Source organism: Tropicibacter oceani, from assembly GCF_029958925.1.
Lineage (GTDB): Bacteria > Pseudomonadota > Alphaproteobacteria > Rhodobacterales > Rhodobacteraceae > Pacificoceanicola > Pacificoceanicola oceani.
In genome coordinates this window covers 1,181,702-1,239,372 of sequence record NZ_CP124616.1, presented here as the reverse complement: position 1 = coordinate 1,239,372, position 57,671 = coordinate 1,181,702, and the positions used below count along the sequence as shown (strand labels likewise).

At 63.1% G+C, this 57,671-nt stretch carries 46 protein-coding genes and 1 pseudogene (1 of these 47 cut by a window edge); 23 read left to right on the top strand and 24 right to left on the bottom strand.

What is annotated here, in order from left to right; translation table 11 throughout:
• Positions 1-4,163, bottom strand: partial view of a RecQ family ATP-dependent DNA helicase gene (locus QF118_RS05925; RefSeq protein WP_282301720.1) — the 5' portion only. The gene continues 1,381 nt to the left of window position 1, outside the view; only the first 4,163 of its 5,544 coding nucleotides appear in the window; the start codon lies at positions 4,161-4,163; its stop codon lies off the left edge, out of view.
• Positions 4,164-4,802: 639 nt separating this feature from the next.
• On the opposite strand from QF118_RS05925, the gene QF118_RS05920 reads away from it, so the two are divergent.
• Entirely contained in the window at positions 4,803-6,644 is a 1,842-nt protein-coding gene (locus tag QF118_RS05920) for a hypothetical protein (protein WP_282301719.1), read from the top strand.
• 354 nt (positions 6,645-6,998) lie between these two features.
• On the opposite strand, the gene QF118_RS05915 is transcribed toward QF118_RS05920, so the two are convergent.
• On the bottom strand, positions 6,999-8,384 hold the full coding sequence (locus QF118_RS05915; RefSeq protein WP_282301718.1) for an IS1182 family transposase: 1,386 nt from the start codon (positions 8,382-8,384) through the stop codon (positions 6,999-7,001).
• Between the two features lie 202 nt (positions 8,385-8,586).
• Positions 8,587-9,063: pseudogene (locus tag QF118_RS05910) on the bottom strand (transposase); the annotation flags it as partial.
• Between the two features lie 114 nt (positions 9,064-9,177).
• Here QF118_RS05910 and istA point away from each other — a divergent pair.
• Both istA and istB read left to right on the top strand, forming a co-directional pair.
• Positions 9,178-10,710: an IS21 family transposase gene (istA, locus tag QF118_RS05905; protein ID WP_282300250.1), complete on the top strand. Its 1,533-nt coding sequence runs from the start codon at positions 9,178-9,180 to the stop codon at positions 10,708-10,710.
• Positions 10,700-11,494 carry an IS21-like element helper ATPase IstB gene (gene istB / locus QF118_RS05900; RefSeq protein WP_282300249.1) on the top strand — a complete coding sequence of 265 codons (795 nt, stop codon included), beginning with the start codon at positions 10,700-10,702 and terminating at the stop codon, positions 11,492-11,494. The genes istA and istB overlap by 11 nt, the downstream gene beginning before the upstream one ends.
• Before the next feature lie 15 nt (positions 11,495-11,509).
• Here the strand turns inward: istB and QF118_RS05895 are convergent, their stop codons facing one another.
• Positions 11,510-12,034 carry a thermonuclease family protein gene (locus QF118_RS05895; RefSeq protein WP_282301717.1) on the bottom strand — a complete coding sequence of 175 codons (525 nt, stop codon included), beginning with the start codon at positions 12,032-12,034 and terminating at the stop codon, positions 11,510-11,512.
• Positions 12,035-12,532: 498 nt separating this feature from the next.
• Here QF118_RS05895 and QF118_RS05890 point away from each other — a divergent pair, with 498 nt between their 5' ends.
• The gene (locus QF118_RS05890) at positions 12,533-14,347 is read left to right on the top strand and encodes a TniQ family protein (RefSeq protein WP_282301716.1); all 1,815 of its coding nucleotides are present in this window, start codon (positions 12,533-12,535) and stop codon (positions 14,345-14,347) included.
• Positions 14,348-14,536: 189 nt separating this feature from the next.
• Here the strand turns inward: QF118_RS05890 and QF118_RS05885 are convergent, their stop codons facing one another.
• Positions 14,537-16,822: an adenosylcobalamin-dependent ribonucleoside-diphosphate reductase gene (locus QF118_RS05885; protein WP_282301715.1), complete on the bottom strand. Its 2,286-nt coding sequence runs from the start codon at positions 16,820-16,822 to the stop codon at positions 14,537-14,539.
• 156 nt (positions 16,823-16,978) lie between these two features.
• Here QF118_RS05885 and QF118_RS05880 point away from each other — a divergent pair, with 156 nt between their 5' ends.
• Together QF118_RS05880 and QF118_RS05875 are read left to right on the top strand one after the other, a co-directional pair.
• Positions 16,979-17,410 carry a DUF1489 family protein gene (locus tag QF118_RS05880; RefSeq protein ID WP_282301714.1) on the top strand — a complete coding sequence of 144 codons (432 nt, stop codon included), beginning with the start codon at positions 16,979-16,981 and terminating at the stop codon, positions 17,408-17,410.
• Positions 17,411-17,501: 91 nt separating this feature from the next.
• Positions 17,502-17,882: a hypothetical protein gene (locus tag QF118_RS05875; RefSeq protein ID WP_282301713.1), complete on the top strand. Its 381-nt coding sequence runs from the start codon at positions 17,502-17,504 to the stop codon at positions 17,880-17,882.
• A gap of 53 nt (positions 17,883-17,935) precedes the next feature.
• On the opposite strand, the gene QF118_RS05870 is transcribed toward QF118_RS05875, so the two are convergent.
• The gene (locus QF118_RS05870) at positions 17,936-18,430 is read right to left on the bottom strand and encodes a YdcF family protein (protein ID WP_282301712.1); all 495 of its coding nucleotides are present in this window, start codon (positions 18,428-18,430) and stop codon (positions 17,936-17,938) included.
• Between the two features lie 96 nt (positions 18,431-18,526).
• Here QF118_RS05870 and yghU point away from each other — a divergent pair, with 96 nt between their 5' ends.
• Together yghU and QF118_RS05860 are read left to right on the top strand one after the other, a co-directional pair.
• Positions 18,527-19,384: a glutathione-dependent disulfide-bond oxidoreductase gene (yghU, locus tag QF118_RS05865; RefSeq protein ID WP_282301711.1), complete on the top strand. Its 858-nt coding sequence runs from the start codon at positions 18,527-18,529 to the stop codon at positions 19,382-19,384.
• 56 nt (positions 19,385-19,440) lie between these two features.
• Positions 19,441-20,751 (top strand): ABC1 kinase family protein, encoded by a 1,311-nt coding sequence (locus tag QF118_RS05860; RefSeq protein WP_282301710.1) that lies wholly within the window; start codon positions 19,441-19,443, stop codon positions 20,749-20,751.
• Here the strand turns inward: QF118_RS05860 and hisG are convergent.
• Genes hisG through hisS form a run of 3 tightly spaced genes read right to left on the bottom strand, consistent with a single transcriptional unit; the run spans position 20,748 to position 23,991 of the window.
• Entirely contained in the window at positions 20,748-21,443 is a 696-nt protein-coding gene (gene hisG / locus QF118_RS05855; protein ID WP_282301709.1) for an ATP phosphoribosyltransferase, read from the bottom strand. The two genes, QF118_RS05860 and hisG, sit on opposite strands and share 4 nt — an antisense overlap.
• Positions 21,440-22,522 carry an ATP phosphoribosyltransferase regulatory subunit gene (locus QF118_RS05850; RefSeq protein WP_282301708.1) on the bottom strand — a complete coding sequence of 361 codons (1,083 nt, stop codon included), beginning with the start codon at positions 22,520-22,522 and terminating at the stop codon, positions 21,440-21,442. Before QF118_RS05850 ends, hisG begins: the two co-directional genes overlap by 4 nt.
• Entirely contained in the window at positions 22,519-23,991 is a 1,473-nt protein-coding gene (gene hisS, locus QF118_RS05845; protein ID WP_282301707.1) for a histidine--tRNA ligase, read from the bottom strand. Before hisS ends, QF118_RS05850 begins: the two co-directional genes overlap by 4 nt.
• A gap of 133 nt (positions 23,992-24,124) precedes the next feature.
• Between hisS and QF118_RS05840 the strand changes: the two genes are divergently transcribed.
• Entirely contained in the window at positions 24,125-24,331 is a 207-nt protein-coding gene (locus tag QF118_RS05840; protein WP_282301706.1) for a SlyX family protein, read from the top strand.
• Positions 24,332-24,346: 15 nt separating this feature from the next.
• Here QF118_RS05840 and QF118_RS05835 read toward each other — a convergent pair whose 3' ends face one another.
• Together QF118_RS05835 and dnaE are read right to left on the bottom strand one after the other, a co-directional pair.
• Positions 24,347-25,270: a hypothetical protein gene (locus QF118_RS05835; RefSeq protein WP_282301705.1), complete on the bottom strand. Its 924-nt coding sequence runs from the start codon at positions 25,268-25,270 to the stop codon at positions 24,347-24,349.
• A gap of 119 nt (positions 25,271-25,389) precedes the next feature.
• Positions 25,390-28,887 (bottom strand): DNA polymerase III subunit alpha, encoded by a 3,498-nt coding sequence (gene dnaE / locus QF118_RS05830; RefSeq protein ID WP_282301704.1) that lies wholly within the window; start codon positions 28,885-28,887, stop codon positions 25,390-25,392.
• 111 nt (positions 28,888-28,998) lie between these two features.
• Here dnaE and QF118_RS05825 point away from each other — a divergent pair, with 111 nt between their 5' ends.
• The 9 genes from QF118_RS05825 (at position 28,999) to QF118_RS05785 (ending at position 40,028) form a co-directional block, all read left to right on the top strand.
• A complete protein-coding gene (locus QF118_RS05825) occupies positions 28,999-29,307 on the top strand; it encodes a hypothetical protein (RefSeq protein WP_282301703.1) in 309 nt (102 codons plus the stop codon).
• Between the two features lie 216 nt (positions 29,308-29,523).
• Positions 29,524-30,921 (top strand): xanthine dehydrogenase small subunit, encoded by a 1,398-nt coding sequence (gene xdhA, locus QF118_RS05820; protein ID WP_282301702.1) that lies wholly within the window; start codon positions 29,524-29,526, stop codon positions 30,919-30,921.
• Entirely contained in the window at positions 30,918-33,338 is a 2,421-nt protein-coding gene (xdhB, locus tag QF118_RS05815) for a xanthine dehydrogenase molybdopterin binding subunit (RefSeq protein WP_282301701.1), read from the top strand. The genes xdhA and xdhB overlap by 4 nt, the downstream gene beginning before the upstream one ends.
• Positions 33,328-34,278 (top strand): xanthine dehydrogenase accessory protein XdhC, encoded by a 951-nt coding sequence (xdhC, locus tag QF118_RS05810; RefSeq protein ID WP_282301700.1) that lies wholly within the window; start codon positions 33,328-33,330, stop codon positions 34,276-34,278. The genes xdhB and xdhC overlap by 11 nt, the downstream gene beginning before the upstream one ends.
• Positions 34,245-35,768 carry an ABC transporter ATP-binding protein gene (locus tag QF118_RS05805; protein WP_282301699.1) on the top strand — a complete coding sequence of 508 codons (1,524 nt, stop codon included), beginning with the start codon at positions 34,245-34,247 and terminating at the stop codon, positions 35,766-35,768. Before xdhC ends, QF118_RS05805 begins: the two co-directional genes overlap by 34 nt.
• Positions 35,769-35,798: 30 nt before the next feature.
• Positions 35,799-36,884, top strand: coding sequence for an ABC transporter permease (locus tag QF118_RS05800; protein WP_282301698.1), 1,086 nt, complete (start codon positions 35,799-35,801; stop codon positions 36,882-36,884).
• Positions 36,884-37,807, top strand: a complete 924-nt coding sequence (locus QF118_RS05795) for an ABC transporter permease (RefSeq protein ID WP_282302416.1) — start codon at positions 36,884-36,886, stop codon at positions 37,805-37,807. Before QF118_RS05800 ends, QF118_RS05795 begins: the two co-directional genes overlap by 1 nt.
• Positions 37,808-37,844: 37 nt before the next feature.
• Positions 37,845-38,927, top strand: a complete 1,083-nt coding sequence (locus QF118_RS05790) for a BMP family ABC transporter substrate-binding protein (protein WP_282301697.1) — start codon at positions 37,845-37,847, stop codon at positions 38,925-38,927.
• A gap of 414 nt (positions 38,928-39,341) precedes the next feature.
• Positions 39,342-40,028: a class I SAM-dependent methyltransferase gene (locus tag QF118_RS05785; protein ID WP_282301696.1), complete on the top strand. Its 687-nt coding sequence runs from the start codon at positions 39,342-39,344 to the stop codon at positions 40,026-40,028.
• On the opposite strand, the gene QF118_RS05780 is transcribed toward QF118_RS05785, so the two are convergent.
• A complete protein-coding gene (locus QF118_RS05780) occupies positions 40,003-40,704 on the bottom strand; it encodes a vWA domain-containing protein (protein WP_282301695.1) in 702 nt (233 codons plus the stop codon). The two genes, QF118_RS05785 and QF118_RS05780, sit on opposite strands and share 26 nt — an antisense overlap.
• A gap of 102 nt (positions 40,705-40,806) precedes the next feature.
• Between QF118_RS05780 and QF118_RS05775 the strand changes: the two genes are divergently transcribed.
• A complete protein-coding gene (locus tag QF118_RS05775; protein ID WP_282301694.1) occupies positions 40,807-41,739 on the top strand; it encodes an aldo/keto reductase in 933 nt (310 codons plus the stop codon).
• On the opposite strand, the gene QF118_RS05770 is transcribed toward QF118_RS05775, so the two are convergent.
• Together QF118_RS05770 and QF118_RS05765 are read right to left on the bottom strand one after the other, a co-directional pair.
• Positions 41,736-42,410: a nitroreductase gene (locus QF118_RS05770; protein WP_282301693.1), complete on the bottom strand. Its 675-nt coding sequence runs from the start codon at positions 42,408-42,410 to the stop codon at positions 41,736-41,738. The genes QF118_RS05775 and QF118_RS05770 overlap by 4 nt on opposite strands.
• Positions 42,407-43,489 (bottom strand): CaiB/BaiF CoA transferase family protein, encoded by a 1,083-nt coding sequence (locus tag QF118_RS05765; protein ID WP_282302415.1) that lies wholly within the window; start codon positions 43,487-43,489, stop codon positions 42,407-42,409. Before QF118_RS05765 ends, QF118_RS05770 begins: the two co-directional genes overlap by 4 nt.
• Positions 43,490-43,646: 157 nt before the next feature.
• Here QF118_RS05765 and QF118_RS05760 point away from each other — a divergent pair, with 157 nt between their 5' ends.
• The 3 genes from QF118_RS05760 to pdeM all read left to right on the top strand — a co-directional run bounded on the left by QF118_RS05760 (position 43,647) and on the right by pdeM (position 47,104).
• Positions 43,647-46,064 (top strand): ligase-associated DNA damage response DEXH box helicase, encoded by a 2,418-nt coding sequence (locus QF118_RS05760; protein ID WP_282301692.1) that lies wholly within the window; start codon positions 43,647-43,649, stop codon positions 46,062-46,064.
• A gap of 74 nt (positions 46,065-46,138) precedes the next feature.
• Positions 46,139-46,402, top strand: a complete 264-nt coding sequence (locus tag QF118_RS05755) for a hypothetical protein (RefSeq protein ID WP_282301691.1) — start codon at positions 46,139-46,141, stop codon at positions 46,400-46,402.
• A gap of 39 nt (positions 46,403-46,441) precedes the next feature.
• Positions 46,442-47,104: a ligase-associated DNA damage response endonuclease PdeM gene (pdeM, locus tag QF118_RS05750; RefSeq protein WP_282301690.1), complete on the top strand. Its 663-nt coding sequence runs from the start codon at positions 46,442-46,444 to the stop codon at positions 47,102-47,104.
• Here pdeM and QF118_RS05745 read toward each other — a convergent pair.
• Entirely contained in the window at positions 47,101-47,304 is a 204-nt protein-coding gene (locus tag QF118_RS05745; protein WP_282301689.1) for a hypothetical protein, read from the bottom strand. The two genes, pdeM and QF118_RS05745, sit on opposite strands and share 4 nt — an antisense overlap.
• Positions 47,305-47,580: 276 nt before the next feature.
• On the opposite strand from QF118_RS05745, the gene QF118_RS05740 reads away from it, so the two are divergent.
• Positions 47,581-48,000 (top strand): PaaI family thioesterase, encoded by a 420-nt coding sequence (locus QF118_RS05740; RefSeq protein ID WP_282301688.1) that lies wholly within the window; start codon positions 47,581-47,583, stop codon positions 47,998-48,000.
• Positions 48,001-48,002: 2 nt separating this feature from the next.
• Here QF118_RS05740 and folD read toward each other — a convergent pair whose 3' ends face one another.
• From folD to pal, 9 genes are all read right to left on the bottom strand, one after another.
• Complete coding sequence (folD, locus tag QF118_RS05735) at positions 48,003-48,920, bottom strand: bifunctional methylenetetrahydrofolate dehydrogenase/methenyltetrahydrofolate cyclohydrolase FolD (RefSeq protein WP_282301687.1); 918 nt, start codon at positions 48,918-48,920, stop codon at positions 48,003-48,005.
• A gap of 131 nt (positions 48,921-49,051) precedes the next feature.
• Entirely contained in the window at positions 49,052-50,728 is a 1,677-nt protein-coding gene (locus tag QF118_RS05730; RefSeq protein WP_282301686.1) for a formate--tetrahydrofolate ligase, read from the bottom strand.
• A 167-nt stretch (positions 50,729-50,895) separates the two neighbouring features.
• Positions 50,896-51,483, bottom strand: coding sequence for an MOSC domain-containing protein (locus QF118_RS05725; protein ID WP_282301685.1), 588 nt, complete (start codon positions 51,481-51,483; stop codon positions 50,896-50,898).
• A gap of 28 nt (positions 51,484-51,511) precedes the next feature.
• Entirely contained in the window at positions 51,512-52,294 is a 783-nt protein-coding gene (locus QF118_RS05720; RefSeq protein WP_282301684.1) for a methyltransferase domain-containing protein, read from the bottom strand.
• A gap of 111 nt (positions 52,295-52,405) precedes the next feature.
• Entirely contained in the window at positions 52,406-52,645 is a 240-nt protein-coding gene (locus QF118_RS05715; RefSeq protein ID WP_282301683.1) for a hypothetical protein, read from the bottom strand.
• 306 nt (positions 52,646-52,951) lie between these two features.
• The gene (gene ftsH / locus QF118_RS05710; RefSeq protein ID WP_282301682.1) at positions 52,952-54,871 is read right to left on the bottom strand and encodes an ATP-dependent zinc metalloprotease FtsH; all 1,920 of its coding nucleotides are present in this window, start codon (positions 54,869-54,871) and stop codon (positions 52,952-52,954) included.
• 77 nt (positions 54,872-54,948) lie between these two features.
• On the bottom strand, positions 54,949-56,244 hold the full coding sequence (gene tilS, locus QF118_RS05705) for a tRNA lysidine(34) synthetase TilS (RefSeq protein WP_449441507.1): 1,296 nt from the start codon (positions 56,242-56,244) through the stop codon (positions 54,949-54,951).
• 38 nt (positions 56,245-56,282) lie between these two features.
• Entirely contained in the window at positions 56,283-57,116 is an 834-nt protein-coding gene (locus QF118_RS05700; RefSeq protein WP_282302414.1) for a tetratricopeptide repeat protein, read from the bottom strand.
• A 6-nt stretch (positions 57,117-57,122) separates the two neighbouring features.
• Complete coding sequence (gene pal, locus QF118_RS05695) at positions 57,123-57,653, bottom strand: peptidoglycan-associated lipoprotein Pal (RefSeq protein WP_282301680.1); 531 nt, start codon at positions 57,651-57,653, stop codon at positions 57,123-57,125.
• Between the last annotated feature and the right edge of the window lie 18 nt (positions 57,654-57,671).

Below are 57,671 nucleotides of genomic sequence, written 5' to 3'. Positions count from 1 at the left end.
TTGAACAGCCGGTCGAAGGCGCGGATATGCTCCCCGCTGGCACCGCCGAAGTCATAGATGTTCTGGTCATCGTCTCCCACCGCAATAAAGCGGACATCGACGAGGTCGGCCGCGCTGCGCGCTTCGCTCGCGGCCTTCTTCTGACTCTGCTGGGAGATCTCCTTGATCAGCGCAAAGGAGTCCGCGGTTACGTCCTGGAACTCGTCGACGAAGACCCAGCGGAAGCGCCGCAGTATGAGGTCCGAGAGACTGCCGCCGTCATCGCGTTGCTGGGTCAGCCGCGCGCTGGCGCGCGACAGGATGCGATCGAAGGCGCTGGCCTTGCGCCCGCTGTCGGCCTCGCGGTCGGTGAGTCCGACTTCCTCGCCCACCGCCTCATCCGAGAGCTCTGCGAAGGACTGGCCGAGCACCTGCAAGGCAAAGGAGTGGTAGGTGTAGACCGAGACGACCGCGCCGCGTCGGCCAAGCGCAGACTTTGCGCGCAGGCGCGAGCGGATCTCTTCTGCGGCACGTCGATTGTAGCACAAAGCCAGAATCTGGTCTGGCGGCACGCGTTCAACGCCGACGAGCCAGACGATGCGTTCCACCAGCACCCGCGTCTTGCCGGCACCCGGGCCGGCCAGGACCAGCAGATCTTTCAGGCTTGTGTCGTCATGCACGATTTTGGATTGTTTCGGGTCGAGCCTGCTGCGCAGTTCGATCTGCCGCTGGACCGGTGCAGGGCGGTTTTCAAGGGCCACCGTCAGCTCTTCACCCTCGAAGAAGGTCGCGAGGCTCTCCTTGGACGGTGTCGCGAAATAGGATTTTAGAAGCTCGGCCGCCTCATCCGGCGCGTCGAGCACCCGCCGGGCATATCCGTCCATGAGGTGCAACTGGCGGATCTCTTCCTCTTGGAAGGCCTCAACTCCGGTGCGGAACATCTCTTGACTGTAGGAGCGGACGTTCAGGCCGGTATCGCGCCGTGCGATCTCGACGCAGACGGCCTCACTCTTACTGTAAAGCCCGGCCGAGATGTCGAGCGCCTTGATCCTTGTCAGAAGGCGCAGATGACGCCGCACGAGACGCTCTGCTCCACCCGCCGCGAGCCTGGAGCCGTCCGGAGAACGCCAAGTCCCTTCGACATCCATGTCGAAACTTGCGACCTCTTCAGCGAGATTATCCGTTTCGATACGCAGGTGGCGCTCGTCGTCAGCGAGCTTTTCGAGCACCTCGAACACGCGTGATGTCTGCGCACGGTGTTGTTCGAGCCGAGCCCGGAGGTCGTCCGGCTCGAGCTCGGGCGGGTAGATCGTGAGCTGTCTCGTCAGGTGGGCCGGCGTCACCTTGACGTCGATGAGATTGAGCCGGCGTAGCTCCTCGAGCAGCTGAAGAGCTTCCTTGGCGGTGAGGCGCACGCCTTCCTCAAGCTCGCTCTGAACCTTCTGAAGAAGCGCTGCGAGCGTGATTTGGAATGGCCGCGGCGCGGGCTTGTCGGGTTGCTCGCCTTCCTCGGCCTCCTGGGTGTCTTCGAAGCTGTCCTCTTCCGCCGCCGCCCGGGCCTTGAACAGGGCGATGATGACTTCGACCACTGTGTTGCTCTTATCCGCCCAGGTCGAAATGAGGCGCGGCGCAATCCGTGCGCCGCCGAGCTTGATGTCGACGGTCTTGTCGAAGTGCAAAAGATCACGCCGATCACGGAGCGCGCCCACGGCTTTGCGCACGACCTTCAAACGCCCGGTTTTTCGCAGACCACAGATGTCTGCGAGTTCCTCGAGGTCGTCGGGCAGCTGGGGGTCTTCCCCCCGGGCCGCCTGGGCGGAGAAATAATGGACGATCCGGGTCTGGATACGGGTGAGCCCCTTGGGATCGCGCTGCAGCGCGTCCAGAACCTGCCTTTTGACACGGAGATGGGAAAATCCGGATTGCATCCCCACCTTGCGAATGAGGCCATGGGCCTCGAGTTCATCGACGATGCGGTCGACCCTTGATCTCTGAAGCTCCTCGGCGCGCTCGTAGGTCGAGTCCTTCAGAAACCCGAGCACATCTTCAGCGACCACTTGGTAGGGCAGTGAGATCGGAGGGAAACGGTTGGTCTTGCGCTGCACGCGGCGCTGGATGTCGAGCACGTGGGCCAGGACAGCATCAATATCTTCCTTATGGAGATGCCCCTGGGCGCAAAGACCAAGGCGGCGGTCATGCTCATCCGGGTCGTGCAGGAGAATGCAGGTAGCTGGCTTTTTGTCGCGCCCGGCGCGCCCTGCTTCCTGGGCATAGGCTTCGAGAGAGGCAGAGGGTCCGGTATGGAGCACCAGACGCACCCTCGGGCAGTCGACACCCATGCCAAAGGCGATGGTCGAGACAATGACTTGTAAGCGTCCCTCGGCGAAGTCGCGTTCGACTCGCGCCTTGTCCTCCGGGCTGCGGTCGGCGTGGTAGAACTCGACGCTGTGACCCAGGGCGTCAAGACTGGACGCGATTTGCTGAGTATCCTTTCGGCTGTAGGCATAGATGATTGCCTGGCCACCTTCGGGCAACAGCTCGGGATCGCGAAGCATGTCGCTCAGCTGCTCGTGCGTTTCGCCATCACGGGGCAGCACGCGGTAGGCGAGGTTGGGACGCTCGGCCCCTCCGTCGATCACCGCGAGCGACCGGCCCATGCCGGTCTTGAAGGCTTTCTGTATGTCTTTCTGGGTTTCTGGCCGGGCGGTGGCGGTCACGCACAGGATGGCGGCCTTTTCGCTGCCACGAGCGCCGCACTCGGCGATCCACTTTGGCGCACGCCGATAGTCGCCGCGAAATCCATTTCCCCAAGCTGGAATGCAATGCGCCTCGTCGAAGACCCACATGCCGATGCGCCGGCTCCCGAGCACCGAGCGTGTCGATTTGGAGCCGAGGCTTTCCGGTGCGAGGTAGAGGAGGGCAATCCGGCCCTCGCGGATGTCCGAGAGGATCTCGTCGCGGGTTACGACATCGAGATCGCTGTGCAACCGCGCGACGCCGGGCAACCCTTCCTCTTCTGCCTTGGCGGCTTGGTCCTCCATCAGCGCCTTGAGAGGCGAGACGACCACGGTGAGATCGCCGGTGCGTTCGTGATGCTCGAGGGCGGGCACCTGGAAGCAGCGCGACTTACCGGTGCCGGTGGGGAGAATGCCCAGAGCGGAGCGTCGAGCCAAGGCTGCGTCCATCACGCGCTGCTGATATGCAATACCCTTCCCGTCGAAGGGCGGCTGGAAGCGCGGTGTCTCGCCCTGGGCCGGCGGAAACCACCGTTTCATGCTATGGAGCGATGTATCATGGTCCCGGCAGCGGCGGCAGCTGCGTTGGCTACATCGCCGTCTGCCCAGTTCATCCAGCGCCTCTTGGAAACCCAGCTCCCCCTTCACCAGCCACTCGGCCGGCGCCGGACGCTGGTCGCGATGGCGCACCCAGCTCAGGACCCACGCCAGCGGCCAGCCGTTCTTTGCCTCGAAAGCATGGAGTAGCTGGCCGTGCAGCCCGCGCATGCAGACCTGGCCCTGAAACAACCGAACGATGGTGTCGATGATCGACTTGACCCCCTCCAGATTATCACCTGATGGAGTAGAGGCGCGCCCGAGGACGGCATCGAAGAAGGCCGCGTAGCCATTGTGGCTTGCATCGAGTCCGCACAGCCACCGCAGGACCTTGATCCACTCGCGATCCATCGCCTCGAAAGCCAAGGCCTCGGAGCGAAGGAGGGCGATGGTCTCCAGGGTGTCCTGAACGGGATCTGCCAAGCCTGTCTGGGCAAGGTAGGGCTTGCTCAGCGCATGCGACTTGAGGGCGGGAAAGGCAAGAGGGCTGAGCCAGATCGTATCGATGAGCTGAAGGTCATCGAATGACCTCCCTGTCAGCGCTTCGAGCTCAGGGAGATCGTGGATCGCTGCATTGTGGCCGATCGCGAAGCGATGACTACGCAGTTCGGCCTCGATTTTTGAGGCCGACAGTCCGCACTTGTTGGCGGCCTCCTCTGGCTCAGCGTTGGCAGGAAATGCGGCAGCGTCACGAAGGCGCGCCAGCCCCTTGGCGTCATCAATGATTTCGAGATCGAATCCAACTGAGGCGGAAAGTAGGTCATCAAAAGTTGCTATTGGCGTCGCCGATGCGGCGGCACCACTGTGCTCCCCAACTACTTGAAACCCGTCGGAGAAAAAACGTTTGAGCAAATGATACCTCCGGGCTGGAGGAGATAGAAACTACAAGCCGAATTCAATCGAAAAAGCTGGTTGCAACCAACTATGGGTGGATTGCCCACTTTGGAGCAGGCCGCTCACTGGGGTCTGTTGCGGCGTTGTTACACAAAAGCACGAGGGGTTCACCAATCAGGGACGCTCCGGTCGCACCCAACCACACATGTCCGGCCCTCTGCTGACATTGGTGAGGTCGAAAATGCTGCAGCGCCGCAACGCAAAACAGTCAAACCCTGCTTGGACATGGTCGAGGTTTTGATGCCCTGCCGATACCGTCATCGATACTTGCGACTTCTTTTGCTCGATGCTTTACGTTGCCAAACGTCTGACTGAGGATAGATAAAGTGAAGATCATAGCGAAGGTTTCACGCGGGCCGCAAAAGGGTGAGATTGTCACGCCGCACCGACATGAAGACGGGAAGTATGTTGTGTCTCCTACACGTTTCGAAGATGACTATATCCGTGTTGACACCTTGGAAGAATTTGCTTCCAAAATTCGAGAAGGTTTGAAAGGCCGCATGTCTTCGCCTGCCGTGAAAGGACCGCGTCTGTTTAGCCCGAAGTCAATAACTATCGAGAGCTGACGGCCCAAACCTGCCATTCGTGAACGTGAAAGTGGCTGCAGCGCAGCATCAGAACGTCCATCGCTCTTTTGCGACGCCGACAGGCGGAGGCAGGCGGAAGCTTGCATTTTCCACCCTTGCGGTTTTCGTGGCATCGGAATCTAAAGCTACCGAAGCGAGCGGGGGTTGTTTGCAAAACAAAGTACAGTATGAGGGCGCTTTGACCAAGTACACATCTATTATTTTTTGTCACGGAATTGGAAGTCCGCGAGAATATCTTGGTGCGGCTAATTTTATAGACGCATTGGATCGACAAGGTAACCGCGAGAATCCATCTGAGCTTGGATACATTAGAGAAATCAGTAGCGAAATTGAGGCGTCATCAAAAGACAAGGGATCATTCCGCAATTATGTAGAGTTTACAAGATTTCAACGCATCCAGGGCAAGCCCCGGCCTGTTAAGAAATACCGTGTCTATGAGGCATATTGGGCTGGTGATCAGCACAAGAACTCTGGGATATTTGGCGTTTTGCTGTGGACCCTCAAAATTGCGTTCACATTTATTTTGACCTCTGCGTCGCGCTGGCGTAAGTATCCCACCCACAAACGGCGCGTATTGAACAAGATAAAGGTAAGTGGCGACCTCAGAAGAAAGATGGAGAAGAGGTACTCTGAATTTTACAACAGTGACAATAGGGAGAGATTTCCGAAAGGCCGGTTTCGCGATTTTCAAAAGTATTTGTCGGAAAGCTCAAGTGGCCAAGAAAGGGATAACCTTCAGGAGCTGGCTTCGGCTTGGCGGAGAGGGTTGAAGAAAGATAATTTAGAAGCTTTTTTGAAGGCCGTGTTGGTCTCCACACCACTTCTGGCAATTTTGGTGTTCACGTATACATTTTTTTTCTTTGTAGCAAGCAAGCTTGTTGGGACGATCGAATTTGACTTCCTGCAAATCGAAGTGCCTTCCCAAATTTTAGCTTTCCTTGCAACGCTTCTGGTGGCCTCTGGCGCGTGGGTCCTTTCCCGAAGATTGATATCAGACGTCATGGCGTGGACAACCATGCATGAAGGTCATGAAAGGTTTTTGACACGCGAGCGAAGAGTGAATTTAGCCAAAGATTTGATCCAAGATGTCTTGTTGGACAATAACTGTACTCGCTGCGTCTTGGTTGGTCACAGCTTGGGGTCGGCGATAATCCTGGATGCTTTTCTTCGCCTCAATTCCCACTGCAGAGCCACAAATATCTCTGAAGCTGACCGTGAGAAATCTGTTGCCGAGATGAGAAAGGTTAGCCACATCTTTACAATTGGCAGCCCGATTCAAAAGATCGCAAGGGTCTTTTATGCCGATAGCGGTGAGAACCATCGCTATCATCGAGTTCGACATAGCAATCCTTACCTTTTGGATCAGCCAGCTTGGGGTGAACATGGGGGGCCGCGAATAGTCAATTTTTGGAGCAGGTACGATCTTGTGAGTTCAGAGATCAACTGCCTACTTCAAGCTATGGAGTCGAACGGCGACGAAGGGGATGCTATTGGAGTGGATAACATTGAGGTTGCGCCAATCGGAACCCCTTTCCCTCTCGCCGCACACTCTGGGTACTTTAATGATCCATTTTCCATGGCAGTTATTTACCAATCGATAGCATCTGGAAACCTAAGCGAAGCCAGAATGCATCGAGCAAGCTTCAATAGTGAAATATCTGGATGGATGAAAATAATTCTAACGGCGCTTTCTATTCTCTTCGTCGCATCGATAGCCCTCTGGATTTCAATCGATGTGAATGATGGGTGGCTCACCGCAGGCGTCGCATCTATGGCTCTTATAACTCTGAGTGCCGTTTTCGCGGTGATACGGTTGGACTACCGAAGGCACCGAGGCGACGCCAAAGATTGACACTTGGGAGCTGCTGTGCTTTGGTAGTAGGTAGAGTCAGGCGCATACTCTTTGAAAGCGTCTACAAAGGGGGAGGTGGCTTGCTGCCTCCCCCGCCTTTCGCCGTAGAATCGTACCGTTCGCCATCAAATCCTCAAATCGAGGTTGGTGCAGCAGGTACGACGTGCCACTTTGGTCTTTCGGTGGGAGACTTGTCATATAGCAGCAGTGCAGCACACGAGATCAGGCTTTTGCGTTTGAAGCCCACTGTTTTGCGACTGCGGCGAACTTCCGCTACCCGCCGATTCCGTGGAAAAACACCCATTCGCTGGCGCAGAATGTAGCCTTGTGCAGTGCGCGCGGGGGCCTTTCCTGTCAGGCTTTCCGCGGTTGCTGCGGTGCGGGAAGGACCTTGGCCATCTTGCGGAGGTTTTGGGCGGTTGCGGCGAGGAGGAATTCGTCGTTTGCACCGCATGGGCCGCGTAGTCGGAGCCGGTTCAGGCCAAGGATCCGTTTGAGATGGGCAAAGAGCATCTCGACCTTCTTCCGCAGCTTCATCGAGATTACGTATTGCTCGGTCTTGGAAATGTCGCGGGCAACCTGTCGGGCGTCCTCATGTTCCTCACGGGTGATCTTGCGGGCATCAGCGTTCGGGCAGCACTTTGCCTTGGAGGGGCAAGCCTGGCAGACCTCTTTCAAAGCCCGATACCGGGCTGTTCCCTTGCCAGTCGGACCCCGGTTCGGGTCGGAATAATTCCGGCGGAATTGCTTCAGCTCCTGTCCTTCTGGGCAGATGTATTGATCGTTCTCCGCGTCCCATTCGAAGTCGGCGCGGGTCCAGGTCCCGTCGCTGCGCCCTGACTTGTCGATGACCGGGATGTGCGGCGCGATCTGCTGATCGACCAACCAGCCGAGCATGGGGGCGGTGCCGTAGGCCGTGTCCGCGATCAGACGTTCAGGGTGCAGGTCGAACCTGGCCTTGACCCGCTTGAGCATCGTTTTCGTGGAACCGACCTCGGCCTGCCGGATCGACCGTGTCGCTTCGACATCTACGATGACGCCATAGTCCGTATCGATCAGGTAGTTGTCGGAATAACTGAAGAATGCCGGTCCCTTACGGGCCGCAGTCCATTGGCTGGCCGGGTCTGAATGTGATGTGAACTTGGGCTCGACCTCGCTGGCGGCACCGAACGCTGCCTCGTCCAGGGTATCAAGATACTCGCGAACCGCCCGGGGCGCGTCGGCGGGATCGATCGCGCCGGCATCCCACTCCTCCTTGGGCGTCGAGTTCTGCTTGTTGGCATCAGCCTCGATCAGACTGGCATCCACCGCCATGCGCTGTCCGCTGACCAAGCCCTCTTCGATGCACCGCGCGACGGTCGTCTCGAACAAGTGGCGGAGCAGTTCGCTGTCGCGGAAACGCCCATGCCGGTTCTTCGAGAACGTGGAATGGTCAGGGACGCGGTCGCTGAGGTCCAGGCGGCAAAACCACCGATACGCCAGGTTCAGATGCACCTCTTCACACAGCCGCCGTTCGGACCGGATGCCGAAGCAATATCCCACCAGCAGCATGCGGATGAGGAGCTCGGGATCGACGGAAGGCCGCCCGGTATGGCTGTAGAAATCGGCGAGGTAGCGACGGATGCCGGACAGGTCCACGAACCGGTCAATCGATCGCAGGAGGTGGCTCTGGGGCACATGATCCTCGAGCGAGAACTCGTAGAACAGCACCGGTTGCGCCTCTTGCCGCGGTCCCATCATCACCAATCCTCCCAACCATTGCGGGAATTGAATCAGCCGAGAGCCCTTCGATCAAGGGCGAGTTTTTCAACAAAATACGCCGATAGTGTTGAAGAAGTCGGTCGAAATCGCCGATTTCACGGCACGGGTCTCTCCGGCAACACCGGGTCGTCCGGGCTACCGCCCATCCGGCCACCATCAGGCGGCTATTTGGCCGTTCAGCTCATGCTCCGGCCCCCTGTAACGCGCATTGAGGGCGTAGCTTCGCGAGTTTTCGGAGGTTCTGGGCGATGGCGGCGAGGAGGAATTCGTCCTTGGCGCCGTTTGGCCCGCGCAGCCGCAGCCGAGTCAGGCCGAGGATGCGTTTCAGGTGGGCGAAGAGCATCTCGACCTTCTTCCGTTTGTCGCGCGACACCTTGTAGGCCTTGGTCTTGCGGCACTCTCTGGCGAACTCGCGCGCCTCTTCATGAGGCTCGCGCGTGACGTATCGCGCATCGGCTTTCGGACAGCATATCTCCTTCGATGGGCAAGCCTGGCAGGTCGCTTTCAGGCAGCGGTATTTCTTGCGCCCGCCGGTATCCTGCCCTCGGTTCGGGTCGGAATAATTCCGGCGGAACTGTTTGAGCGCGTGACCCTCCGGGCAGATGTACTGATCGTTCGCCTCATCCCACTCGAAGTCGGAACGGGAGAACGTCCCGTCCTGTTGATTTCCACCCAGAAGTGACCCGGGTAGCGGCCTAATTTCCATTGAGAATTGACCCATGTGACCCTTCCCCCAGCGCCATGCGCAGCGGGGGACACTGGAGTGATACACATGGGACTTTTGAACATCATACGGAAGCTACGGTTACGGGATAAGCTGCCGATCCGTGAGATTGCGCGGCGGACCGGAATGTCGCGCAACACCATCAAGAAGTATCTGAACGCGGGCACGATTGAGCCGCAGTTCGCGACGCCGGAGCGGCAGAGCAAGCTTGATCCGTTCTCCGAGAAGTTGGCCGGCTGGCTGAAGACGGAAGCGGCCAAGTCCCGCAAACAACGGCGGACGCTGAAGCAGATGCATGCCGATTTGGTGGTTCTCGGCTTTGACGGGTCCTACAACCGGGTCGCGGCTTTTGCGCGTGACTGGCGGGCCGATCGGCAGCGGGATCAGCAGACGACAGGCCGCGGCACCTTCGTTCCCCTGTCGTTTCGCCCGGGCGAGGCATTCCAGTTCGACTGGAGCGAGGATTTTGCCGTTCTGGGCGGTGAGCGCACCAAGCTGCAAGTTGCCCACATCAAGCTGTCGCACAGCCGGGCCTTTCTGGTCCGGGCGTATCTGCTGCAAACGCACGAGATGCTGTTCGATGCCCACTGGCACGGGTTCAGGGTGTTCGGCGGTGTCCCGGAGCGCGGCATCTACGACAACATGAAGACGGCGGTTGACCGCGTCGGTCGCGGGAAGGACCGGCAGATCAACATGCGATTCCTTGCCATGGCAAACCACTACGTGTTCGAACCCGCGTTCTGCAATCCGGCTGCTGGGTGGGAGAAGGGACAGGTCGAGAAGAACGTGCAGGACGCGCGCCATCGTCTGTGGCAACTCATGCCAAGCTTTCCTGATCTCGCAGCGCTGAACGACTGGCTGGAACAACGCTGTGTCGCGCTGTGGACTGACATTCCGCATGCAGCGCTGCCGGGCAGCGTTGCAGACGTCTGGGCCGCAGAGCAGGCCACGCTGATGCCATTGCCGCCTGCCTTCGATGGCTTTGTCGAACTGAGCAAGCGTGTCTCGCCGACCTGCCTGATCAGCTTTGAACGCAACCGCTACAGCGTCCCGGCATCCTTCGCCAACCGCCCGGTGAGCTTGCGGGTCTATCCCGACCGGCTGGTGGTTGCTGCAGAAGGACAGATCCTGTGTGAGCATGCACGGGTGATCCAGCGCTCACACCACCTGCCGCCGCACACTATATATGATTGGCGGCACTACCTTGCCGTCCTCCAGCGCAAGCCGGGGGCGTTGCGGAATGGGGCGCCTTTTGCGGAATTCCCTCCAGCCTTCAAACAGCTCCAGGACCTCATGCTTCGCAAGCCGGGTGGTGACAGGGAGATGGTCGATATCCTGGCGCTGGTCCTGCATCACGATGAACAGGCCGTGCTGGTCGCCGTGGAAATGGCGCTGGCCGAGGGTGTCGCGACCAAGACCCATGTGCTGAACCTTCTGCACCGGCTGATCGACGGAAAGACGACTGGTGGTCCGGACATCGACACGCCACAGGCGCTGATCCTGCAGCGCGAACCAGAGGCCAATGTCGAACGCTATGACGGGCTGCGGGCCCGGACCGCAGGAGGCCGCCATGCGTCATGATCCCGCCAGCGGTGCCATCATCATCATGCTGCGCAGTCTGAAGATGCACGGCATGGCACAAGCCGTCACCGACCTGATGGAACAGGGGGCGCCGGCCTTTGATGCTGCGGTGCCGATGCTCGCTCAGTTGCTGAAGGCGGAAGTGGCAGAACGGGAGGTCCGGTCCATTGCCTATCACATGAAGGCGGCACGCTTCCCGGCTTACAAGGACCTCTCGGGCTTCGACTTTACGGCCAGTGAGATCAACGAGGCCACGGTGCGCAAACTGCATCGCGGCGAGTTCATGGACGGGGCGCAGAACGTCGTCCTGATCGGCGGCCCCGGCACCGGTAAAACCCATGTCGCGACAGCCCTTGGCGTGCAGGCCGTCGAGCATCACCGCCGCAAGGTCCGCTTCTTCTCGACCATTGAGCTCGTCAACACGCTCGAACAGGAGAAAGCCAAAGGGAAAGCCGGACAGCTTGCCGAAAGCCTCGTCCGACTGGATCTCGTGATCTTGGACGAACTTGGCTACCTGCCGTTCAGTGCATCAGGCGGCGCGCTGCTATTCCATCTGCTCAGCAAACTTTACGAACGGACCAGCGTCGTCATCACCACGAACCTGAGCTTCAGCGAATGGGCCACGGTCTTCGGTGATGCGAAGATGACAACCGCGCTGCTCGATCGGCTCACTCACCGCTGCCACATCCTCGAGACCGGAAACGACAGCTTCCGCTTCAAAGCCAGTGCCGCCGTCGTGGCGCGGAAAACCAAGGAGGATACTCATGCCTTGACCAAAGCCTGACCCCCGAAACATAACCTAAAGGTGGGTCAGTTCTCGATGGAAAACCCGGGTCACTTCTGGGTGGAAATCAACATCGGCGACATCCCATCGCTCGGCCCGATACTCCCAAGGTGTTTGAGTCTCGGCTTGAAAAACACCTACGCGCCGTGAGCGGGCTTCCTCTTCGACTGTCACGTAGTCCTCTGAAAACCTCCGGAATGCCCATGCGTTGCCACTGCTGACCATCTTGGCGTTCAAATCGATTCCGTTGCCGGTTCGACAAACTGCAATGATGCGGTCGTAGTCGTCACGCCCCCGGTTGTCGCAGGTCACGCGTTGGCCCAAGGCAAGGTCTTCCAGCGCCGATACAGAGGCTTTACCACAGGCCCACTCCCCGCCACCAGTCTTGTGGCACTTCTGACCGGCCTCGGGCGCATCGATACCGTGAAGCCGATATGTCGTGCCATTTATCTCGATCGTGTCGCCATCGACGATCCTCACAGCTTCATTGGCACCGGACGCGATTGGCACAATGAAAAGAGAAAATGCCGTGATGGCCACATTAGCCCACCGACGGAGTTTCGGCACTACGTAATCGCGATTGGCTGAGCTTCGGCCTGCGCAAGGTGACATTAGAAAGCCTTCTTCTGCGTTTCGGTATGGTTTCTGAATACGATCACCAATTGACGTAATATCCCCCCTTGGCTGGAGGCAGCAATGGCCCACTCCAGCACTCTTACAGCGCGCCGGCAACTTTGCTTGCACATCGTTCAGTCATTATGTGCGGACCGATGGTGCAGAAATCATAGAGCGGGCCGGACCGCTGCCGAACCATGCTGCACAGTGTGTCGAACAGCTGCTTCGGGGCAGCTGAAACGCAGTGCTTGGACATTTGGCCAGCGGCAGCTCTGAGCCGGGATCTACGTCTGCCGCATGTTAAAACGTGCGACGACCAAGCCCCCGTAAAAACGGGGGGATTACCCAGCGTTCAACCAGATGAGCGCGTTGCACTTCCTCTCGTAAGGCATCATTGCTGTGCATCTGCGAAAGAGGGTCGTCATGGACACTGCACTTCCAATTTCTGTGCCGCTGCTGCCAAGGGAGACAGCTTCTTCCTTCTTGTCTCGTTTGGCCAAGGCAAACGGTGTGAACGCCCAGACGTTCGCGCTGGAGCTCGACATATCTTTCAAAGGCGTGATCGATGGCTGCATCGAGGACTTGAGAAGACTGGCAGTCCTAGGATCCGCGTCCATCGACCAGCTGCAGGCCTGGTCTCCAATATACCTCGGGAACAGTCACCATAGTTTCAGGGGCGAGACATTTCACGCCAGCGCATTGCGTAGCCCGACAGTTCGGGGCTGCCCCAAATGTCTGGAAGCCGGATTGGCCCGCCAGGATGGCATGCACCTACACGGCCACTGGGCACTCACACACGTCACGATCTGCTTGGACCATGGGCACGCGCTGGTTCCTCTATGGCGCGAGAAGGCTATCTACCCTCGCATGGATGCGGCCGAACAATTTCGACTGCTCGAAGACGACATCCGCGCTGGCGTCCTCACCTCAAACTCGAGGAGGATCACGCCCTTCGACCTATGGCTGGACAATCGGCTTGCCAATAGTGCGGGCGGCAATTGGCTCGATGGATTTCCCCTACATGCGGCCGCCAACTTCTGCCACCTGCTTGGCCACTCCCTCATGCGCCATTTCACTTCGGCACCGTCGAGTGTCGAAAAAGAAGACCGCTGGATGCAGTATGAGTTTGGCTTCGCTGTGGCATCGAAAGGCGAACAGGCTATTCGATCGGCACTTCAGGAACTTCAGGAACTGCCCGGCGGTCCTTCCGATGGCCCCAAAAAACTTTTTCCGCTTCTGTATGATCGCCTCGCCAGAGACTACGCCGACACCCCAGATTACCAGGATTTCAGGCGCATCCTGCGAGAGCATCTGCAGGAAACTTGGCCATTGGGACCAGGCGATGACATTATGGGTGAACCTGTCTCGGAACGAAGGTTGCACTCTATCAAGACGGCTTCTCGCGCTACAGGAATGGATGCGCGACGGCTGCGCAAGATGCTCGAGAGCAGCCCCATACTGCCGAAAGAGATGGCCTCCCGGCCAGATGCCTGGGCCGTCTTTGATGCCTCGCTTGCGGAAGACTTCCTGAGTTCCGCAACCGAACTTGTCGACGCAAAGACCTTCCAGGAGACCATGGGTATTTCCAGGTCACAGTTCGACCTTTTCGTTGAAGATGGCGTCCTGGCACCGGCAATCGATGCGCCTGAGGTCAAAGCAATCTGGGATCCGCGAGAAGGCAACGCCTTGATTGAAAGGCTCTTGCGAGGGGCGATCTTGTTGCGCCAAGCGCAGCATAGTTGGTGCCACCTGTCCAAGTCCGCTGCAAGGCTGAAGATCCGTCCAGGTGCGTTGGTGCGCGCTATTCTCGAAGGCCAAATTCGCCGTGTGGGCAACCATGCAGATTTCGACGGTTTCGCTGCCATCTATGTAGACCATGACGAAGTCGTGGCGCTGCTTTCGGACGATGGTGCTTCGGCACTCACCATCGAGCGGTTCGCCAAATCTGTTGGAATTGGCAATCCAACGATACTGAAGCGTCTGATCACAGTCGGGCATACTCCCTCCACCCAGATGGTGAACCCGAGGACACACGCACTTCAGGACTACATCTCCGAAACCGACGCCGCCGAATTTCACACGCGCTTCTTCACGCTCAGGACCATGTCGCTTCATTACGGCATGTCGTGGCAACAGCTGTCGACCAGACTTCGTGCCCGCGGAATCCAGCCCTTCTCACCGGAGGGTGTCGATTTCGGCAGCCTGTACCTCAGGTCGGAGATCCCTGAAGACCTTTGAAAGGGACAGGCGAAAACAACCTATACGGAAGCAGAAATGGAGTAGAAACACTGCTCTATTTTACTTTAATTACAACGCCTTAGACGGAAGAAACCTCAGAAAACCATCGCCACTCGAGGTGTTGCGCACGCTCTTAAATTTTCTTTGCGCACGCTTCTCCTTTTTCTGGCTACATCAACAGTAACCGGCTTACCCACACTTACTGTGACCGCACGATGCACAGGTCATGCAGCCTTCGACCATGCGCATGTCGTATTGGCCGCAGGACGGGCAGGCTTTGCCGCGGGGGGTGTCGATGTTGACCACGCGGGCGGTCGGGTCGGATTTCAGGCCCATGCCTTCGCCTTCCAGGAACCCTGTGGCGATCATATGCTTTTCGATCACCCCGCCGATGGCGGCGAGGATCGAGGGGATGTATTTGCCCTGCACCCAGGCGCCGCCGCGCGGGTCGAATACCGCTTTGAGTTCCTCGACCACGAAAGACACATCGCCGCCACGCCGAAACACTGCCGAGATCATCCTCGTCAGCGCCACGGTCCAGGCGAAATGTTCCATGTTCTTGGAGTTGATGAACACCTCGAAGGGGCGGCGGTGACCGCCGACGACAATGTCGTTGATCGTCAGGTAAATCGCGTGCTCGCTGTCGGGCCACCTGAGCTTGTAGGTCGCGCCTTCCAACTCTTGCGGGCGGTCCAGCGGTTCGGACATGTAGATCACGTCGCCGCCGGCGGCTTCGGCTGCCAGTTCCGGCGTCTCTGCCGGCGTCTTTTCATCCTTTTCCGACACCGACAAAACCGACCCCGTCACATCGTTCGGGCGGTAGGTCGTGCAGCCTTTGCAGCCGCTTTCATAGGCCTCCATGTAGACCTCTTTGAAGTCCTCGAACGAGATATCCTCGGGGCAGTTGATGGTCTTGGAAATCGAGCTGTCCACCCATTTCTGCGCCGCCGCCTGCATCCGGACGTGGTCCAGCGGCGCCAGAGTCTGGGCGTTGACGAAATAGTCGGGCAGCGTCGCCTCTTCTCCGTGGATGTCGCGGTACATCTGGACGGCGTAGTCCACCACTTCTTCTTCGGTGCGGGTGCCGTCCTTTTGCAGGACCTTGCGGGTGTAGGCATAGGCAAAGACCGGTTCGATCCCAGACGACACGTTCCCGGCATAAAGCGAGATCGTCCCGGTGGGCGCGATCGAGGTGACCAGGGCGTTGCGGATGCCATGTTTGCGCACGGCGTTGCGCACGTCGTCGTCCATGTTCATCATGTTGCCCGAGGCCAGGTATTTGTCCGCATCGAACAACGGGAAGGCCCCCTTTTCCCGGGCCAGATCGACCGAAGCCAGATAGGACGCACGGGCGATGCGTTTCAGCCATTTCTCAGTCTGCTCGGCCGCCTCGGGTGATCCATAGCGCAGGCCCTTCATCAGCAGGGCATCGGCAAGCCCCGTGACACCCAGACCGATGCGCCGCTTGTTCTGCGCCTCAAGTCGCTGTTGCTCCAACGGAAAGCGCGAGGCGTCAACGACGTTGTCCATCATGCGGATCGCAGTGGCGACCAGATCATCCAGATGCTTGTCGTCGATATGCGCTGCTTCGGTAAAGGGCATGGACACCAGCCGCGCCATGTTGATCGACCCCAGCAGGCAGGCACCATAGGGCGGCAGCGGCTGTTCCCCGCAGGGGTTGGTGGCGGCGATGGTTTCGCAATAGTTCAGGTTGTTCGCCTGGTTGATGCGGTCGATGAAGATCACGCCCGGTTCGGCGTAATCATAGGTCGCCTTCATGATCCGGTTCCACAGGTCGCGCGCCTGCACGGTATGATAGACGACCCCGTCGAATTTCAGATCCCACGAGCCGTCCTTCTTCACCGCTTCCATAAAGGGATCGGTGACCAGAACCGACAGGTTGAACATGCGCAACCGGGCGCTGTCGGCCTTGGCGCCGATGAAGGCCTCGATATCGGGGTGGTCACAGCGCATGGTGGCCATCATCGCGCCGCGGCGGCTGCCCGCGCTCATGATCGTGCGGCACATGGCGTCCCAGACATCCATGAAGGACAGGGGGCCGCTGGCGTCCGCCGCGACGCCCTGCACCGGCGCGCCCTTGGGGCGGATGGTGGAAAAGTCATAGCCGATGCCGCCGCCCTGCTGCATGGTCAGCGCGGCCTCTTTGAGCATCTCGAAAATGCCGCCCATGCTGTCGGGCACAGTGCCCATGACAAAGCAGTTGAACAGGGTCACGCTGCGATCGGTGCCCGCGCCTGCGGTGATGCGGCCCGCAGGCAGGTATTTGAAGTCTTCGAGCGCGTGATAGAACCGCTTTTCCCAAGTCGCCTTGTCGTTTTCGACTGCCGCCAGGGCCCGCGCGATACGGCGCCAGCTGTCCTCGACGCTTTGGTCGATCGGGGTTCCGTCCGCCTGTTTCAGGCGATACTTCATATCCCAGATCTGTTCGGCGATGGGGGCGGCAAAGCGGGTCATACGGGCGAATCCTATGCTGATGGCAGACGGTCAACATAGCGAGTTAGCACAGGCTCTTGAACCCGCAATAGCGCATTTGAAAACCGCAAGATCCCCCACTGCTTGAAGGTGGGGAGGAAAGATATACCATATACAGCGTAGCTTGGGGAAGAATCTGTGGATAAGCGCACGCATCTCGTAAAACTCAGCGTCGGAACCGACAGCGTCGAAGGGCTGGAGGCCTGGCAACAGGGCTATGCCACACGGTTTTCCGACGGATTGCCCCGGCACGTGACCCGCATGTGGCCCAAACGCGAGGCAGAAATTCTGAACGGCGGGTCGATTTATTGGGTCATCAAGGGGCTGATCCAGTGCCGTCAGCAGATCCTGCGGCTGGACGCCGTCACCGGGGACGATGGCATCAAACGTTGCGCCATCGTGCTTGAGCCAAAGATCGTTCGCACCAGCACCGCGCCCAAGCGGCCCTTTCAAGGCTGGCGCTATCTGGCCGTGGGCGATGCCCCCGTGGACCTGTCCGAAAGCCGCCAGAGCGAGGACACCCTGCCCCCCGAACTGGCCGGCGCGCTGGCCGATATCGGGGTGTTCTGACCCCGGCGCCTTGCCACAGGTCAATTCCATGCCGCCCCTGATCGGCTAGGCTGTCCACAGGATACGCGCTGGCCCTTCGGGAGGATTGATATTGAAACGTCTTTTGACCGCACTTGCCCTGATCACCGCTGCCACGGCGGCGCAGGCCGATGGCCTGATCGGGTCCTACGTCGCCTATATCGGGCAGGACGACCTTTACAATTCCAAGGGCGCGCGCCTTTCCGAACCTTGGCAGATCCTGCGCCAGGATCGCGCCAACTATCACCGCTTTGGCATCAGCCAGCCCGGCGATGAATGGGATCCCTACTTTGGCAGCGTCGACAACCGCGCCGCGATGGAGCGGATGATCATGAACGGCTATATCGAACCCTCGGCCGCCCGGGCGCTGGTGCAGGGCGGGGCCACCGTCTTTGTCCGGATCTACGGAAACGGCAACACCGGTCGGTCGGTCGAGGTGACGGTTGTCCGCTAGGTCCTGACACCCGGCACTGCGCTGTCGTTGGGTGGGCGATGCCCCGCTTTGCGCTATCGTTTGCGCAGCCAGTACCAGAAATAGGCAGGGCCTTCGCGCAGGTACTGCCGCAGCACGCGCCGCCGCTTGGCCCCGCTCAGCGGCGGGCAGGCACAGCGCACCGTCAACCCCAGACGCCGTCCGATCAGCCTGGCGCGCGGGGCGTGATAGCGGTCCGTCACAATGACCACATCCGCCGCGCCCAGCCCTTGCAGGATCGGCATGGCAAAGCGCAGGTTCTCATCTGTGGTGGTGGAACGATCCTCAAGGAAAATCGCGCCTTCGGGCACTCCGGCGGCCCGGCACAGCGCCGCGATCACCTCGGCCTCGCTGGGCGGATTCTGCCCCAGCCCGCCACAGGCGACGATGGCGCGCACCTCGCCCGACAGCCACAGCGTCGCGGCATGCAGGGCCCTGCGCCGCAAGGTCGGCGAAGGCCGCCCGCCCGACCAGACCGCCGCCCCCAGAACCACGGCGACCGGGCGCTGATCCTGCGTGTCATCCTTCATATGTGCATCCAAGCACAGTCCTCCCGCACATCCCAGCCTCTGGTATTCGCGCACAATGCCTATAGGTTGCCGTCAAAGGACAAAAGGACGTGCGACATGACTGAACACTATACCCCGCCAAAGGTCTGGACCTGGGACAAGGAAAACGGCGGCGCCTGGGCCTCGCTAAACCGGCCCATCGCGGGCGCGACCCATGACAAGGACCTGCCCGTCGGCAAGCATCCCTTCCAGCTGTATTCGCTGGCCACACCGAACGGCCAAAAGGTCACCATCCTGCTCGAAGAGCTGCTGGAGGCAGGCCACGCCGCCGAATACGACGCCTGGCTGATCAAGATCGGCGATGGCGACCAGTTCGGGTCGGGCTTTGTCGAGGTGAACCCAAACTCGAAGATCCCGGCGCTGATGGACCGGTCCGGCGAAACCCCTGTGCGGGTCTTCGAATCCGGTGCGATCCTGATGCACCTGGCGGAAAAATTCGACGCCTTCCACAGCAAGGGCAAGCGCGCCGAAATGCTGTCCTGGCTGATGTGGCAGATGGGCAGCGCCCCCTATCTGGGCGGCGGTTTTGGCCATTTCTACGCCTATGCCCCCTACCCCATGGAATACCCCATCGACCGCTTCGCGATGGAGGTCAAGCGCCAGCTTGACGTGCTGGACCGCCACCTGGCCGACAGCCAGTTCATGGTCGGCGATGACTACACGATTGCCGATATCGCGATCTTCCCGTGGTACGGGCGCACCGTACATGGCGAAAGCTATAACGCCGGTGAATTCCTGGACGTGCAGTCCTACAAGAACGTCATTCGCTGGGCCGACGAAATCGCGGCGCGCCCCGCGGTGCGGCGCGGCCGCATGGTCAACAAGACCTCGGGCGATCTGGCCGAGCAGCTGCACGAACGCCACGACGCCAGCGATTTTGAAACCAGCACGCAGGACAAGCTGGCCAAATCCTGACGCATAGCCCATTTGGCGCAGTTGACGGGGTCCTCGCGCGCCTTAGCTGTCTGAGCATGAGCAACGACACCCGGTCCCGCCCTGTCCCGTCGTCCCGCCTGTCGCGCGCCGCGCGGCTGGGCGGGCTTGGCGCACAGGTGCTGGGGGCGATGGCGGGCGGAGCGACCCGGCAAATGGTCGCAGGCCAGCGCCCGCGCGCCCGCGATCTGCTGTTGACCCCCGCCAATGCCGCCCGCCTGACGAACGAGCTGTCGCGCATGCGCGGCGCCGCCATGAAGATGGGTCAGCTTTTGTCGATGGAAAGCGCCGACCTGCTGCCGCCAGAACTGGCGCAGATCCTGTCGCGGCTGCGCGCCGACGCCCATCACATGCCGCCAAAGCAATTGAAACAGGTACTGATCCAGGCCTATGGCGCGGATTTCCTGCGGCTGTTCCAGCGCTTTGATGTGCGGCCCGTCGCCTCGGCCTCGATCGGGCAGGTGCACCGGGTTGTGGCCAGGGACGGGCGCGAACTGGCGCTGAAAATCCAGTATCCCGGCGTGCGCGCCGCCATTGACGCAGATGTGGCGAACCTTGGCGCGCTGCTGCGGATGTCGGGCCTGATCCCCAAGGGGATCGACATCGCCCCACTGCTGGAAGAGGCCCGCAAGCAACTGCACGAAGAGGCGGATTACCCCCGCGAGGCCCGCGAAATGCGCGCCTTTGGCGGCTATCTGGCCGGGGACGCCATGCTGGCCGTGCCTGGGGTGCATGACGACCTGTCCACCGGCGATATCCTTGCGATGGATTTCATGCCCGGGCAGCCCATCGAAACGCTGGCCGAGGCCGATCAAGCGACCCGCGACCATATCGCCGAGGCCCTGTTTGCTCTGTTCCTGCGCGAACTGTTCGACTGGGGCCATGTTCAGACCGACCCGAATTTCGCGAACTACCTTTTTGATCCCGGCTCAGGCCGCCTGACCCTGCTGGATTTCGGCGCCGCGCGCCGGTTTGACGGTCCTGCCGTGGCGCGGTTCCGGGCGCTGATGCGCGCAACGCTGAACAACGATCCCGCCTCCCTGCGCGACGCCATGCAGTCACTGGGCTATCTGCGCGCGCAGACTCCCCCGGATCAGGTGCAGACCGTGCTGGACATGGCCGCGCGCATCGGTGCGGCGCTGCGCCTTGGCGTGGTGGATTTCGGCGACACCCGCCTGCTAGAAGACCTGCGTAAAACCGGTGAGCGGCTGGGGCTGGAACAGGGGTACCGCGAGGTGCCGCAGATCGACGCGCTGTTCATGCAACGCAAGCTGGCCGGTCTGGTCCTGCTGGCGACGCGGCTGCGGGCGCGGGTCGGGGTCACCGCCCTGGTGGAACCCCGGCTTTAGGATACCCGCAGCTTGTCGCAGAGCGCGTTCAGCGTATCGCGTTCGGCCTGGGTGACCTCGGCCGCGCGGCTGCGGAACAGGGTCGCCTGACTGCGCAGCACCGGCTCCTCGGCCAGCACCTTGAGGTGATTGGCGCGCAGGGTTTCCCCGGTCGAGGTGATGTCGGCAATCGCCTCGGCGGTCAGGTTGCGCACGGTGCCTTCGGTCGCGCCCTGGCTGTCGACCAACTGGTAATCGGCCACCCCGCCATCATGCAGATAAGCGCGCACCAGCCGGTGGTATTTCGTGGCGATCCGCATCCGGAATCCGTGCCGCGCGCGAAACGCGCTGGCCGCCGCATCCAGATCGTCCAGCGTGTCCACGTCGACCCAGGCCGCGGGCACCGCAACGATCAGGTCGGCGTGGCCAAAACCCAGTTCCGCCAGCGGTTCGACCTTTTGATCCCATTGCACCAGCTTTTCCTGGATCAGGTCGGTGCCGGTGACCCCCAGATGGATGCGCCCGGCGGCCAGTTCGCGCGGGATTTCCCCGGCGCTCAGCAGCACCAGTTCGACGCCGTCGATGCCCGTGACCTCGCCGGAATATTCCCGGTCTGACCCGGTCCGCGCCAGCCCGATGCCGCGCGCCCCGAACCAGTCAAAGGTCTTTTCCATCAGCCGCCCCTTGGACGGCACACCCAGTTTGATGGTCATTGGCCTGCCTCCAGTTGCACCAACAGACCGGGGCGCAGCACGCCGCCCACCGCCGGGATTTCGCGGCCACGGCCCAATTGCCGGGTCAGCGCATCATAGCGCCCGCCCGACGACACCGCCGGCCACTCCGGGTGCGACGGCTCCAGAAAACCAAAGACGAATCCGTCGTAGTATTCCATCGAACTGCGGCCATGCCCGGCCTCGAACGCCAGGTTGGTCACGTCCACGCCGCGCCGGTCCAGCGCCTCGCAGCGGCGGCCAAAGCGTTCCACGGCGGGGCCGATGGCGGGCAGGTCCACCGCGACATCGCGCAGATGTTCCAGCGCGTGCGGGCAGGTTTCCGAGACCTTCAAAAGCGTGTCGATCAGCGCGACCTGTTCGGCAGCAAGGGGCGGTTCCGCCGCATCCGCGCGCAGGGCGTCGATCCGGGCGCGGATTTCCTTTTCCGAGCGCAGCCCGATCATTGGTCCGGCATCGGCCATGGGATCATCGCTGGCCAGCAGCGCGGCGCGGGTCGGCGGCACCTCGGCACGGCCGGAAAACCGGTCGAGCAAGGCGCGGAACCGGCGCGGACGCCAGATGTGCCGCATCAGCGCCGCCCGGCGCCGTTCCGACGTATCCAGCCCGGCAACAGCCGCTGTCAGGATCCCGAGATCACCAGTAACGGCTCGCAACCCGTAGGGCGCAAGGATTTCGGTGAACAGGGCAAAAACCTCGGCGTCGGCGGCATCCGGATCTTCGCGGTCAAAGACCTCGTATCCGACCTGAAAATACTCCGAGGCGCGTTCGGGATGCTCCTCTTGCCGGCGAAACACCTCGCCCGCGTAGGTATAGCGCGCCGGTTCCGCCCCGTCCGACATGTGCATCTGCACCACCGGAACGGTAAAGTCCGGGCGCAGCATGACCTCGCCCTGAACCGGATCAAGGCTGACATAGGCGCGGGTGCGGATGTCTTCGCCGTAAAGGTCCAGCAGGGTTTCCGCCGGTTGCAGGATGGCGCAATCGACGGGCTGCGCGCCCGCCTTCTGGAACTGCGCATGCAGCGCCGCCGCCTTGGCCTTGACGTCAGACAGGCTCATGCGTGCAGGTCCAGGATTTCGCGCACCTTGGCCACCAGATCGCCGCGCGCGACCTCGTACTGGCTGGGCCGGTCTTTCCATTCCTCAAGGCTGGCGGTTTCGGCCAGCTTGGCGCCAAGGATCAGGTCCTTGATCTGCACCACGCCGCGGTCCTTTTCATCACCGCCTTCGATCACGGCGACCGGGCTTTCGCGCTTGTCCGCGTATTTCAGCTGATTGCCGAAATTCTTGGGATTGCCAAGATAGACCTCGGCGCGGATGCCGGCGTTGCGCAGTTCCGCCACCATGGCCTGATAATCGGCCATGCGGTCCTTATCCATCACGGTCACGACGACAGGCCCCTGCAAGCTGCCACCAATCCGGCCCTTTTCACGCAGCGCCGCCAGCAGGCGGTCAACGCCGATACTGACACCCGTGGCAGGGACCTCCTGCCCGGTAAAGCGTTTGACCAGATCGTCATAGCGCCCGCCCCCGGCGACCGATCCGAACTGCCGCTTGCGGCCCTTTTCGTCAAAGATTTCAAAGGTAAGCTCGGCCTCGAACACCGGCCCGGTGTAATAGCCAAGGCCGCGCACCACTGACGGGTCGATCATGATGCGATCAGGCCCATAGCCCTGCGCATTCAGCAGCGCGGCGATCTGTTCCAGCTCGTCCACGCCGGTGGCGCCGATCTGCGATTCCCCGATGGCATTGCGCAGGTTGGCCAGCGTATCCGCCGCCTCAAGCCGCCCCGAGGTCAGGAAAGCCAGAACCGGTTCAGCCTGATCGTCCGACAGGCCGACGCCGTCAATATAAGCGCCCGAAGCGTCCAGACGCCCCTTGCCCAGCAACTCGCGCACGCCTGCCTCACCGACCTTGTCGAACTTGTCGATGGTGCGCAGGACCGCGTCGCGCTGACCTTCGTCGTTCAGGCCCATGCATTCCAGCACGCCGTTCAGAACCTTGCGGTTGTTGACCCGGATCAGGTAGTCGCCGCGCGGAATGCCGACACGTTCCAGCGTGTCCGACAGCATGGCGCAAATTTCGGCATCCGCCGCGACGCTTGCCGCGCCGACAGTGTCCGCGTCACACTGGTAGAACTGGCGATAGCGCCCCGGACCCGGCTTTTCGTTGCGCCACACCGGCCCCATGGCATAGCGCCGATAGGGCAAGGGCAGATCGTTGCGGTGCTGGGCATAGACACGGGCTAGGGGCGCCGTCAGGTCATAGCGCAGCGCCATCCACTGGTCGTCCTCGTCCTGCCAGGCAAAGACGCCTTCGTTCGGGCGGTCGACGTCTGGCAGGAACTTGCCCAGCGCCTCGACCGTCTCGACCGCGCTGCTTTCCAGCGCGTCAAAGCCGTACTGATGATAGACCTCGGCGATCTCGCGCAGCATCGCTGTGCGTTCCAGCACCTCGGTGCCGAAATAGTCGCGGAACCCCTTGGGCGTGATCGCCTTGGGGCGGGGGGCTTTCTTCTGCTTGGCCATGGGTCTTGTCCAACTGGGGAAATCCGTCGCGCCCCCTCTACCCATTTGAGAGGTTGGGGGCAAGCAAGCACGCTCTTGCCGCGCGCCCTGTTTCCAAATAGGCCAATGCCGGATCTGACAGGAAGGACGCGCCATGACTCAAAGCACCGAACACCTCGAGGAACGCATCGCCCATCTGCTGCGCGCGGTGGACGAACTGTCCGACGTGGTGGCCCGGCAGGACCGCGACATGGACAAACTGAAGACGCAGGTCGCCATGCTGATGCAACGCGAAGCGGGCCGGGAACAGGATGGCAGCGGCGGCGCCTTTTTCGCCGATGAACGGCCACCGCACTACTGAACGGCTTGCGCGGGTCTAGCCCTTGGTATCGACGGCCAGCACCTGGCCGTCATGCACCAACATCGTGGTCCAACGCGAATTATTCTCGAAGCGTTCATAGACGCTGACAAAGGCCGTATTGCGCGACAGGGCGCTGATCCGGCTGCCGCAGGGCTTGCCCTGCGCCACGCGGCAAACCCGCGATTTCAGCGCCTCATAGGCCTGATCGGTGTCCGAACGCGGCAGCGTCGCCCCCGGTGTGCCATAGTGGAACTGTTCGTAGGTTTCGACCGACCCGAACATGACCAGCGCCGCGGTGAACTGGCGCGCGCAGCCATCGTCAAAGCCGGTCAGGTAGAAACTGCGCGGTGCGGTGCTGCCCGGGGCGCTGTCATACAGGGTATAGGCCCCGCCCCGCGCCGGAAAGCTTTCGGCCTTTTTCCCCAGCCGGTTTGCAGGCGCGCCGCACAGCCGCGCCACCTTGCCCGGTGCCAGCGTCACGCCCGGGCCGACCTGTTCGTAATCCGGCGCGCCGGGGGCCGGCGCCTTGGCGGTCGCGCTGCCCTGATCGGCGGGCGCGCCGCGGCGAAGCGCTGCGAACAGACCCTTTTTCGCCGGTTTCTCCTCGGGCGGCGGGGCCAGCGCGGCAAGCTGGATGGACTCCTGCTCCGGTGCCGGCGCGGCCTCGGGCGCGGCGGGCGCAGGATCAGGGGCCTCGGCGCGGGCTTCGTCGGTCTTGCGGCGCAGGAACCCCAGAAGCCCGGTGCGCGGCCCGTCGTCCTGCGCGGCGATCGTGACGGGGGCAGAGCGGGTCAGGTCCTGCTGGTCCGGGTCGGGCAAGGCATCCGCCTGCGCGCTGCCCTGCGGCAGATCGACATCGGCCAACCGGGGCATCCTGTCCAATGGATCGCCACATCCGACAAGGGCCACCAGGGCCAGATTGAGAATGATAAGGCGCATGACCCCCCCGGAAAACACGCGTTTGTCCGGCCGTTCTAGCGCGATGTGATGCTCAAGGTCCACCGCTCGCGCGCCGTCTTGCGCGGATTGCCGCAACAATGCCGCCCTGCGGCTCAGCCTCAGAAATCCTCGACCGCCAGAACGCCGTCCAGCGATTTGATCGCCCCCTTGATTTCCGGTGTCACCGGGAAATCCTGATTCAGGTCCATTTCGACCTCGCCGGGCAGGCCCGCGTCGTTCAGGCACAGGCGCACCGGGCCGCGCGCGGCCCTTGGCATCTGCTCGGCAGCGCGGCCCAGCACCGAGGCGATCTGCGGCAACGCGCCGGGCTCTTCGATGTGGATCTTCAGCCCCATGACGCCGCCGCCCGAGGCGACCGCATCGACCGGCGCAACCCCACGCCCCAGCAGTTTCAACTGGTCGCTTTCCATCGTCGCCTCGACCGTGATGACGACCTTGGAGCCGGTTTCCAGGTATTCGCGCGACTTTTCCAGCGTTTCGGAAAACAGCGTCACCTCGTAAGCGCCGGTCGGGTCGGACAGCTGGGCAAAGGCAAAGCGGTTGCCGCGTGCCGATTTGCGTTCCTGCCGCCCGGCGACAACGCCCGCCAGTTTGGCCACCAAGGGCCCGCGTTCGGCGCGGCCCGTGACCTCGTCCAGGGTCATCACGTCCTGCCGTTTCAGGGCGGGCATGTAATCGTCCAGCGGGTGGCCGGACAGATAGAACCCCACGGCCTTGAATTCCTCGGCCAGCCGTTCGGCGGGCAGCCAGTCGGGCACCGGGGACATGCGCGGTTCGGGCAGATCGTCGCCCGCTTCACCGAACAGCGACACCTGATCGCTGGCCTTTTGTTCGTGGACGGCGGCAGAATAGGCGACCAAAGCATCAAGGCTGTCAAAGACACGGCGGCGGTTGCCGTCCAGCTGGTCAAAGGCCCCTGCCCGCGCCAGCATTTCCATCGGGCGTTTGCCTACGCGCTTCAGATCGACCCGGCGGGCCATGTCGAACAGCGTGGCAAAGGCCCTGTCCCCACGCCCTTCGACGATCAGTTTCATCGCCTCGACGCCGACGTTCTTCAGCGCTCCCAGCGCATAGACCAATTCGCCGTTCACCACGTCAAAGGTTGCCAGCGACCGGTTCACGCAAGGCGGCACCCAAGGCAGTTTCAGCCCCTTGCGGACCTCTTCGAAATAGACGGCCAGCTTGTCGGTCAGGTGGATATCGCAGTTCATCACCCCGGCCATGAATTCGACCGGGTGGTTCGCCTTGAGCCATGCAGTCTGGTAGGACACCACCGCATAGGCCGCCGCGTGGGATTTGTTGAAACCGTAGTTGGCGAATTTTTCCAGAAGGTCGAAAACCTCGCTCGCCTTCTTCTTGTCGACGCCGTTCTTGGCCGCGCCTTCCTCGAATTTCGGGCGCTCGGCGTCCATCGCCTCCTTGATCTTTTTGCCCATTGCGCGGCGCAGCAGGTCGGCGCCGCCAAGGCTGTAACCCGCCATGACCTGCGCGATCTGCATCACCTGTTCCTGATAAACGATGATGCCCTGGGTTTCGGCAAGGATGTGGTCGATCGACGGGTGGACCGAGGTGATCTCCTTGATCCCGTTCTTGACCTCGCAATAGGTCGGGATGTTTTCCATAGGACCGGGGCGATACAGCGCCACGAGCGCCACGATATCCTCGATGCAGGTGGGTTTCATGCGCTTGAGCGCATCCATCATCCCCGAGCTTTCCACCTGGAACACCGCCACGGTTTTCGCAGCGGCATAGAGTTTGTAAGAGGCTTCGTCGTCCAGCGGGATCAGGTTGATCTGGTTCTCGCCGCCCTCGGCGGGTTCATAAAGCTGCGTGCCATCAGCAGCCACATGCAACGGCCGCCCGGATTTCAGGATCAGGTTCACCGCGTTCTGGATGACGGTCAGAGTTTTCAGACCCAGAAAGTCGAACTTCACCAGGCCGGCCTGTTCGACCCATTTCATGTTGAACTGGGTGGCCGGCATGTCAGAGCGCGGATCGCGGTACAGCGGCACAAGCGCATCGAGCGGCCTATCCCCGATCACCACACCGGCGGCGTGGGTCGAGGCATTGCGCAGCAGCCCCTCGACCTGCTGACCGTAAGTCAACAGCCGGTCCACGACCTCTTCGTTGCGTGCCTCTTCGGCCAGGCGGGGTTCGTCGCGCAGCGCCTGTTCGATGCTGACGGGTTTGACCCCTTCGACGGGGATCATCTTGGACAGGCGGTCCACCTGCCCATAGGGCATCTGCAACACCCGGCCCACGTCGCGCACCGCCGCCTTGGACAACAGCGCACCAAAGGTGATGATCTGCCCCACCTTGTCGCGGCCATATTTCTGCTGGACGTACTGGATCACTTCCTCTCGGCGGTCCATGCAAAAGTCGATGTCAAAGTCGGGCATCGACACCCGTTCGGGGTTCAAAAAGCGTTCGAACAGCAGGGAATAGCGCAGCGGGTCAAGATCGGTGATCGTCAGCGCATAGGCCACAAGGCTACCCGCACCCGAACCCCGCCCCGGCCCCACCGGAATACCCTGATCCTTGCCCCACTGGATAAAGTCCGCAACGATCAGGAAGTAGCCGGGAAAGCCCATGCCCTCGATGATATCAAGCTCGAAATCGAGCCGTTTCTGGTATTCCTCGACCGAGACCGCATGCGGGATCACGGCCAGACGCGCCTGAAGCCCCTCGTTCGCCATGCGGCGCAACTCGGCCACCTCGTCGTCGGCGAATTTCGGCAGGATCGGATCGCGTTTATAGGCCATGAAGGCGCAGCGGCGCGCGATCTCGACGGTGTTTTCCAGCGCCTCGGGCAGGTCGGCGAACAGCGTCGCCATTTCCTCGGGGGTTTTCAGGTAGTGCTGCGGGGTCAGGCGGCGGCGCGCCTCCTGCTGGTCGACATAGGCGCCCTCGGAAATGCAGATCAGCGCGTCATGCGCCTCGTACATGTCGGATTTCGGGAAATACACGTCATTGGTCGCGACCAGCGGCAGGTCCATGGCATAGGCCATTTCGACAAAGCCCCGCTCGGACAGCTTTTCCGCCTCGGGCAACCCGCCGCCCTCGGGGTGGCGCTGAAGTTCGACATACAGCCGGTCGCCGAAAATGTCCTTGAACCGGTCCATCAACCCTTGCGCCGCAGGGCGCTGACCAGCGCGCAGCAGCCGGCCCACGGGGCCGTCGGGTCCACCGGTCAGGCAGATCACGTCCTCGGAATGGTGCGCCAGCTCGTCCAGCGTCACAAAGGGCAGCTCGCTCCCTTCGCGCAGGTACAGGCAGGAATTCAGCTTCATCAGGTGTTCATACCCGGCCTCGCTCTGCGCCAGCAAAACCACCGGAGCGGGCGGTTTCGGCCGTTCGCCCGGCGCCGGATCCAGATACCGCAGATCGACCTGGCAACCTATGATCGGCTGAAGGCCCGCACCGCTGGCCGAAACCGAAAACTCCAGCGCCGCGAACAGGTTGTTCGTGTCGGTCACGGCAACGGCCGGCATGCCCATCGCCTCGCACAGGCCGGGCAGTTTCTTCAGCCGCACCGCCCCTTCCAAAAGGGAATATTCGGTGTGCACGCGCAGGTGGATGAATCGAGGATCAGACATGGCGCGACACTATGGCCTGAGTGCCGGCAGGAAAAGCCCCGATGCACCCCCTTGCGCTTTCCGAGTGTTTTTGTCAGACAATCTGCACCCAACATTCCAAAGGTCGCTCTCATGCGCTTTCTTCCCCTTCTCCCCCTGCTTCTTGCCCCGCTGGGCGCCGCTGCCTCAGGCCCCGGCGAAAGCCACGCCGCCGGCCCCGCCTATCTCGAAGGCGGCGTTTTCACCTATGACCTGTTCGAAACCGCCGTCAGCCATGTCGATCTCGCGACCTGCCCGGCCGAATTCGACCCCGAGGCAGTGTTCTGCCGGATGAGCCTGGTCAACGACATGGCGCATGTCTTCGTCTTCTCGTTCGAGGGCGATCAACCACTGCTGGCAGTCAAATCCTACGATCTGGACGACGACTTCCTGCCGTTCTGACCTTGCGGCTTTCCGGCGCCCACCGGGACCCCGGAAAGCCCCTGAAACAGGCACCCCCTCAACTGCCGCGGGGAAAATGCCCATTTTTCCCTTGCCCCAAGGGCGCCTTCCCCCCTAGCCTTGCCGAACAACAGGGATCACCGCGCGCTTTCTACGCCGCATCGAGGGCGCGCACCCCACCCGGGGCAAATCCGGTAAGGCGGCAGGCAATTCATCATGAACATCACCTTTCTTCTCAACGGAGAGAGCGTTGATCTGGCAGGCGTCGACCCCACGGTCACCCTGCTTGACTGGCTGCGCGAAACGCGCGGGCTCAAAGGCACAAAAGAGGGCTGCAACGAAGGCGATTGCGGCGCATGCACCGTCATGGTGCAGGACGAAAGCGGCGCCAAGGCGCTGAACGCCTGCATCCTCTTTCTTCCGCAACTGCACGGCAAGGCCATCCGCACCGTCGAAGGCATCGCGGCCCCCGGCGGCGCACTGCACCCGGTGCAACAGGCGATGATCGACCACCACGGATCGCAATGCGGCTTTTGCACACCGGGCTTCGTGGTCTCGATGGCCACCGCCCACCTGAACGGCAACACCAACCACGACGATACCCTGGCCGGCAACCTGTGCCGCTGCACCGGCTATGCCCCGATCATCCGCGCCGCCCGCGCCGCGCAGGATCAGCCCGTGCCCGACCACCTGAAAACCGACCGTGATTTCCTCTTGCAGGAAATATCCTCGGGGGGTCCGGGGGGCAGACAGCCCCCTGGCCTCCATGCCCCCGAAACGCTTGAAGAGCTTGCCGAACTCAGCGCCCGCCACCCCAAGGCGACACTGGTCGCGGGCGCGACGGACGTGGGACTGTGGGTCACAAAGCAAATGCGCGACCTCGGCGAAGTGATCTTTCTCAACCGCTGCCGCCCGCTGCAGCAGATCGAGGATGCGGGCACCACCCTGCGCATCGGCGCGGGCGTCACCATGGACCGGGTGCACGCCCTGATGGCCCGGCATCATCCCAGCTATGCCGAAATGATCCGGCGCTATGGCTCGGCCCAGGTGCGCAATGCCGCAACCATCGGTGGCAACATCGCCAATGGCTCGCCCATCGGGGACAACCCGCCTGCGCTGATCGCCCTGGGTGCAACACTGCACCTGCGCTACCGCGAAACGACGCGCGAAATGCCGATCGAGGATTTCTTTGTCGACTACGGCAAACAGGACCGCCACCCTGGCGAATTCGTCGAAGCGGTCAGCATTCCCAAACAACCCGACCGGCTGAAAGTCTACAAACTGTCGAAACGGTTCGAACAGGACATCTCGGCCGTTTGCGGCGCCTTCAACATCACGGTGCAGGACGGCATGGTTGCCTCCGCCCGGATCGCCTTTGGCGGCATGGCAGGCACGCCGAAACGCGCCAGCGCCGTCGAGGCCGCCATCACCGGCAAACCCTGGAACGACGACACGCTGGTCGCGGCCTGGGACGCCTGGGAGGATGACTTTGCCCCGCTGTCGGACATGCGCGCCAGCGCGCAGTACCGTCTGGGCGCCGCGCGCAACATGCTGTCGCGCGTGCTGCTCGAGGATCTGGGAGCCGCCACCTCGGTTCTGGAGGTACGGGCATGAGTGTCTCGAAATCCCTGCCCCATGACGCCGCACGCCTGCATGTGACCGGCGCCGCGCGCTATATCGACGACATCCCGGCGCCTGCGGACGCGCTGCACCTGGCCTTTGGCCTGTCGCAGATCGCAGCAGGGCGGGTCACCGCGATCGACCTTGCGGCGGTGCGCGCCGCCCCCGGCGTCGTGCGCGTCTGGGAGGCAGGCGATCTGCCCTCGGACTGTGATTGTTCGCCCTCGGCCCATGATGAACCGCTGCTGTCGGGCCACACGATCCACTACCTGGGCCAGCCTGTCTTTCTGGTGGCGGCGACCAGCCATCTGGCCGCGCGGCGGGCCGTTCGTCTGGCCAAGATCGAGTATCAGACGCGTGATGCCATCCTGACCATCGACGACGCGATGGATGCAGGCAGCAGCTTTGGCGACCCGCGCATCTGGGAACGCGGCGACGCCGGCGAGGCGATCGACACCGCCCCGCATGTGATCGAAGGCCAGATCACCATGGGTGGTCAGGAACATTTCTATCTTGAAGGTCAATGCGCCATGGCCCTGCCGCAGGAAGGCGGCGACATGCTGGTGCACAGCTCGACCCAGCACCCGACCGAGATCCAGCACAAGGTTGCGCATGCGCTTGAGATTCCGATGCATGCCGTGCGGGTCGAAACCCGGCGCATGGGTGGCGGGTTCGGCGGCAAGGAAAGCCAGGGCAACGCGCTGGCGATTGCCTGCGCCGTGGTGGCGGCGGCTACGGGGCGGCCTGCCCGCATGCGTTATGACCGCGACGACGATTTCATGATCACCGGCAAACGCCACGATTTCCGCATCGAATACCGTGCCGGTTTTGACGAGGACGGGCGGCTGGCGGGGGTCGAGTTCCTGCAACTGGCACGCTGCGGCTGGGCACAGGACCTGTCGCACCCGGTGGCCGACCGCGCGATGCTGCATTCGGACAACGCCTATTGGTTGCCGCATGTGCGGATCGAAAGCCACCGGTTAAAGACCAACACCCAAAGCGCCACGGCCTTTCGCGGCTTTGGCGGCCCGCAGGGGATGCTGGGAATCGAGCGGGTGATGGACCATGTGGCGCACGCCCTGGGCCGCGATCCGTTGGAGGTGCGGCGAGCGAATTATTATTCGGCAAGTGGCGCAGGGGGGCCAGCCCCCCGTCCTGCGGACTCCCCCCGGGATATTTCGGACAATTGGAAGGGCGAAGGGGCCGAGGATCTGACCACGCGCGGAGCCGGGGCGGTCATGCCCGAACAAGGCTCGGCTGCGGTGGATGCGGGGGCGCAGACCACGCCCTATGGGCAGCCGGTGACGGATTTCATCCTGCACGAGATGACAAAGGCCCTGGCAGACAGCGCGGATTATGCGGCGCGGCGGGCGGCAGTTTCGGAGTGGAACGCGACGAACCCGGTGTTGAAGCGCGGCATCGCCCTGACGCCGGTGAAGTTCGGGATTTCCTTTACGCTGACGCATCTCAATCAGGCCGGGGCCCTGGTGCATGTCTATCAGGACGGCTCCATCGCCATGAACCATGGCGGGACCGAGATGGGGCAAGGGTTGTTCCAGAAGGTGGCGCAGGTGGCGGCCTCGGAATTCGGGGTCGGGATCGAGGTGGTCAAGATCACCGCGACCGATACGGCCAAGGTCCCCAATACCAGCGCCACGGCGGCGTCGAGTGGATCGGACTTGAACGGCATGGCAGTGCAGGCCGCCTGCCGGGCGATCCGGGCAAGGATGGCCGAGCATCTGGCCCGCCTGCATGACGATGTGCCGGGGGATGTGGAATTCCGCGATGGACAGGTCTGGGTCGGCGGCAACAAGCTGGCTTTCGCCGAGGCCGCCAAGCTGTGCTACGAAGGGCGCGTCAGCCTGTCCTCGACCGGGTTTTACAAGACGCCCAAGTTGTCGTGGGACAGCGCAAAGGGCCAGGGGCGGCCGTTCTTTTACTTTGCCTACGGGGTGTCCTGCTCCGAGGTGGTGATCGACACGCTGACTGGCGAGTACCGCATTTTACGCAGCGATATCGTGCATGATTGCGGCGCGTCGCTGAACCCGGCGCTGGACAAGGGCCAGATCGAAGGCGGTTTCGTACAGGGCGCGGGCTGGCTGACCACCGAGGAACTGGTCTGGGATGACGACGGGCGGCTGCGTACCCATGCTCCTTCGACCTACAAGATCCCGGCCTGTTCGGATCGCCCCGAGGTGTTCAACGTGACCCTGTGGGATGGGCGCAACCGCGAAGAGACGATCTATCGCTCCAAGGCGGTGGGTGAGCCGCCCTTCATGCACGGGATTTCGGTGCTGATGGCGCTGTCGGATGCGGTCGCCAGTTGCGGCGATGGCTATCCATCGCTAGACGCGCCCGCCACGCCCGAGGCGGTTCTGAGGGCCGTCCGCAGGGTGCGCCATGAGCTTTGACCTAGGGGCCCTGCGCGCCGCCGTCACGGCGCATGGACGCGTCGCGCGGGTGGTCGTGGCCGATGTTGCCGGGTCGACCCCGCGCGAGGTTGGCGCGGCGATGCTGGTCTGGGCCGAAAATGGCAGGCCAGGGCAATCGGGAACGATCGGCGGCGGAACGCTGGAGTTCGAGGCCGCGCGCCATGCCTTTGACCGCAGCGGCGCGACGCGCCATGCGCTGGGGCCGGACATGGGCCAGTGCTGTGGCGGGGCGGTGACGCTGTGGACCGAAGTGTTCGATGCGGCGGCCTTGCAGGCGTTTGACGGACAAGAGGTCATCGCCCGCGGGCCGGGCGAGATGCCCCTGTCGGTGCAGCGCCTTCTGGCACGGGCGCGGGGCAGCGGCCTGCGCCCCGAACCGCAGCTGCTGGCGGGCTGGATGGTCGAACCGGTGACGCGGGCACAGCGCGACATCTGGATCTGGGGCGCGGGGCACGTGGGCCGGGCGCTGGTGGCGACACTGGCCCCGCTGCCGGACATCGCCATCACCTGGGTCGACACCGGGCGCGACCGCTTTCCCGATGTGGTCCCCGACGGCGTGACCGCCCTGCCCGCGCCGCAACCCGCGCCGCTGATGGCCCACGCGCCCAAACAGGCCGAGCATCTGATCCTGACCTACAGCCACGCGCTGGACCTTGAGCTGTGCCACGCCGCCCTGTCCCATGGATTCGGATTCTGCGGGTTGATCGGGTCAAAAACCAAATGGGCACGTTTCCGCAGCCGGCTGGCCAATCTTGGCCATTCCAGCGATGAAATCGACCGCATCTGCTGCCCGATTGGGCAGAAAGCCCTTGGCAAACACCCCTCGGCCATTGCCATCGGGGTCGCGGCCCAGTTACTTAATCAGCAAAAAAGGAACGGGGACACGTGTCAGACATCCTTCTTGGCATCCGGGGCCTGACCAAGGCCTATCCCGGCGTGGTGGCGAATGACGACGTGTCCTTCGACATCCGCAAGGGCGAGATTCACGCCCTGCTTGGGGAAAACGGCGCTGGGAAATCCACGCTGGTCAAGATGATCTATGGCCTTGTCGGCCCCGACAAGGGCGCGATGGAACTGGACGGCGCGGGCTTTGCCCCCGGCAAACCGTCCGAGGCGCGGCAGAACGGCGTGGCCATGGTGTTCCAGCATTTTTCGCTGTTCGACGCGCTGGACGTGGCCGAAAACGTCGCCCTGGGGATGGAGAACCCGCCGCCCATGCGCGACCTTGCGCGGCGCATCCGCGAGGTGTCGGAACTGTATGGCCTGCCGCTGGACCCGACACGCACCGTCGGCACCCTGTCGGCCGGGGAACGCCAGCGGGTCGAAATCATCCGCTGCCTTTTGCAGAACCCGCGCCTGTTGATCATGGACGAGCCGACCAGCGTTCTGACCCCGCAAGAGGTTGAAATCCTGTTCGAAACTCTGCGCCAACTGAAAGCCGAGGGAACCTCGATCCTTTATATCTCGCACAAGCTGGAGGAAATCCGCGCGCTGTGCGATCACGCGACGATCCTGCGGCTGGGCAAGAAGGTGGCGACCTGTACGCCGTCGGAAACCACCGCGCGGGAACTGGCGGAATTGATGGTGGGCAGCAGCTTTGCCTCGCCGGTGGCGCGCACGACCAAACCGGGCGAGGTACGGCTGAAGGTGCAGGGCCTGTCCCTGCCCGCACCGGGGGCCTTTGGCACACCGCTGCGCGACGTGACCTTCGAGGTGCGCGCGGGCGAGGTTCTGGGCATCGGCGGGGTTGCGGGCAACGGACAGGATGAATTGTTGTCGGCGCTGTCGGGCGAACGGACATCGGGCGCGGGAACAGTCGCGCTGAAAGGCGCGGACATCAGCCAGCAAGGCCCGATTGCCCGGCGCGATGCCGGCCTGCTGTCGGCCCCCGAGGAACGGCTGGGCCACGCCGCCGCCCCGGACATGAGCCTGATCGAAAACGGCGTGCTGACCGGCGCGCGGCGCGAAAACATGCTGAACGGCGGGATGATCAACTGGACCCGCGCGCGCAGCTTTGCCGAGGATGTGATCACCCGGTTCGACGTGCGCACCCCCGGCCCCGGGACGGCGGCGCGGGCGCTGTCGGGGGGCAACCTGCAGAAATTCGTCGTCGGCCGCGAAATCATGCAGCGCCCCGACGTGCTGATCGTGAACCAGCCTACCTGGGGCGTCGATGCCGCCGCCGCCGCCGCGATCCGGCAGGCGCTTCTGGATCTTGCCGCCGAGGGCGCGGCAATTGTGGTGATCTCGCAGGATCTGGACGAGTTGATGGAGATTTCCGACCGCTTTGGCGCGCTGAACGAGGGGCGCCTGTCGCCCACCCGCCCGGTGCCTGAACTGGATATGGAGCAGATCGGCCTGATGATGGGCGGCGCGCATGACATGGAGGTGGCCCATGTCCACGAATGACACAGGCCACATCGGCACAGGGGGCGCGCAATGATCCGTCTGGAAAAACGGCCCCAGCCGTCGCAGCTGTGGACGGCGATCACGCCGTTGGTCGCGGTGCTGCTGACCATGATCGTTGGCGGGTTGATGTTCGCAGCGCTTGGCACCGACCCTCTCGAGGCGATCCGCACGATTTTCTGGGACCCGCTGTTTCACGACCGTTTCGCCAGCTTTTCGCGGCCTCAACTGCTGGTCAAGGCCGGGCCTCTGGTGCTGATTGCCATCGGGCTGTCCATCGGCTTTCGCGCCGGGATCTGGAACATCGGGGCCGAGGGGCAATACATCATCGGCGCCATCTGCGGCGCCGCGGCCGGGCTGGCGTTCTACCCCTCTGAAAGCGTTTTGATCTTTCCGCTGATGATCCTGTGTGGCGCGCTGGGGGGCTGGCTTTGGGCGATGATCCCGGCGGTGCTGAAGACCCGCTTTGGCACCAACGAAATCCTTGTGTCGCTGATGCTGGTTTACGTGGCGCAGAACATCCTGATCTCGGTCTCGACTGGGCTGTTGCGCAACCCCGAGGGCATGGGCTTTCCCGGATCGCGCAATTTCAAACAGTGGGACGCCACCCACAACGCCGAGATTTTCGCCAATACCGGCATGCATTGGGGCGTTGTCGCCGCGCTGATCGCGGTCATCGCGGCCTATGTGCTGATGGCGCGGCATATTCAGGGCTTCAACATCCGCCTGATGGGCGAGGCCCCCCGCGCCGCCCGCTTTTCCGGTGTGAACCCGGCGCGGATCGTCTTTTTGTGCCTTGGCATCGCGGGCGTTCTGGCGGGCATGGCCGGCCTGTTCGAAGTCACCGGCCCCGCAGGCCAGATCACCGGGTCGTTCAACGCGGGCTATGGCTTTACCGCGATCATCGTCGCCTTTCTGGGGCGGCTGCATCCCATCGGCATCCTGCTGGCGGGCCTGCTGATGGCGCTGACCTATATCGGGGGCGAATTGGCGCAGCTGACGCTGGGTGTGCCCGGCGCCTCGATCCAGCTGTTCCAGGGGATGCTGCTGTTCTTCCTGCTGGGGTTGGACGTTTTCACGAATTACCGCCTGCGCATCGGGCATAAAGAGGTGGCATGATGGACCTTTCGTCAATCAATCCCGTCCTGCTGGTCGCCTCGATCATGATTTCGGCCACGCCGATCCTGCTGGCCGCCATCGGCGAGATGGTGGTGGAAAAATCCGGCGTGCTGAACCTGGGCGTCGAGGGCATGATGATCACCGGCGCGGTGGTCGGCTTTGCCGTGGCGGTGAACACCACGTCCCCGGGGCTGGGCTTTGTCGCGGCGGCTGTGGCGGGCGCGGTGCTCAGCCTGACCTTTGGGCTGCTGACCCAGTTCATGCTGTCCAACCAGGTGGCAACCGGGCTGGGGCTGACGCTGGCCGGGCTTGGCCTGTCGTCGCTGATCGGCAAACCCTACGAGGGGATCAAATCGCCCACCCTGCCCAAGTTCGAAATCCCGCTGCTGTCTGACCTGCCCATCCTTGGAAAGATGCTGTTTTCGCATGATGTGATGGTCTATTTCAGCCTGCTGCTGGTCGCCGCGGTCTGGGCCTTTCTGAAATACACCCGCGCCGGGCTGATCCTGCGCGCGGTCGGCGAAAGCCACGACAGCGCCCATGCACTGGGGTACAAGGTGGTCTATATCCGCCTGTTCGCCATCCTTTTCGGCGGGGCCTGCGCGGGACTGGGCGGCGCCTACCTTTCGCTTGTTCGCGTGCCGCAATGGACCGAAGGCATGACCGCCGGCGCCGGCTGGATCGCGCTGGCCATCGTGGTCTTTGCCAGCTGGCGGGCGGGGCGCGTGCTGATTGGTGCCTATCTGTTCGGCGGCGTCACCGTGTTGCAGCTGAACCTGCAGGCGGCGGGGGCAAATGTGCCTGTCGCCCTCTTGTCTGCCTCACCCTATTTGATAACGATCCTCGTGCTCGTCGTCATTTCGGCCCGGGGGGCGCATGGCGCGCCTGCCTCTCTTGGCCGATCTTTCCACGCCTCTAACTGAGGCCGCTTTCAACCACCCAAATCAACAGGGGATACACATGCTCAGAAGAACACTGCTGACCACCGCCGCGCTGGCGATGACACTTGGCGGCGCGGCCTTTGCCGAAAGCCACGGCGAGGAAATCACCGCCGGTTTCATCTATATCGGACCTCCGGGTGACGGCGGCTGGACCTACGAACACGATCAGGCCCGCCAGAAGATGGAGGCGCATTTCGAAGGCAAGGTGAAGACCGTCTATCAGGAAAACGTGCCGGAATCGGCCGATGCCGAACGCGCGATCACCCAAATGGCCCTGTCCGGTGCCAACATCATCTTCACCACTTCCTTCGGTTACATGGACCCGACGCTGGCCGTCGCCGAAAAATTCCCGGATGTGAAGTTCGAGCACGCCACCGGCTACAAGCGTGCCGACAACGTCAGCACCTATAGCGCCCGCTTCTACGAAGGCCGCGCGGTTCAGGGCCACATCGCGGGCAAGATGACCAAGACCAACAAGATCGGTTACATCGCATCGGTTCCGATCCCTGAGGTCATCCGCGGCATCAACAGCGCCTATATCCACGCCAAAAAGGTGAACCCGGATGTCGAATTCTCGATCATCTGGCTTTACACTTGGTTCGACCCGGCAAAAGAAGCCGACGCCGCCCGCGCGCTGATCGAGAACGGCGCCGACGTGGTCCTGCAGCACACCGATTCCACCGCGCCCCAGGCCGCGGCGAAAGAGGCAGGCAACGTGATCACCTTTGGTCAGGCTTCGGACATGAGCGATTATGCCCCGATGCCGCGCGTGTCCTCGATCATCGACAACTGGGCGCCCTATTACATCGAGCGCGTTCAGGCGGTCATCGACGGCACCTGGGAAAGCACCGACACCTGGGATGGCATCAGCACCGGCATGGTCGAAATCGGCGAAATCTCTGACGCGGTTCCCGCTGACGTCAAGGCCGAAGCCCTGGCGCTGAAGGATGCGATCGCCGCGGGCGAATACCACCCCTTCACCGGCCCGCTGAACAAGCAGGACGGCAGCCCCTGGCTGGCCGAAGGCGAAGTGGCCGATGATGGCACCCTTGCCGGGATGAACTTCTACGTCGAAGGCATCACCGCAGAAGTCCCGAACTAAGTCCGTTGCGCGCGTCCCGGCGCGCGCAACGCGTGGGCAAGGTCATGGTCGCACCAGCGACCGTGACAGCCCACTCAGGCGTTGTCCGGGCGCAACACCCGCCGCGCGCGTCCCAGCGCGCGCAACGCATGGGCAAGGTCATGGTCGCGCCAGCGACCGTGACAGCCCACTCAGGCGTTATCCGGGCGCAACACCGAACCTCGAAAGCCCTGCCATGTCTGGCGGGGCTTTTCCTTTTTTCACGGGGGCGAAGCCGGTGATCCGTCCCTTGCCGCCGCGGCCAAGCAGCCCTTTGCCCGTTCCGACAACGGCCTTGCAAAAACATGGCCCCGCTTTCTTGCATAGCCTGCACAATGGGTATTCAATGCAGCCATGGGGTGAACCACCTGCACCCCGACAGACAGAAGGCCCAGCATGAAAAACGATGTCTTTTCCCTCGAAATCAACGATTTCGGTTTCTTCTGGAACGAACAGTACCTGAACCGGATGAACAACCGCGCGCAGCGGATCTTTTCCTTTGACCCGGCCCTGATCAAGGGCGCGCGGGTTCTGGACATCGGGGCACGCTTTGGGTTCTGGTCGTGGGCTGCGCATCGTCTGGGCGCCGCCGAAACCGTCGGGATCGAGGGCCGCAAGGAAAGCGCGGACCGGGGCGGCAAGCTGATGGCCCCCTACCAGCACGACTATCTGATCGGGAACGCCTTTGACATCATGCCGAAACTGGCCGCCGAAGGGCAGCGCTTTGACGTGATCCTGAACCTTGGGTTCTATTATCACATCTACGACCACTACGGCATGCTCAAGCTGATGGACGCGCTGAAACCCAGGGTCATCGTCATCGACAGCGAAATCGACGATCTGGACGAACCCGTGGTGCGCCTGCGCAAGGAAAAGACATGGGAGCCGAACAACGCCATCGCCGAAGTCGAAGGACAGCAGTATTCCGCCGTGGGCAACGCCAGCCGCGGAGCGATCGAAATGATGGCCGAATGCTTCGACTACAAGGTGGCGTGGTGCGACTGGTCCAACCTGACCAACACCGAAGAATGCGACGACTACGTCAACCGCCAGCGCTTTACCTGTCTTTTGACCAAGGACTGACCGGGGCAGAGAGCGCGCCAAAGACATTGCAGCCCAGCGTCACCTTGAGCGCCGCCACGAGCTCCTGCGCGGATTCGGCGCCGATGTATTGCCCGCCGGTGCGATCCGCCAGGCAACTGGCCACGGCGGTTTCAGGGTTATAGCCCGGCGCCGCCCCTTCCAGGCTGAAATGATCGCCGCGCACCTTGAAGCCGATCACATGCACCGTCAGGTCAAGGCCATCGGCCACCAGTTCGGCGGCCAGTTGGCAGGGCGCGCCGCCGCAGGTTTCCTTGCCATCCGTCACCAGCACGATCGCGCCGGGTTTGTTGCGATAATCCAGCGCCTCGGCGGCGGCCTTGACCGCCTCGGTCAGGGGGGTATCGCCCGAAGGTTGCAGCGTTTCGACCGCACCCACAATCAGCGGCGCGGCCTCCCATTGCGGACCAAAGCGCAGGTCGATGTTCTGGCAGGCCTCGCGCGGGCCGGGACCGTAGACCACCAGCCCAAGGCGGCGCAGCGCGGCAATGCCCGGCACCGCATCGCGGATCGCGCGGCGGGCCTCGAATATCCGGGGCTCGCCTATGTTGTTGAACCCCATTTCCGCCATCGAGCCTGATCCGTCAAAGACGATCATCGCGTCCTCGGTGCAATCCTCTCCCGCAGCGCCGGCAAGCGGCGCAATCAGGGCAAACATCAGGGACAGGCAGGGGATCAGGCGCATCGCGCGATGCTGCCAACTGCGCCTGCCCCTGTCTACCCCTTCCAAAGTGTCGAACGCCGTGCAAGGCTGCGGGACATGACACAGATGACAACGCTTTCGGGCACCGTCCCGCGCCCCTTCGCCTTTGGCGCCATGCAGTTCGGCGGCAAGGCTGACCAGACGCAAAGCCGCGCCATGTACGACGCCTGCCGCGCGGCGGGCATCCGCTTTTTCGACACGGCGCATGCCTATACCGATGGCGCGTCGGAAACCCTGTTGGGCCAGTTCGCCGGTGCCGAACGCGATCAGGTGCTGATCGCGACCAAGGCCAGCTATGCGGGCGGCGCATCGCGGCAGACGATCCTGAAATCGGTCGAGGACAGCCGCCAGCGGCTGGGCATGGACGTGCTGGACCTGCTGTACATGCACCGCTGGGACGATGGCACGCCGTTGCAGGAAACCTTTGAAACGCTGGCCGAATTGCAGGCCAAGGGCACGATCCGCTACATTGGCGTGTCCAACTATGCCGCCTGGCAAGTGATGAAGGCGCAATGCGTCGCCGCCAGTCTTGGCACGCGGATCGACGCGATCCAGCCGATGTACAACCTTGTCAAACGCCAGGCCGAGGTCGAGATCCTGCCGATGTGCATCTCGGAGGATATTCTGCCGGTGCCCTATTCGCCGCTGGGCGGCGGGCTGTTGACCGGAAAATACGCCGCCGGATCGGACGGGCGGCTGACGCAGGATGACCGCTATGCCAAACGCTATGGCAGGCCCGAAATGCACCAGAGCGCCCGCGATCTGGCCGCTTTGGCGGCCGAGTTGGGTGCGGACCCCGCGACGCTGGCAGTGGCATGGGTGGCGCGCCATCCGTCCCGCCCCGTGCCAATCCTGTCGGCCAGCTCGGCGCCGCAGCTTGCGCCCTCGCTGGCCGGGATGGACTATGCCCTGGACGACGCTTTGTATGCTCGTTTGTCCGCGCTCAGCGCCGCGCCGCCCCCTGCAACGGACCGCCTGGAAGAGGTCTAGCGCCAGTCCACGACCTGTGCCAGATCGGCCCGGGTGGTGCGGAAGTTGTTCGCCGGATGCGCGCTGTCAGCATAGCCGAACGACGCGCCGACCAGAACATCGCGGTCCTCGGGCACGTTGAACCAGTTGCGCATGAAGCCCGAATAACTGGCCACCGCCGCCTGCGGCACCGCGCCGATGCCGCGCGCCTCAAACGCCAGCAGCACCGCCGTCAGATAGGCGCCGCAATCCAGCACGCCGTAGGGGCCCAGCTTTTTCGGCGTGGTGATCAGCAGGAAATGTGGCGCGCCGAAAAAGCGGAAATTCTCGCGCATCTGTTGGGCCGAGGCCTCTCGGTCGCCCTTGGCCACGCCGACGGCATCGTACAGCTGCCAGCCGCATTCGCGGCGGCGGTCCTTGTAGGCCCCTTCGTAAGCCTGCGGAAAGGGAATGTCGGGGGCGTGGCTGGCGGTTTTGACGTGCTCATAAAGCGCCGCGCGCAGGCGCTCGGTTTCCTCGGCCCCGCAGACGTGCACCTGCCAGGGCTGAGAATTGCACCAGGACGGCACGTGCTGCGCGTCGCCAAGGGCTGCCTCGATCACCGGTTTCGGGACCGGGTCGGGCAGAAAGGCGCGGCAGGAATAGCGGCGGCGCAGGATCGCGCCAAGGGCGTCACAGTCGGATTGGGTCATAAAAGGCCTTTGTCCTTGAGGTCCTGAAGGATCGCCGCGCTGTCCTGCCCCTTGGTCGGGCTGGGGCGCGGCGTGGGTCTGTGGGTGTCAAAGCGCGGGGCGCTGGCGGGGCCCTCTGCCCCCTGCGTCCAGATTTCGCGCGCGGCGATATGCGGGTCTGCGCGCGCCTCGTCAGGCGACAGCACAGGCGCGACGCAGGCATCGGTGCCGTCGAACAGCGCGGCCCAATGGGCCAGCGGTTTCGCGGCAAAGAGTCCGGCAAGGCGGGCGGTCAGAACGGGCCAGGTTTCCGGGTCGTACTGCCGCGCAAAGCCTGCGTCCCCGGACAGGCTCAGCAAGTCGAGGAACAGCGCATAGAACTTGGGCTCAAGGCATTGCACCGAGATGTGCCGCCCGTCGGCGCAGGCATAGCAGCGCGACCAATGCGGCCCGTCCAGCAGCGATTGCCCCCGCGCATGGGTCGAAAATTGTGGCCCCATCGACAGCAGCAGCGCCATCATATGGCTGGCCCCATCGACGATCGCCGCATCGACGACGCAGCCCTGCCCGGTCTGACGCGCCTTGAGCAGCCCGGCCAACATCCCAACCGCCAGGTACATCGCCCCTGCGCCGATATCGCCCAGCATGGTCGGCGGGACAAAGGGCGGCTCGTCCTGCCCGGCATAAAACAGCGCGCCGCTGAGCGCGAGATAGTTCAGGTCATGCGCCGCCTGCCGCGCGCGCGGGCCAGTTTGGCCCCAACCGGTCATGCGGCCATAGACCAGCGCGGGGTTCAGGGCATGGGCCTGCTCTGGCCCAAGGCCGAGGCGTTCCATGACGCCGGGGCGCATCCCTTCGGTCAGCCCATCGGCGCTGCGGATAAGGGCGTGCGCGGTGCCATGGTCAGCCGCGTCCTTGAGGTCCAGCGCGATCGAGCGTTTGCCGCGATCCAGCAGGGTGACGTCCTGTTTCGCCGGGTTGTCGCCGCCGGTCTTGCGGTGGACAACGATCACCTCGGCCCCAAGATCGGCCAGCAGCATCCCGGCAAAGGGGGCGGGGCCAAGCGCCTCGAATTCGATGATGCGGGTGCCGTGCAGCATGAGCATGTCCTTTTCATGCGCAGTCAATCGCAAGGCTGGGGGGATGAAAAGGGGCTTTGCCCCTCTGTCGCCCTTTGGGCGCCATTCACCCCAGGATATTTCGGGCAAGAGGAAACAGGGGCGTTTGCCTTTCGTTCCGGAGTGCTATGTCTGGGACATGTTGGAACTGCCCCCTTCCTTGCAGAACTGGTTCGATGCGCGTGGCTGGCACGTGCACCCGCATCAGCGTGCCATGTTGGAGCGCGCGAATGCCCCGGCGCTGTTGCTGATCGCGCCCACCGGGGGCGGCAAGACGTTGGCCGGTTTCTTGCCGACGCTGAGTGAATTGGCGCAGGCGCCCAGGGGCGGTTTGCATACGCTGCACGTGTCGCCGCTGAAGGCGCTTGCGGCGGACATTCGACGCAACCTGAACCTGCCGATCGAAGAGGCGGGGCTGCCGATCCGGGTCGAGGATCGCACAGGGGATACGCCGGCCAGCCGCAAGCGGCGGCAGCGGGCCGACCCGCCGCATATCCTGTTGACCACGCCCGAGTCGCTGGCCCTGCTGACCAGTTACGAGGATGCACCGCGCATGTTCGCGGGTTTGCAGCGGGTGATCGTCGACGAAATCCACGCCTTGGCCGAAAGCAAGCGGGGGGATCAGTTGATGCTGGCGCTGGCGCGGCTGAACGCCCTGTGCCCCGGGTTGCGGCGTGTGGGCCTGTCGGCCACGGTCGAGGACCCACGGGCCGTTGCCAGCCTGCTGGCGCGCCACCCCGATCCTTGCGAGATCATCCTTGCCGACCCCGGCCCCGATCCCGACATTTCCATGTTGCAGACCGAGGCCGCGCCGCCCTGGTCCGGGGGCGGCGCCGCCCACGCCATTCCGGCGGTTCTGGAGCAGGTCAAGAAGCACAAGACCACGCTGATCTTTCACAACACCCGCGCGCAGGCGGAAATCTTTTTCCACAAGCTGTGGCTTGCGAACGATGATTCCCTGCCCATCGGTATCCACCACGGCAGCCTTGACCGGGCGCAGCGCGAACGGGTCGAGGCAGCGATGGTCGCAGGGCAGTTGCGGGCGATTGTCTGCACCGGCTCGCTGGACCTGGGGATTGACTGGGGCGATGTCGATCTGGTCATCCAGGTCGGCGCGCCGAAGAACGTCAAGCGGCTGGTGCAACGGATCGGGCGGGCGAACCACCGCTATAACGCTCCGTCCAAGGCGCTTTTGGTGCCGGCGAACCGCTTTGAGGTGGTGGAATGCCTGGCCGCGCTTGAAGCGGTGCGCGCCCATGATCTGGACGGAGAGCCGCGCGGCCCCGGCCCACGCGACGTATTGTGCCAGCACATCCTGATCGCCGCCTGTTCGGGCCCCTTCGAGGCGGGCGATTTGTACGATGAGATGCGCAGCGCCGGGCCCTATGCCGACCTGACGCGCGAGGAATTCGATGACTGCCTGACTTTCTGCGCCACTGGCGGCTATGCCCTGCGCGCTTATGACCAGTGGCAGCGATTGAAGCAGCGCGAGGACGGGCTGTGGCAATTGCGTGATCCACGCTCGGCCGTGCGCATCCGCCAGAACATCGGCACGATCCAGGACACCGATACGCTCAAGGTGCGCTGGCGCGGACGCGGCGGCGCGCCACTGGGCGAGGTTGAGGAAGGCTTTGCCGCTTCGCTGACTGCGGGCGATACCTTTCTGATTGGCGGGCAGATCGTGCGCTATGAGGGGCTGCGCGAGCTGGTGGTGCAGGTGTCCAAGGACCCCGGCCGCAAACCCAAGATTGCCACCTTCAACGGGACCAAGTTCGCCACCTCGACGCAGCTGAGCCAACGCATCCTGCGCATGTTCCAGTCCGGTGACTGGTCGGGCCTGCCCGCCCATACCGCGCAATGGCTGGAGTTGCAGCAAAAGGTGTCGCGCCTGCCGCAGCCCGGCCGGCTGCTGATCGAGACCTTTCCCCATGACGGGCGGCAACAGATGGTCGTCTACGGTTTTGCCGGGCGCAACGCGCAGCAGACGCTGGGACTGATCCTGACCAAGCGGATGGAGGAGATGGGGCTGGCGCCCATGGGCTTTGTCAGCACCGATTACGCAACCCTGATCTGGGGGCTGGACGCGGTCGGCGACCCGGCTGGCCTGTTCGACCTGGGGGCGCTTGAAGCCGGGCTTGAGGGCTGGCTGGCGGGCAATGCGGTGATGAAGCGGACATTTCGCGCCAGCGCCACCATCGCCGGGCTGATCGAGCGGCAATTGGGCGGGCAGCGCAAGACCGGGCGGCAGGCGACCATGTCGTCGGACATCCTGTATGACACGCTGCTGCGCTATGACCCGGATCACCTGTTGATGCGGATCACAAGGGCCGAGGCAATGCGCGGCCTGGTCGATTTCTCGCGCGTGCGCGAGATGTGCGCACGGGTCGGTGACCGGATCGACCATGTGCGCCTGACCCGGATTTCACCGCTGTCGGCGCCGCTTTTCCTTGAGCCCGGGCGCGTTCCGGTGAACGGGTTGGCGGACGAACGCATTCTGGAAGAAGAGGTCACGCGGCTGCTGAACGAAAGCGGGCTTGCCGGGATCGATGGGGCGTAGACACACGCATTAATTGCATTTGACCGGCAAGCAAGGTATTTACCTTTTATTAACCTTGGTAAACGAGTCGCCTCATGCGCCTGTTCCTTGCCTTCGTTTCACTATTGATTTTGACCCCTGGCCTCGCTTTTGCGGCCTGTGACGGCAATTACGATTGGGCTTGTGTCCTGGTCGCTTCGGATGTCGATTGCGCCGGTGGTTCGGGCAATGGGCCTGCCTATGTTCAGGGTCCTGTAAAAGTCGTTGGCCGCGATGTTTACAAGTTGGACCGTGACAAGAACGGATATGGATGCGAGCCGAAAGGCTGGACACCAAGAGATGGGCGCCCAATGTCGTGACCTGTTGCCCTTGCTGGTGAAGACTGGCAAGAACAACCCATGAACACCCATGCCTTTTGCTTTTTTGGGGCCGCGCTGACGGCCCTTCCGTCCGGTGCCCTGCATTGGCCGGATCGGGGTCTGCTGGTCGTCTCGGACCTGCACCTTGGCAAATCGGCGCGCCTGTCATCGCGTGGCGGCGCACAGCTGCCGCCCTATGAGACGCGCGATACCCTGCAACGGCTGGATGCCGATTTGACCGCGACGGGCGCGCGGCGGGTGATCTGCCTTGGCGACAGTTTCGACATGCCGGGGATCGAGGCAGCCCTGCCCGAGGACGACCAGTTGTGGATCACCCGGCTTCAGGCCGGGCGGGACTGGACCTGGATCGAAGGCAACCACGACCCCGGCCCCGTCAGTCTGGGCGGGTCACACCGCGCCGAACTGACCCTTGGGCCGCTGGTCTTTCGCCATATCGCCAGCGATGCGCAGGCCGAAGTTTCAGGCCACCACCATCCAAAGGCGCGGATCAGCGCGCGGGGCCGCAGCCTGTCGCGCCCCTGTTTCCTGGTGGATGACCGCCGCCTGATCCTGCCCGCATACGGGGCCTATACCGGCGGTCTGTGGACCCATTCAGAGACCCTGAGGGGCCTTATGAACGCCAGGGCGCAGGCCATCCTGACCGGTCAGCGCGCCCTGGCCATTCCGATGCCGCGCGACTAGCCGCGAACCTCCCACCACAATAGCCCCATCGCCCCGACGATACCGGCAATCCCGGCATAGCTGGCCAGGGTCATCGGTTCGGTCAGGCCCAGGGCCACCAGCCCTACGCCCAGCGGCGCAAGCCCCACCAGGGCCAGGCTGACGGTCGACGCGAACATCTGGTTCTTTGCCCAGCCGGGCGCCGCCGCCCGACGCGTCATGGAAAGCGCCCATCCGTAAAGAGCCACGCTCAACAGGATGGCCGCAAACCCTTCGACAATATGCATTATTTCACCGAAACGGCGTAGCAAGCCCCCCTGACCGCCGTCGGTCAGAGCCATCTGAGTCGCGCGCCGTGCATCGCGAAAAATAGGCTTGGCCACATCGTCCCGCAAGTCGGCCAATCAGGAATATTTTGCGCCCGCCCCCCCGTGTGAAATAGCCTCGAACGTGGCGTCACGCTTGCCTTGGGCCGGGCATCGCGGCTCCATCATCACATGACGATCCAAGAGCACATCCGCCGCAGTTTCGCGCTGCAAACCATGATGGCCACCATCGGCGCCGAACTGACGGGCATCGGGCAAGGCACCGTCGAAATCACCGCGCCACTGTCGCCGGCATTCCTGCAGCACAACGGCTATGGTCATGCCGGGCTGACCTTTACCCTGGGCGACACCTCGGCGGGGTTGGCGGCGATGACCTTTTTGACGACCGATCAGGCGGTCGTCACCTCAGAGATCAGCACGCATCTTCTGGCCCCCGCCTCGGGCAGTCACCTGATCGCGCGGGGGCGGGTAATCAAGCCCGGCAAACGGTTGATCGTGGTCACATCCGACGTCTACGCCGTCACCGATGGGTCCGAGCGGCATGTGGCAACCTTGACGGGCACGATGGTGCCCGTCGTGCTGGACCGCTAGCGTCAGGCCGTCAGCCCCTCGGGTTCGGGCAGGCCATTGGCGCGGCAACAGGCCGTGACCGTATTGGCCAACAGGCAGGCAATGGTCATCGGACCCACGCCGCCCGGTACGGGCGTGATCGCCCCCGCCACCTGCGCGCAGCTGTCATAGTCGACATCGCCAACCAGCCGCGTCTTGACGCTGCCGTCCTCGTTCTGGCCCTTTTCGGGCGCATCGATCCGGTTGATGCCCACGTCGATCACCGTGGCGCCCGGCTTGATCCAATCCCCCGGCACCATCTGCGGGCGGCCAACGGCGGCCACGACGATATCGGCGCGGCGCACCACATCGGGCAGATCCTTGGTGCGCGAATGGGCGATCGTCACGGTACAGCTGTCGCCCAGCAAAAGCTGCGCCATGGGTTTGCCCACGATATTGCTGCGCCCGATCACCACCGCGTCCATGCCCGAAAGCGATCCGTGAACATCGCGCAGCATCATCAGGCAACCCAGCGGCGTGCAGGGCACCATGCTTTTCTGCCCGGTCCCCAAAAGACCGACGTTCGAGATATGGAACCCGTCCACATCCTTGGCAGGATCAATCGCATTGATCACCAGATCTTCGTTCAAATGCTTGGGCAGGGGCAACTGCACCAGGATACCGTGCACCGCCGGATCGGTGTTCAACTGGTCGATCAGCGCCAGAAGGTCGGCCTCGGACGTCCCTGCATCCAGCTTGTGTTCATACGAGTTCATGCCGACCTCGACGGTCTGCTTGCCCTTGGAGCGGACATAGACCTGGCTGGCCGGATCTTCGCCGACCAGAACCACCGCCAGACCGGGGGTGATCCCGTGCTCTTCCTTCAGACGCGCCACATGGCCCGCCACCTTTTCGCGCACCGTTGCTGCAAACGCCTTGCCGTCGATTACCTTGGCCGCCATGTTCTGTCCTTCACTTTTGTCCTGGAACCCACAGATGCGGCCTAACCGCCATTCCCCCGGCTGGCAAGGGACCGACCGACGGGACGGTGGGCGGGGCGACGCGCTTGCGCGAGCGCCGTCCCGCCGTCCGCTTAGAACAGCCCTTCGATCAATCCTTCGTCATTCAGACGGATGGTTTCCGAGGCCGGAACCCGCGGCAGGCCCGGCATGGTCATGATCTCGCCGCAGATCACCACGACAAACCCCGCCCCCGCCGACAGGCGCACTTCGCGCACCGGCACCGAATGGCCCGTGGGCGCACCACGGCGGTTCGGGTCGGTGGTAAAGGAATACTGCGTCTTGGCCATGCAGATCGGCAGGTTGCCATACCCGGCCTCTTCCCACTCGCGCAGCTGGGCGCGGATCTTGGCATCGGCCAGAACCTCGTCGGCGTGATAAATCGACTTGGCGATGCGCTCGATCTTCTGGAACAGCGGCATGTCGTCGGGGTACAGCGGGGCAAACTGGCTGGCGCCGCTTTCGGCAATCTTGGCCACGCGGGTCGCCAGTTCGGCCGACCCTTCGCTGCCCAACTCCCAGTGACGCGACAGGATCGCCTCGGACCCTTGGGTTTTCACATAGTCCTTGACCGCCTGGATTTCCGCCTCGGTATCCGTGACGAAATGGTTGATCGCCACGACGACCGGCACACCAAAGGATTTGAGGTTGCCGATGTGACGGCCCAGGTTGGCGCAGCCCGCCTTGACCGCATCGACATTCTCGGCGCCCAGATCGGCCTTGGCCACGCCGCCGTTCATCTTCATCGCGCGCACCGTGGCGACCAGCACGACGCAATCGGGCGCAAGGCCGGCCTTGCGGCACTTGATGTTCATGAACTTCTCGGCGCCCAGGTCGGCGCCAAAGCCGGCTTCGGTCACCACGAAATCCGCCAGCTTCAGCGCCGTCGTGGTGGCAATGACCGAGTTGCAGCCATGTGCGATGTTGGCAAAGGGGCCGCCGTGCACAAAGGCCGGGTTGTTTTCCAGCGTCTGCACCAGGTTCGGCTGCATCGCATCCTTGAGCAGCACGGTCATCGCGCCATCGGCCTTGATGTCGCGGCAATAGATCGGGCTGCGGTCACGGCGGTAGGCCACGATCATGTCGCCCAGACGCTTTTCCAGATCGTCAAGGCTGGTGGACAGGCAGAGGATCGCCATGACCTCGGAGGCCACGGTGATGTCGAACCCGGTCTGGCGCGGAAAGCCGTTGGCCACACCGCCAAGCGAGGTGACGACGTCGCGCAGCGCCCGGTCGTTCATGTCCAGAACCCGGCGCCAGGTCACGCGGCGCTCGTCGATCTCAAGCTCGTTGCCCCAATAGATGTGGTTGTCGATCATCGCGGCCAGCAGGTTGTGCGCTGCGGTGATGGCGTGGAAATCGCCGGTGAAATGAAGGTTCATGTCCTCCATCGGGACGATCTGCGCCATGCCGCCCCCGGCCGCGCCGCCCTTCATGCCAAAGTTCGGCCCAAGCGATGCTTCGCGGATGCAGATCGCGGCCTTTTTGCCGATGCGGTTCAGACCGTCACCCAGACCGACGGTCGTCGTGGTCTTGCCCTCGCCCGCAGGCGTCGGGTTGATCGCCGTCACCAGGATCAGCTTGCCATTCGGGCGATCCTGAACCGAGTTGATGAAGTCCTGGTTCACCTTCGCCTTGTCATGGCCGTAGGGCACAAGGTTTTCGAACGCGATACCCAGCTTTTCGCCAATCTCCTTGATCGGCTGCTTTTTTGCCTCGCGGGCAATTTCAATGTCGGTCTTGTAAGCCATCAGAGCGGGATCCCGTTGGTGAATTGGTTTTTCGTTGGCCCCAGACATAGCGGCGCCCGCGACCGCCTGTCACAGCGAATCCGACATTTCGCAGGCGTCTTGCGGCGAAGCCTGACGCATAGCCGCTCGGAAATGTGCGCATCGGAAACTGCCTTCGCGCGAAGGCGTCAGGCCTCGGGCCTCCAGGCGCGTTGGTCTGGGATGTGCAGGCGCATCTGATCGCCCAGTTTCACCAGCCCTTCGCGCGCCACCCAGGCGGTCACGCCACGGCGTCCCTCGGCCGCCGGTTTGAAGCCTTTGCCCAGCCCGGGGGCCACGGTTTCAATGCTTTTGGCGGGGAACTGGCAGGGACGGTTCTGCATGTCGACCGTCACCGTCGCCCCCGACGGCGCCTGCAACCGCGACGACGGCGGAACATGGGAAAAATCGGCAATCCCGCGCAACACGATATTGGCCCCCAGTCGGGCGGGATCGATGCTGTCCAACCCCATCTTGGCGGCGATCTGGGCCAGTTCCTCTTCGGAAATGATGCTCAGCTGGCGTTCGTTGCGGATTTCGGTGCCCTTGGGATACTGCGATTTGACCCGGGTGCAGCTTTCGCGCGTCCAGCCGCCGTGAACAGACCCGTCGATCCCGTCAAACCGCAGGTCCAGCGCATCACGGGTTTCAGACAGCAAGGCCTGTCGGTCCATGGTGGTCACGACCCCCAGCCAGATGACTTCGGCGGAATGATCAGTGGGTTTGAGAGCAGGCATTAGGCGCGGTCCTTTGGCGATGGCGGGGTCAGCCCGCCGTGCGGGTCAGGGTAAAGAACATCCTGCGGAACGGGAACAGAACCGATCCGTCCGCGGAAAAGGGATAGGCCTTGGCGATCACGCTTTCATAGGCGGCGATCAGTTGGGCCTGTTCGCCCGGCTCCAGCGCTTGCAGGATCGGGCGGGCATAGGTTGCCTCGGAAAACAGCCGTACGGGGTGGCCTTCGTCCGTGGGCTGCAGCAATTGGTAATACTCGGTTTCCCACAGATCAAAACGGCCCAGCGGCGACAGCAGATGATGATACTCGGCCGGCAGCAGCACAGCCGGCAGCGCCGCGTGATCGACCCGCCCGGGGAACATCTCGTCCGCAAGGTTCAACCACAGCCGATGCGACGGGGCGTTGTTCTGATGCGGGACTTGAACCGCCAGCGTGCCGCCCGGCAGCAACTGACCGACCAGCCGGGGCAGAAACGCGCGGTGATCCTTGACCCAATGCAGCGCGGCGTTGGAATAAAGCAGCGCGGCAGGCGCCTTAGGGTTCCAGGTGGCAAGGTCCGCCGCGATCATGTCGTCATAGGCACCGGCGGCGCGGGCCTGTTCCAGCATCGCGGGTGAGTTTTCGACCCCCACCAACCGCCGCGCGCCCAGGCGGCCGCGCAGCATCGGGCCAACCACGCCGCTGCCGCAGCCCAGGTCATACCCCACGCCATCGGGCAGATCCGGCACACGCGCCAGAAGATCCAGCGCCGGGCGCAGCCGCAGGTCCGCATAGCGGGCATATACGCCGGGGTTCCAATCGGTTTGAGTCATCGCAGCCTCGTGGTTGTCCGCTGACGGTAAGTCAGCGACGGGAAAGGTACAAATGCAAACGACCGGGCATCCCTGCCCGGCCGCATTTTGCCCATGGCATCGGACGGATAGTCACCCCCCCGAGGTCTGGGTGTTGGTCCGTTCCTGTTCTTCGTTGGTAAAGCGGTGGCGGTTTTCGCTGCCGTCACCATCGTCGGTGCCATCGTCCGGCGCGTCCGGTGTATAGGGGTCCGGGTCCTGCGCATCGGGAATGCCGTCGCCATCGCTGTCAACGACGGCCGCAGTCCCCGCCGGCGCGCTGATCACGGCGCAGATCGGCAGATCGGCGGTATACATGCCCCCGACGGGCATATCACCGGGGCGACACGAAGGATTCCCCAATTTGTCAAACACAGGGTCGGCATAGATCACACCGACAGTCGGCTGGGCACAGCCCGCCAACAACAGCGCGCCCCCCAAAGCTGTGGCAGCAAAAGTTGTTCTGAACATCAAAGCCCCCTTCCAGGTCAGTCGCGGTGCCATCAAAGGCCATGCCGCGATACCGTCAGGTTAGGCCCGCCACCCCTGCGCAGCGTTGATTTTGATCAATCCGCCGCGACATGAAAAACCCCCGGAGCCTTGCGGCGCCGGGGGCGTTTGATCTGTTCTCAGGAAGGCTCAGGCCGAGGGTTCCGGTTCCATCCCGCCGTCGCCTTTCGGCTTGGACTTGGGCTTGGTCTTGGGGATCGCGGTCACGCTGGGCGCATCCTCGGCGGCCCCGGTGCCGTCGTCATCATCGCTTGCGTTGGGCGGATCGCCCCGCATGACGCGCTTGATCTCTTCGCCGGTCAGGGTTTCGTATTCCAACAGCCCCTTGGCCAGACGTTCCCAATCATCCTTGCGCTCGGTCAGGATCTGGAAGGCGCGGTCATAGGCTTCCTGGATAAAGCGTTTGACCTCTTCCTCGATCAGCTCCTTGGTGTGGGCCGACACGGACAGGCCCGCAGTATTGCCGGAATACCCTTCGTGCGCTTCGGAGTAGTCGATGTTGCCGACCTTGTCCGACATGCCCCAGCGCAGAACCATGGCACGCGCCAGACCGGATGCCTGCTGGATGTCACCTGCCGGTCCGTTCGACACATTGTCGGCGCCGTACTTGATGATCTCGGCGGCCTTGCCCGCCATGGTCATGGCCAGCTTTTCCTCGCATTCCGACTTGTGCCAGTTCAGGCGGTCGATTTCGGGAAGGGAAACAACCATGCCCAGCGCGCCACCGCGCGGAATGATCGTCGCCTTGTAGACCGGGTCACACTGCGGCAGCGACAGGCCGACGACGGCGTGCCCTGCTTCGTGATAGGCAGTCTTTTCCTTTTGATCGTCCGTCAGGACCATGCTGCGGCGCTCGGCGCCCATCATGACCTTGTCCTTGGCGTTCTCGAAATCCTCCATCGTGACGAACCGGCGGCCAACGCGGGCGGCCATCAGCGCCGCCTCGTTCACCAGGTTTGCCAGATCGGCACCGGAAAACCCGGGGCTGCCGCGCGCGATGATGCGCAGGTCGACGTCAGGGCCCAGCGGGGTCTTGCGGGCATGCACGGCCAGGATCTTTTCGCGGCCCTTGATGTCGGGGTTGGGCACGGTGACCTGACGGTCGAACCGGCCCGGACGCAGCAGGGCGGGGTCCAGAACGTCGCGGCGGTTGGTGGCGGCGACGATGATCACACCCTCGTTCGCCTCGAAGCCGTCCATTTCGACCAGCAGCTGGTTCAGCGTCTGTTCGCGTTCGTCGTTGCCACCGCCATAGCCCGCGCCACGCGCCCGGCCCACGGCGTCGATTTCGTCGATGAAGACGATGCAGGGCGCGTTCTTTTTCGCCTGCTCGAACATGTCGCGCACGCGGCTTGCGCCCACACCCACGAACATTTCGACAAAGTCAGAGCCCGAGATGGTGAAGAAGGGCACGCCTGCCTCGCCCGCGATGGCGCGCGCCAGCAGCGTCTTACCGGTCCCCGGAGGGCCCACCAGCAGCGCGCCCTTGGGGATCTTGCCGCCCAGACGGCTGAATTTCTGCGGGTTGCGCAGGAATTCCACGATCTCTTCCAGCTCTTCCTTGGCTTCGTCGATGCCGGCCACGTCGTCAAAGGTCACGCGGCCATGCTTTTCGGTCAGCAGCTTGGCCTTGGATTTGCCAAAGCCCATAGCGCCGCCTTTGCCGCCGCCCTGCATCCGGTTCATGAAATAGATCCAGACACCGATCAACAGAAGGAACGGCAGCAGCGACAACAGGAAGGACTGGAAGCCCGACTGTTCCTGCTGCTCGGCGCGCACCGGGATGTCGTTGGCGATCAGCAAAGAGGTCACTTCTGCGTCTTCAGGCTTGATTGTGACAAAGTCCTGCCCGTCCGCGGTGCGAAAGCGAACCTGTTCGCCGTCGATCACGACATTGCTGACAGACTTGTCCTCAACTGCCTGCACGAATTCCGAATAGCTGGCCTCGCGGCTTTGCAGCGTCGAGCCGCCCCCCGAAAACAGGTTGAAAAGCGCAAGGATCAGCAGGAACAGGACGACCCAGAAGGCGATATTGCGAGCGTTGCCCAAGGGAAAACTCCTTTGAAAAGCGAAATTGCGCCTGAGTGGACGCGTTGCCGTGTAACATAGCCATCAAACCAGCCGGTTCAATGCGAAAGAAGGAAAGCTTTGAAGCCAGTCGTCTGTTGCCCCATCGGGCACAGATGCGTGGTTCCGCCGGGTCCGACACCCAGCGCGTCGCAGGCCACCAGCCGATCGCCCCTCCAGATCGCCGGAAGCGACAGCGCAACGCGGTGGGGCACGCTGCCTGCCGGTTTCTCGCCGGCCTGCCGCCAGCCTTCCGGCCCCAGGGCGCGCAGGTGCAAGCCGTTGTAATCAGGGCAGGAAACCTGCCACCGACCATCCCACAACTGGCCATCCCCAACCACGACGCCGGAATCTGCAACTGCCGCGTATTCGCGAAACAGGGTCAACCGGCCTTTGACGTAGGCGGCTTCGACGCCGTGCAGGGTGCCGCCGCCGCCCGCGGTGACGGTTGCAAGCAAGCTGTCCAACGGTTCGGCCCTTGGGCCGTATTCCGCCGCTGCCACGTATCGAAGCGCCATCCCCAACAGCCGCCGCCGCGTGGTCGTTTCCACGTGATCGAACCACCCCGGGGCCAGCGACAGCACGCCAGCGGGGTCCTCGCGCCCGGCGCTCTGCCAGACCTGCGCGGCCCGCACCGACAGCGCCTGCCGGTCTTGCCGCAAGCGATGCGCCGTGTCGGCCAGCCCCTTGCGGTCAAAGCCCTCGGCTTCCAGAACCTCCAAAAGGCGGCGCATCTGGACGCGGTCATAGGCTGGGTCATCGTTCGACGGATCCTCGACCCACCGGCCTTGCAGCGTGCGCAGGTAATGACGCAGTTCGGACCGGGCCATGTCCAGACAGGGGCGGATCACCTGCCAATTGGGCGACCTTTCCCCAGGGGGGCGCGCCCCGTCACGGTCAGCATCGGCAAGCGGACCGTCACGCCCAGGCAAAGCGCGCTTGTCCACCATGGCAGACAGCCCATCGACACCAGAGCCGCGCTTCAAGCGCATCAGAAAGGTTTCGGCCACGTCATCGCGGGTATGCGCCATCAGAACGTGTTGCAGCCCGCCCCGCCAACGGTCGATCAGGTCCAGCCGGGCGCGGCGCGCCTGATCCATCTTGTTGCCGGTACCATCCCAATGCCAGCGCAGGGTTGCGTGGGGGTGGCCAAGCAGGCGGCATTCTTCGGCGACCATCGCTGCCTCGGCCGCGGCCTCGGGGCGCAGCCCGTGGTCCACAGTCACCACCCACAGCCGGGTGCCCCAGCGATGCGCCCAGTTGTGCGCAAGCGTCAGCATCGCCATGCTGTCGCCCCCGCCCGAAACGGCCAAAGCGATATCGGTCGGGAAATCCGGGCCAAGCAACTGGCCCATGGCATCGGCGAAACGCTGGTTCAGGCTTGCGCCCGTCGTCACTGGCAGCCCAGGGCCGCCCGACTGTCTGCGGCCTTTTGCACGTATTCGGACCCGGGGTAGCGCTGGCCCAGTTCGGCCAGGGTCACGCAGGCCTCGGGGGTGCTGCCAAGCGCGGCCAAAGTCGTGCCTAGGCGCCAAAGCGCCTCGGGGGCAATGGGATCATCGGGAAAGCCGGAATAGGCGTTCAGGAAACGGCGGGCAGCCTCGCGGATATCGCCCTGCCCTTCAAGCGCGCGGCCCTCGGCCACCAGCGCCGAGGCTTCGAGCGGCCCCATGGGATAAACTTCGCGGTACTGCGCAAACAATTGCGCGGCCGCGGCGAAATCGCCATCGTTCAACGCCTTTTGCGCGGCCAGGAAATCGGCCTCTTCGCTGACCGCCAGTTCGCCCTGATGCGCGGGCAGTGCATCGGTGCCCGGCGGCGGCGTTGCAGGCTGCGCGGGGGCTGCGGCCACCGCTTCGCCGCCCAGCGGCAGGGTCTGGCCAATGGTGCCCAGATCGCAGCCCGGCAACGCCTCGCAGACGCGGAAGTCCAGATCGCCAAGGCGGTTGGTGCCGTCCTTGACGATGGTGTCGATGCGGAACTGCAGCTGTTCGGTCTTGGAGGTCACGCGCTGAAGCTCGGCTTCGATGGCGTTCAGACGGTCCAGCGCGCTGCCCCCTATGGCCACGCCGCTGCTGCCGGTTGTGTTCAGCTCTTGCTTGAGCCGTTGCAGCTCACCATTCAGGATGGCGATGTCCTGACGGATATCGGCAAGGGTTTCGCTTTGCTGAGCCTGGGCAAGGCCCGCGGCCAGCGTCACACAAAGGGCAAGAACGGCGCGGCGGATCAAGGTTTAGCTCCCGATGCCCATGGAAATCACCGTCACGGCGCGACGGTTCTTGGCATAGCAGCTTTCGACCGAACACACCTCGACCGGGCGTTCCTTGCCGTAGCTGATGAACTTCAGGCGGCTCGACGGGATGCCGCGCGATGTCAGGTATTCCATCACCGCGTTGGCGCGGCGTGCGCCCAGCGCGATGTTGTATTCGCGGGTGCCCTGTTCGTCGGCGTGGCCTTCGATCACGGCCAGGTAGTCCGAGTTGGTCATCAGCCACTGGGCCTGCTGGTCCAGGGTGGCGCGGGCCTCGGGCGACAGGGTCGACTGGTCGACGGCAAAGAACACGCGGTCGCCGATGGACTGCTGGAAATAGGCCGCCGAGGTGGGATCGCTGGCGCTGCCCGGCAGATAGCCGCTGTCGATGCCGGTTCCGGCCCCTGCGCCCGCACCTGCGCCGCCGTCCCCGTCGCCAAAGCGGTTGGGATTGGTACAGGCCGAAACCGCCAGCGCGGCAATCAGCAATACTGCCTTGGTAAGATGTGTCATCTGTCTGTCCTGCTCATT

Excerpts from the sequence above, each read along its gene's own strand:
- QF118_RS05915 (WP_282301718.1), bottom strand. The coding sequence starts at position 8,384 with ATGATGGGACCGCGGCAAGAGGCGCAACCGGTGCTGTTCTACGAGTTC.
- istA (WP_282300250.1), top strand. The coding sequence starts at position 9,178 with ATGGGACTTTTGAACATCATACGGAAGCTACGGTTACGGGATAAGCTG.
- istB (WP_282300249.1), top strand. The coding sequence starts at position 10,700 with ATGCGTCATGATCCCGCCAGCGGTGCCATCATCATCATGCTGCGCAGT.
- QF118_RS05890 (WP_282301716.1), top strand. The coding sequence starts at position 12,533 with ATGGACACTGCACTTCCAATTTCTGTGCCGCTGCTGCCAAGGGAGACA.
- QF118_RS05885 (WP_282301715.1), bottom strand. The coding sequence starts at position 16,822 with ATGACCCGCTTTGCCGCCCCCATCGCCGAACAGATCTGGGATATGAAG.
- QF118_RS05870 (WP_282301712.1), bottom strand. The coding sequence starts at position 18,430 with ATGAAGGATGACACGCAGGATCAGCGCCCGGTCGCCGTGGTTCTGGGG.
- yghU (WP_282301711.1), top strand. The coding sequence starts at position 18,527 with ATGACTGAACACTATACCCCGCCAAAGGTCTGGACCTGGGACAAGGAA.
- QF118_RS05860 (WP_282301710.1), top strand. The coding sequence starts at position 19,441 with ATGAGCAACGACACCCGGTCCCGCCCTGTCCCGTCGTCCCGCCTGTCG.
- hisG (WP_282301709.1), bottom strand. The coding sequence starts at position 21,443 with ATGACCATCAAACTGGGTGTGCCGTCCAAGGGGCGGCTGATGGAAAAG.
- QF118_RS05850 (WP_282301708.1), bottom strand. The coding sequence starts at position 22,522 with ATGAGCCTGTCTGACGTCAAGGCCAAGGCGGCGGCGCTGCATGCGCAG.
- hisS (WP_282301707.1), bottom strand. The coding sequence starts at position 23,991 with ATGGCCAAGCAGAAGAAAGCCCCCCGCCCCAAGGCGATCACGCCCAAG.
- QF118_RS05840 (WP_282301706.1), top strand. The coding sequence starts at position 24,125 with ATGACTCAAAGCACCGAACACCTCGAGGAACGCATCGCCCATCTGCTG.
- QF118_RS05835 (WP_282301705.1), bottom strand. The coding sequence starts at position 25,270 with ATGCGCCTTATCATTCTCAATCTGGCCCTGGTGGCCCTTGTCGGATGT.
- dnaE (WP_282301704.1), bottom strand. The coding sequence starts at position 28,887 with ATGTCTGATCCTCGATTCATCCACCTGCGCGTGCACACCGAATATTCC.
- QF118_RS05825 (WP_282301703.1), top strand. The coding sequence starts at position 28,999 with ATGCGCTTTCTTCCCCTTCTCCCCCTGCTTCTTGCCCCGCTGGGCGCC.
- xdhA (WP_282301702.1), top strand. The coding sequence starts at position 29,524 with ATGAACATCACCTTTCTTCTCAACGGAGAGAGCGTTGATCTGGCAGGC.
- xdhB (WP_282301701.1), top strand. The coding sequence starts at position 30,918 with ATGAGTGTCTCGAAATCCCTGCCCCATGACGCCGCACGCCTGCATGTG.
- xdhC (WP_282301700.1), top strand. The coding sequence starts at position 33,328 with ATGAGCTTTGACCTAGGGGCCCTGCGCGCCGCCGTCACGGCGCATGGA.
- QF118_RS05800 (WP_282301698.1), top strand. The coding sequence starts at position 35,799 with ATGATCCGTCTGGAAAAACGGCCCCAGCCGTCGCAGCTGTGGACGGCG.
- QF118_RS05795 (WP_282302416.1), top strand. The coding sequence starts at position 36,884 with ATGGACCTTTCGTCAATCAATCCCGTCCTGCTGGTCGCCTCGATCATG.
- QF118_RS05790 (WP_282301697.1), top strand. The coding sequence starts at position 37,845 with ATGCTCAGAAGAACACTGCTGACCACCGCCGCGCTGGCGATGACACTT.
- QF118_RS05785 (WP_282301696.1), top strand. The coding sequence starts at position 39,342 with ATGAAAAACGATGTCTTTTCCCTCGAAATCAACGATTTCGGTTTCTTC.
- QF118_RS05780 (WP_282301695.1), bottom strand. The coding sequence starts at position 40,704 with ATGTTTGCCCTGATTGCGCCGCTTGCCGGCGCTGCGGGAGAGGATTGC.
- QF118_RS05775 (WP_282301694.1), top strand. The coding sequence starts at position 40,807 with ATGACACAGATGACAACGCTTTCGGGCACCGTCCCGCGCCCCTTCGCC.
- QF118_RS05770 (WP_282301693.1), bottom strand. The coding sequence starts at position 42,410 with ATGACCCAATCCGACTGTGACGCCCTTGGCGCGATCCTGCGCCGCCGC.
- QF118_RS05765 (WP_282302415.1), bottom strand. The coding sequence starts at position 43,489 with ATGCTGCACGGCACCCGCATCATCGAATTCGAGGCGCTTGGCCCCGCC.
- QF118_RS05760 (WP_282301692.1), top strand. The coding sequence starts at position 43,647 with ATGTTGGAACTGCCCCCTTCCTTGCAGAACTGGTTCGATGCGCGTGGC.
- QF118_RS05755 (WP_282301691.1), top strand. The coding sequence starts at position 46,139 with ATGCGCCTGTTCCTTGCCTTCGTTTCACTATTGATTTTGACCCCTGGC.
- pdeM (WP_282301690.1), top strand. The coding sequence starts at position 46,442 with ATGAACACCCATGCCTTTTGCTTTTTTGGGGCCGCGCTGACGGCCCTT.
- QF118_RS05745 (WP_282301689.1), bottom strand. The coding sequence starts at position 47,304 with ATGACGCGTCGGGCGGCGGCGCCCGGCTGGGCAAAGAACCAGATGTTC.
- QF118_RS05740 (WP_282301688.1), top strand. The coding sequence starts at position 47,581 with ATGACGATCCAAGAGCACATCCGCCGCAGTTTCGCGCTGCAAACCATG.
- folD (WP_282301687.1), bottom strand. The coding sequence starts at position 48,920 with ATGGCGGCCAAGGTAATCGACGGCAAGGCGTTTGCAGCAACGGTGCGC.
- QF118_RS05730 (WP_282301686.1), bottom strand. The coding sequence starts at position 50,728 with ATGGCTTACAAGACCGACATTGAAATTGCCCGCGAGGCAAAAAAGCAG.
- QF118_RS05725 (WP_282301685.1), bottom strand. The coding sequence starts at position 51,483 with ATGCCTGCTCTCAAACCCACTGATCATTCCGCCGAAGTCATCTGGCTG.
- QF118_RS05720 (WP_282301684.1), bottom strand. The coding sequence starts at position 52,294 with ATGACTCAAACCGATTGGAACCCCGGCGTATATGCCCGCTATGCGGAC.
- QF118_RS05715 (WP_282301683.1), bottom strand. The coding sequence starts at position 52,645 with ATGCCCGTCGGGGGCATGTATACCGCCGATCTGCCGATCTGCGCCGTG.
- tilS (WP_449441507.1), bottom strand. The coding sequence starts at position 56,244 with ATGGGCCAGTTGCTTGGCCCGGATTTCCCGACCGATATCGCTTTGGCC.
- pal (WP_282301680.1), bottom strand. The coding sequence starts at position 57,653 with ATGACACATCTTACCAAGGCAGTATTGCTGATTGCCGCGCTGGCGGTT.